48 protein-coding genes and 1 tRNA gene (1 of these 49 running past the window's edge) are annotated in these 57,671 nt (G+C 33.8%); 12 read left to right on the top strand and 37 right to left on the bottom strand.

Going from position 1 to position 57,671, the window contains the following annotated elements:
* Window positions 1-15, top strand: partial view of a histidine--tRNA ligase gene (gene hisS, locus ACZ2G2_RS00245; protein WP_090842245.1) — the final stretch only. It extends 1,368 nt beyond the left edge of the window; 15 of the gene's 1,383 nt are visible here — the last part of the coding sequence; its start codon lies beyond the left edge, outside the window; the stop codon is at window positions 13-15.
* An 81-nt stretch (window positions 16-96) separates the two neighbouring features.
* Here hisS and ACZ2G2_RS00240 read toward each other — a convergent pair whose 3' ends face one another.
* The 4 genes from ACZ2G2_RS00240 to ACZ2G2_RS00225 all read right to left on the bottom strand — a co-directional run bounded on the left by ACZ2G2_RS00240 (window position 97) and on the right by ACZ2G2_RS00225 (window position 20,738).
* Window positions 97-5,469: a DUF8202 domain-containing protein gene (locus ACZ2G2_RS00240; RefSeq protein WP_470393339.1), complete on the bottom strand. Its 5,373-nt coding sequence runs from the start codon at window positions 5,467-5,469 to the stop codon at window positions 97-99.
* Window positions 5,470-5,693: 224 nt separating this feature from the next.
* Window positions 5,694-10,322: a DUF8202 domain-containing protein gene (locus tag ACZ2G2_RS00235; protein ID WP_470393337.1), complete on the bottom strand. Its 4,629-nt coding sequence runs from the start codon at window positions 10,320-10,322 to the stop codon at window positions 5,694-5,696.
* Window positions 10,323-10,560: 238 nt separating this feature from the next.
* The gene (locus ACZ2G2_RS00230) at window positions 10,561-20,424 is read right to left on the bottom strand and encodes a M14 family zinc carboxypeptidase (RefSeq protein WP_470393335.1); all 9,864 of its coding nucleotides are present in this window, start codon (window positions 20,422-20,424) and stop codon (window positions 10,561-10,563) included.
* 240 nt (window positions 20,425-20,664) lie between these two features.
* A tRNA-Met gene (locus tag ACZ2G2_RS00225) sits at window positions 20,665-20,738 on the bottom strand.
* Window positions 20,739-20,881: 143 nt separating this feature from the next.
* Here ACZ2G2_RS00225 and ACZ2G2_RS00220 point away from each other — a divergent pair.
* Together ACZ2G2_RS00220 and ACZ2G2_RS00215 are read left to right on the top strand one after the other, a co-directional pair.
* Window positions 20,882-21,268 (top strand): START-like domain-containing protein, encoded by a 387-nt coding sequence (locus tag ACZ2G2_RS00220; RefSeq protein WP_090840647.1) that lies wholly within the window; start codon window positions 20,882-20,884, stop codon window positions 21,266-21,268.
* Window positions 21,269-21,320: 52 nt separating this feature from the next.
* On the top strand, window positions 21,321-22,163 hold the full coding sequence (locus ACZ2G2_RS00215; protein ID WP_470393333.1) for an aminotransferase class IV: 843 nt from the start codon (window positions 21,321-21,323) through the stop codon (window positions 22,161-22,163).
* A 7-nt stretch (window positions 22,164-22,170) separates the two neighbouring features.
* Here the strand turns inward: ACZ2G2_RS00215 and ACZ2G2_RS00210 are convergent, their stop codons facing one another.
* From ACZ2G2_RS00210 to ACZ2G2_RS00190, 5 genes are all read right to left on the bottom strand, one after another.
* On the bottom strand, window positions 22,171-22,731 hold the full coding sequence (locus ACZ2G2_RS00210) for a YqgE/AlgH family protein (protein ID WP_090840643.1): 561 nt from the start codon (window positions 22,729-22,731) through the stop codon (window positions 22,171-22,173).
* A 120-nt stretch (window positions 22,732-22,851) separates the two neighbouring features.
* Entirely contained in the window at window positions 22,852-23,124 is a 273-nt protein-coding gene (locus tag ACZ2G2_RS00205; protein ID WP_090840641.1) for an HU family DNA-binding protein, read from the bottom strand.
* 192 nt (window positions 23,125-23,316) lie between these two features.
* Window positions 23,317-24,267, bottom strand: a complete 951-nt coding sequence (fmt, locus tag ACZ2G2_RS00200; protein WP_272022879.1) for a methionyl-tRNA formyltransferase — start codon at window positions 24,265-24,267, stop codon at window positions 23,317-23,319.
* Window positions 24,264-26,165: a RecQ family ATP-dependent DNA helicase gene (locus ACZ2G2_RS00195; protein ID WP_470393331.1), complete on the bottom strand. Its 1,902-nt coding sequence runs from the start codon at window positions 26,163-26,165 to the stop codon at window positions 24,264-24,266. The genes fmt and ACZ2G2_RS00195 overlap by 4 nt, the downstream gene beginning before the upstream one ends.
* Window positions 26,166-26,708, bottom strand: a complete 543-nt coding sequence (locus ACZ2G2_RS00190; protein ID WP_101202715.1) for an AAA family ATPase — start codon at window positions 26,706-26,708, stop codon at window positions 26,166-26,168. It lies immediately after the preceding gene.
* 89 nt (window positions 26,709-26,797) lie between these two features.
* On the opposite strand from ACZ2G2_RS00190, the gene ACZ2G2_RS00185 reads away from it, so the two are divergent.
* The 3 genes from ACZ2G2_RS00185 to murA all read left to right on the top strand — a co-directional run bounded on the left by ACZ2G2_RS00185 (window position 26,798) and on the right by murA (window position 29,154).
* Window positions 26,798-27,091, top strand: a complete 294-nt coding sequence (locus tag ACZ2G2_RS00185) for a DUF493 family protein (RefSeq protein WP_470393329.1) — start codon at window positions 26,798-26,800, stop codon at window positions 27,089-27,091.
* A gap of 71 nt (window positions 27,092-27,162) precedes the next feature.
* A complete protein-coding gene (locus ACZ2G2_RS00180) occupies window positions 27,163-27,828 on the top strand; it encodes a DUF4290 domain-containing protein (RefSeq protein WP_470393328.1) in 666 nt (221 codons plus the stop codon).
* A 9-nt stretch (window positions 27,829-27,837) separates the two neighbouring features.
* Window positions 27,838-29,154, top strand: coding sequence for a UDP-N-acetylglucosamine 1-carboxyvinyltransferase (murA, locus tag ACZ2G2_RS00175; RefSeq protein ID WP_470393326.1), 1,317 nt, complete (start codon window positions 27,838-27,840; stop codon window positions 29,152-29,154).
* Window positions 29,155-29,230: 76 nt separating this feature from the next.
* Here murA and ACZ2G2_RS00170 read toward each other — a convergent pair whose 3' ends face one another.
* From ACZ2G2_RS00170 to ACZ2G2_RS00070, 21 genes are all read right to left on the bottom strand, one after another.
* Window positions 29,231-29,596, bottom strand: a complete 366-nt coding sequence (locus ACZ2G2_RS00170; RefSeq protein WP_090840627.1) for a nuclear transport factor 2 family protein — start codon at window positions 29,594-29,596, stop codon at window positions 29,231-29,233.
* Between the two features lie 83 nt (window positions 29,597-29,679).
* Window positions 29,680-30,984 (bottom strand): cryptochrome/photolyase family protein, encoded by a 1,305-nt coding sequence (locus ACZ2G2_RS00165; RefSeq protein WP_470393324.1) that lies wholly within the window; start codon window positions 30,982-30,984, stop codon window positions 29,680-29,682.
* A 3-nt stretch (window positions 30,985-30,987) separates the two neighbouring features.
* Window positions 30,988-31,449, bottom strand: a complete 462-nt coding sequence (locus ACZ2G2_RS00160; RefSeq protein WP_272022885.1) for an SRPBCC family protein — start codon at window positions 31,447-31,449, stop codon at window positions 30,988-30,990.
* Window positions 31,450-31,485: 36 nt separating this feature from the next.
* A complete protein-coding gene (locus ACZ2G2_RS00155; RefSeq protein WP_470393322.1) occupies window positions 31,486-31,947 on the bottom strand; it encodes a TspO/MBR family protein in 462 nt (153 codons plus the stop codon).
* Window positions 31,944-32,486, bottom strand: coding sequence for a glutathione peroxidase (locus tag ACZ2G2_RS00150; protein WP_470393320.1), 543 nt, complete (start codon window positions 32,484-32,486; stop codon window positions 31,944-31,946). Before ACZ2G2_RS00150 ends, ACZ2G2_RS00155 begins: the two co-directional genes overlap by 4 nt.
* Before the next feature lie 5 nt (window positions 32,487-32,491).
* On the bottom strand, window positions 32,492-33,175 hold the full coding sequence (locus tag ACZ2G2_RS00145) for an SDR family NAD(P)-dependent oxidoreductase (protein WP_470393319.1): 684 nt from the start codon (window positions 33,173-33,175) through the stop codon (window positions 32,492-32,494).
* Between the two features lie 98 nt (window positions 33,176-33,273).
* On the bottom strand, window positions 33,274-33,498 hold the full coding sequence (locus ACZ2G2_RS00140; protein WP_090840613.1) for a hypothetical protein: 225 nt from the start codon (window positions 33,496-33,498) through the stop codon (window positions 33,274-33,276).
* 4 nt (window positions 33,499-33,502) lie between these two features.
* Window positions 33,503-34,198: a GTP cyclohydrolase I FolE gene (gene folE, locus ACZ2G2_RS00135; RefSeq protein WP_101202706.1), complete on the bottom strand. Its 696-nt coding sequence runs from the start codon at window positions 34,196-34,198 to the stop codon at window positions 33,503-33,505.
* 63 nt (window positions 34,199-34,261) lie between these two features.
* Window positions 34,262-34,540, bottom strand: a complete 279-nt coding sequence (locus ACZ2G2_RS00130) for a TIGR03643 family protein (protein ID WP_090840609.1) — start codon at window positions 34,538-34,540, stop codon at window positions 34,262-34,264.
* Window positions 34,541-34,969, bottom strand: coding sequence for a hypothetical protein (locus ACZ2G2_RS00125; protein WP_090840607.1), 429 nt, complete (start codon window positions 34,967-34,969; stop codon window positions 34,541-34,543).
* A 112-nt stretch (window positions 34,970-35,081) separates the two neighbouring features.
* Window positions 35,082-36,566, bottom strand: a complete 1,485-nt coding sequence (locus ACZ2G2_RS00120) for a cryptochrome/deoxyribodipyrimidine photo-lyase family protein (RefSeq protein ID WP_470393317.1) — start codon at window positions 36,564-36,566, stop codon at window positions 35,082-35,084.
* A gap of 174 nt (window positions 36,567-36,740) precedes the next feature.
* Window positions 36,741-38,273: a cryptochrome/photolyase family protein gene (locus tag ACZ2G2_RS00115; RefSeq protein WP_470393315.1), complete on the bottom strand. Its 1,533-nt coding sequence runs from the start codon at window positions 38,271-38,273 to the stop codon at window positions 36,741-36,743.
* A gap of 71 nt (window positions 38,274-38,344) precedes the next feature.
* Window positions 38,345-39,658: a DASH family cryptochrome gene (locus ACZ2G2_RS00110; protein ID WP_470393313.1), complete on the bottom strand. Its 1,314-nt coding sequence runs from the start codon at window positions 39,656-39,658 to the stop codon at window positions 38,345-38,347.
* On the bottom strand, window positions 39,628-39,780 hold the full coding sequence (locus tag ACZ2G2_RS00105) for a DUF2256 domain-containing protein (protein ID WP_090840598.1): 153 nt from the start codon (window positions 39,778-39,780) through the stop codon (window positions 39,628-39,630). Before ACZ2G2_RS00105 ends, ACZ2G2_RS00110 begins: the two co-directional genes overlap by 31 nt.
* Window positions 39,773-41,197 carry an SDR family oxidoreductase gene (locus ACZ2G2_RS00100; protein WP_470393312.1) on the bottom strand — a complete coding sequence of 475 codons (1,425 nt, stop codon included), beginning with the start codon at window positions 41,195-41,197 and terminating at the stop codon, window positions 39,773-39,775. Before ACZ2G2_RS00100 ends, ACZ2G2_RS00105 begins: the two co-directional genes overlap by 8 nt.
* 100 nt (window positions 41,198-41,297) lie before the next feature.
* Window positions 41,298-41,915: a flavin reductase family protein gene (locus ACZ2G2_RS00095; RefSeq protein WP_470393310.1), complete on the bottom strand. Its 618-nt coding sequence runs from the start codon at window positions 41,913-41,915 to the stop codon at window positions 41,298-41,300.
* Window positions 41,916-43,226: an ABC1 kinase family protein gene (locus ACZ2G2_RS00090; protein ID WP_101202699.1), complete on the bottom strand. Its 1,311-nt coding sequence runs from the start codon at window positions 43,224-43,226 to the stop codon at window positions 41,916-41,918. It abuts the gene before it with no gap.
* A gap of 109 nt (window positions 43,227-43,335) precedes the next feature.
* Entirely contained in the window at window positions 43,336-43,995 is a 660-nt protein-coding gene (locus tag ACZ2G2_RS00085) for a TetR family transcriptional regulator C-terminal domain-containing protein (RefSeq protein WP_470393307.1), read from the bottom strand.
* A 224-nt stretch (window positions 43,996-44,219) separates the two neighbouring features.
* Window positions 44,220-44,708, bottom strand: coding sequence for a GNAT family N-acetyltransferase (locus ACZ2G2_RS00080; RefSeq protein WP_470393305.1), 489 nt, complete (start codon window positions 44,706-44,708; stop codon window positions 44,220-44,222).
* 1 nt (window position 44,709) lies between these two features.
* Entirely contained in the window at window positions 44,710-45,180 is a 471-nt protein-coding gene (locus ACZ2G2_RS00075; RefSeq protein ID WP_282069797.1) for a DUF6428 family protein, read from the bottom strand.
* A gap of 34 nt (window positions 45,181-45,214) precedes the next feature.
* The gene (locus ACZ2G2_RS00070; RefSeq protein WP_090840584.1) at window positions 45,215-45,544 is read right to left on the bottom strand and encodes an ArsR/SmtB family transcription factor; all 330 of its coding nucleotides are present in this window, start codon (window positions 45,542-45,544) and stop codon (window positions 45,215-45,217) included.
* Between the two features lie 147 nt (window positions 45,545-45,691).
* Between ACZ2G2_RS00070 and ACZ2G2_RS00065 the strand changes: the two genes are divergently transcribed.
* A complete protein-coding gene (locus tag ACZ2G2_RS00065) occupies window positions 45,692-46,540 on the top strand; it encodes a DUF2911 domain-containing protein (protein ID WP_090840582.1) in 849 nt (282 codons plus the stop codon).
* Window positions 46,541-46,616: 76 nt separating this feature from the next.
* Here ACZ2G2_RS00065 and ACZ2G2_RS00060 read toward each other — a convergent pair whose 3' ends face one another.
* The 4 genes from ACZ2G2_RS00060 to ACZ2G2_RS00045 form a co-directional block, all read right to left on the bottom strand.
* On the bottom strand, window positions 46,617-47,054 hold the full coding sequence (locus ACZ2G2_RS00060; protein WP_470393303.1) for a GNAT family N-acetyltransferase: 438 nt from the start codon (window positions 47,052-47,054) through the stop codon (window positions 46,617-46,619).
* A 61-nt stretch (window positions 47,055-47,115) separates the two neighbouring features.
* Entirely contained in the window at window positions 47,116-47,745 is a 630-nt protein-coding gene (locus tag ACZ2G2_RS00055; RefSeq protein WP_470393302.1) for a tRNA (guanine-N1)-methyltransferase, read from the bottom strand.
* 127 nt (window positions 47,746-47,872) lie between these two features.
* A complete protein-coding gene (locus tag ACZ2G2_RS00050; RefSeq protein WP_090840576.1) occupies window positions 47,873-49,321 on the bottom strand; it encodes a glyceraldehyde-3-phosphate dehydrogenase in 1,449 nt (482 codons plus the stop codon).
* Window positions 49,322-49,470: 149 nt separating this feature from the next.
* A complete protein-coding gene (locus ACZ2G2_RS00045) occupies window positions 49,471-50,883 on the bottom strand; it encodes a S1C family serine protease (RefSeq protein ID WP_470393300.1) in 1,413 nt (470 codons plus the stop codon).
* A gap of 126 nt (window positions 50,884-51,009) precedes the next feature.
* Here ACZ2G2_RS00045 and dapF point away from each other — a divergent pair, with 126 nt between their 5' ends.
* The 5 genes from dapF (at window position 51,010) to ACZ2G2_RS00020 (ending at window position 55,035) form a co-directional block, all read left to right on the top strand.
* Window positions 51,010-51,789, top strand: coding sequence for a diaminopimelate epimerase (gene dapF, locus ACZ2G2_RS00040; protein ID WP_470393298.1), 780 nt, complete (start codon window positions 51,010-51,012; stop codon window positions 51,787-51,789).
* A complete protein-coding gene (locus ACZ2G2_RS00035; RefSeq protein WP_470393297.1) occupies window positions 51,783-52,316 on the top strand; it encodes a GNAT family N-acetyltransferase in 534 nt (177 codons plus the stop codon). Before dapF ends, ACZ2G2_RS00035 begins: the two co-directional genes overlap by 7 nt.
* Window positions 52,306-53,349, top strand: a complete 1,044-nt coding sequence (gene mltG, locus ACZ2G2_RS00030; protein ID WP_090840568.1) for an endolytic transglycosylase MltG — start codon at window positions 52,306-52,308, stop codon at window positions 53,347-53,349. The genes ACZ2G2_RS00035 and mltG overlap by 11 nt, the downstream gene beginning before the upstream one ends.
* On the top strand, window positions 53,312-54,262 hold the full coding sequence (locus tag ACZ2G2_RS00025) for a DUF2279 domain-containing protein (protein ID WP_470393295.1): 951 nt from the start codon (window positions 53,312-53,314) through the stop codon (window positions 54,260-54,262). The genes mltG and ACZ2G2_RS00025 overlap by 38 nt, the downstream gene beginning before the upstream one ends.
* Before the next feature lie 107 nt (window positions 54,263-54,369).
* Complete coding sequence (locus ACZ2G2_RS00020) at window positions 54,370-55,035, top strand: peptidoglycan-binding protein LysM (protein WP_470393293.1); 666 nt, start codon at window positions 54,370-54,372, stop codon at window positions 55,033-55,035.
* Here ACZ2G2_RS00020 and ACZ2G2_RS00015 read toward each other — a convergent pair.
* From ACZ2G2_RS00015 to dnaA, 3 genes are read right to left on the bottom strand one after another with little or no spacing between them, the layout of a single operon-like run.
* Entirely contained in the window at window positions 55,032-55,748 is a 717-nt protein-coding gene (locus tag ACZ2G2_RS00015; RefSeq protein WP_281846665.1) for an SAM-dependent methyltransferase, read from the bottom strand. The two genes, ACZ2G2_RS00020 and ACZ2G2_RS00015, sit on opposite strands and share 4 nt — an antisense overlap.
* Window positions 55,749-55,768: 20 nt before the next feature.
* Complete coding sequence (locus ACZ2G2_RS00010; protein ID WP_470393291.1) at window positions 55,769-56,230, bottom strand: low molecular weight protein-tyrosine-phosphatase; 462 nt, start codon at window positions 56,228-56,230, stop codon at window positions 55,769-55,771.
* Window positions 56,231-56,243: 13 nt separating this feature from the next.
* Window positions 56,244-57,671: a chromosomal replication initiator protein DnaA gene (gene dnaA / locus ACZ2G2_RS00005; RefSeq protein WP_090840560.1), complete on the bottom strand. Its 1,428-nt coding sequence runs from the start codon at window positions 57,669-57,671 to the stop codon at window positions 56,244-56,246.

Genomic DNA, 57,671 nt, shown 5'->3' with positions numbered 1-57,671 from the left:
TCTAAAATAAAATAAAAGGTAACTCTTTATAATAGTAAAAGCCGAAACGCAAGTTTCGGCTTTTTTAGTAAATGAGAATTAATTTGGGGTATTCACTTACTCAACTAAAACTTTTTTAGATAGTTCTCCATTATCTGTTTTTAACTTAATAATATAGGTTCCTGTGCTAAGTCTACCTGTTTTTAATTCGATATAATCTTGAGTTTCTAAATCTGAAAAATCAGCAATAAGTTGTCCTAATATGTTATAAAGATTTACAGATGTTATACTATTTAATTTAGGATTGCTTACAACAATACTATTACTGCTGTTGGCGTAATAAGTATTTAGTGTAGTTTCTAAAGTAAGATCCTCAATTCCTAAAGTTTCTGAAGCACTAAAGACTAGTTCAAACCTATCAGTATATTCTCCTGCGGCTAATTGTATTGTAAAATCAGATGCTCTTAAATCGCTATAAGTGGCATTTAAAATATCATGTATATAAATGTCTAAGTCAGAAGGCACGTTTTCTAGCGCATCAATCGTAATCGTGTTGTTCCCGTCTAAGTTAGTTTTTAGTATTAAAGGTAATACTGTGCTAGTGTTAATTACATCAATCCCTTGTATGATGTAATTACCGTTGTTAATATCCCAGTACATATCATCAATTTGGTTTTCTGTACTTTCACCATCATAGCCCCAATCATAACCAGAAGTAGCATTGGGATCTTGAGTTACTAGCAATTGTCTGTGTATTCCGTTAACGGAATTTAAGCCTAATCTAATTTTTAACCTTTCGTCAGAATTATAGTTGTCAGCAGTTGTATTGTCAACATCTTGCCTTACAAATACTGAAGATCCACTGCCTTCTTTTTCAAAGACACGTTGATTATTATTAAACTTTAAAGTACCAGTATTTTCACTTTTCACAAAGAAACCTTGTGCTACGGGAATATAACGACCCGGTAATTTTGATGGAGTACCACCAGTCGCTACTAGTGGGTCATTTGTACCATAACTTGCAGCGGGTGTTGCTCCGGATAGATTGTAAGAGGCATAACCACCTTGGTATTGTGCTAAATTATGAGAGCCACCTCCCCAATGTTCCCAATAATATAATGTTCCTGTTGTGCTTCCTGTACCTTCAATGGTAGGCCCGTTATCTAAAATAAACTGATGTGCATCTATTGCAGATGCATAAGGGTTTCCAATTAGGTACTCGTTAGCAGCTGTAATAGGAAGTGTTATTTCGCCATTGTTAGGTTTTCCTTGGAAGACATAGTTTTGTTCTGTTAGTACATTTCCATTAGTGTTATTTACTCCTTTTAGTGTAAATCCTTCCCCTGTATTTAAAGATCCTGTACTTCTTACATGTTGCCAATCGGCATAAGCTCCAGATTGATTAGCGTATTTCCATATCCAATAATCAGCGATTCCAATTGGGGTACCTGATGTACCGTCATAACTGTTTGTAATAAAGTTAATATCTACTGGTGCTGCAGGATTACTACCGTCTTTAAAAATTGTAGGTACCGTGTAGCTATTATTGTTACTAGTTGTATTTGTTACGCCTACAGGAGATGACCAATAATTATAAGTGTATAAATCTTGTGTTCCTTGTTGGTCGCGTTCTAGAGTTCCGGAACTGGTGCTGTCTAAATCACTTTCAAAAGTTTGTATTAATTGAGATTCGCCTTGTAAATCAATTTTACCATCTATTTTTAAATAATGCGTGATAGTTAAACCATTTCCAGAGTTAGTTGCAGTAGCACCATCTGCAGTTAAAATGTTGTTTTGTACATTTAAAGCTAAAATAGTCCTGTTGTTTTTATTTATTGAAGGCAAAGTTGCATTGTCTAAGGTAACGTTGTGGTTGGTGTTAACTATATTCCAGTCTATGGTAATATTTGGGTCCACTAAAGATTGTGATCCTGGGATATACCACTCGGTACCACTTGCCCAACTATTAGTGTTGTCCCAGTTACCATCTGCTGAGGTGTTGTAGGGTAGTGGAGAGGATTGAAACTCTAAAGTAAACTTACTAGGGTCTGTTAAGCTACCTCTATTGCCATTTCCAGAAACATCGTTAAGATGGGTTCCGATATAAGAGTTCATGTTGTAATACGCCTTAAGATTGGTCCAGTTGATACTGTTAATATCATTTTTGGTAATTGTATTTGGTACAATAGCGCCATTAACAACTGTTCCTGCTTTTTCAAGTTCTTGGTTCATAACATAGCGCAGTTGCGTAATAGAAAGCGCTTGATCCCAGATTCTAACCTCATCAATATCTCCTTTAAAAAAATCTAAAACATTTGTTTTGTCAATATAAATGGCGCCAATAGCAAAGTCAGAACCATTAGGAGTCGGGTTAATTAATGTTTTTGTAGTATCCAAAACCCCATCAATGTATAATTTAGCAATGCCATTGTCGTAAACACAGGCGACGTGATGCCATACATTATTTGGAATTGTAGTATTGGATTCTATTCTTCCTGAAGCGGTAGTTCCTATTGTAAAACTTACTAAGTTGCTATCTGTTAAAAAGAATTTATACCCATCAACACCATCATTTTTTGCAACTATAGTTTTGTCTGAAGCTAGGGCGTTTGAACCATTTGTTTTTACCCAAGCGGAAGCAGTAAAATCTCCAGCTAAATCTATTTTGTCTCCAACTAGTGTAAAATTATCTATACCGTCAAAGCCTAAATGTCTTGATTTTATTTCTTCATGTGCTACTCCAAAAGTGAAATATTTTGTTCCATCAAAATCATAACTACCTTCTTTAGTTGGGATACCATTAAAAGTATTGGAGTCTAAAAATACTGTTTGCAGATTGGTTGAAAAACCAGCATCATCAGAAACTAATAGTACGTAGGCATCGTTTCCTGTTAAAGGCGGTAAACCTGCAAGATCTGTATCAAATACTGATACCTCAACTTTTCCAATATCATCACCAGCAGTTTCAACTATTTTCCATTTTCTGTTCATTACATCTGTAATGGTAGTAACAGTTGCAGGTCCTAAGCTAACTGTAATTGAGCTTCCTGAGGTACTTGTGTTTTGTCCATCATTACCCCAAACTAAAAATTCATTACTAGTGTTAAATGCACTGGTGTTGAGGTTGTTTGTTGTTTCTGTATTAGTTAATGATATTGCAACAATACTTGAGTTGTTGACACTTTTAGATTGTTTTTGGGTTAAGTCAGAATCGTCATCTCTTCCAATTCCTGCAATATCATAGTTAAAACCTGAGTTAGCAGAAGTATCCCAAATTACGGATCCGTTTGAGGCAACGTAATCTTGTGACGTTCCGTTAACACCTAATGTTACTCCGTATTTAATAGCAAGATAAGATTGTATTTTATTACGTTCGTCTAATAAGTTTGCATCGTTTTTACGAGAGGAAAATGAGATTATTTCTACTATTCTAGCATTTGTTGCTGCTTCATAACCTTCACTTCTTCCAATCCAATAACGAGAATTATTTACATTTGAAAAATCTGAAATATCATTCTGTACGGTTTCAACATTATTAGCATTGTAAAACAACTCTTGTCTAGTTAAAGCGCTATTGTTTCTGGCGTTTAATATTCCTACATTATTATAGTTGTTTGACGTGTTGTTGTCAGCGACACCGTATCCAGTGTATGGTGATGTTGCAGTTGTTGGTCCTACGCAATACGCAAAGACTTCATTAGTAAATCTTGCAGAGTAACGCCCGTATCCAAACCCTGTAACGTCTACTGTATTTGTATTAATATCTTCGTCTCCACAAAATACATCCATATTACCAAATGTTGCATTTATATTAGTGTCAGGTAAAATAACAGCAAACATATCTTGAGTGTAAAAACCGGTTCCTCCTTCTAAGAAATCTCCATTTGTACTGTCGTAAGAGTAATCATCATCTGTTGGGGCTAGTGTATAAGAGCTATCAAAGTCTAAGACTGCATTAAAATTAACGTTGTAATCAGGATGGTCTCTGTATGTTGGCTCTTGTCCCGCGGTATTTACTGTAGCGTTATTTGTATTTGCTTGATCATACCATGTTGTTATAGGTTGGTTATCGCTAACACCAGCACCATCATTTGCTTTTAGCCATGTTTCTAAGTTAGCAGTAATACCTCCTGGTCCATTGGTTACTGATGATGTTGTACCGTACCCTTGGATGTAAAAAACATAAGGGTTTTCGTTAGAATCGTTATTTGCTATTGTCAGTATTGCAGATCTTAATCCGTTGGCAGAAGGATCAAAAGTAATGTCAAAACTAGTCGTATTTCCGGCAGCTATAACAGAAGTAGGAGTTGTTGTTAGCGTAAAGTCTGAAGTGTTTGCTCCTGTTATTGTTACATATGGGGATAAACCTGTTAAGTTTAATGGAAGTGTTCCATCATTATTAATTAAGAATGTTTTAGTAGCGTTTCCTGTAGTAACATTTGTAGATCCAAAATCGGTGTTGTCTGAAGTGTTTGGTGTTGTGTCTCCATTGATTATGCTAATGCTATTTCCTGTAATATCTATTTCAGGTAATGGTGTTGTGGTAGCAATAAGAGAAATATCGTCAATAGCGATGTCGCTTCTAAAACCATTACCTGTTGTTCCTGAAAATCTTAGGTTAATACTTTGTCCAACGTATGCACTTAAATCTAATGTAACCACAGCCCATGAAGCACCATTGCTAGTTTGCACTTGACCAGATTGTGACCAGATGTTGTTAGGATAGGTTGCGCCGTTATTTGTACTTAAGTCTACATTTAGATTTCCAGTAGCGCTACCATACATGTGATAGTAAAATGAGAATACCGGATTGCTGGCACCGGATAAGTCAAAACATGGGCTTATTAAATTAGCGGTACTGTTATTATAATCAGTTGCTTCTGTGTATAAATAATAGTTGCCATCATTAGCAGTTGAAGGCCCGGTGTTACTAGATGGTGTGCCATTAGCATCTCGTGTCCAATTCATGTTGTCTCCTGTATCTTGAGACCAATCTCCTAAACCAGATTCAAAACTTTCAGTGTATGGAAAGGTTGTAATAACAGAAGTACAGGTAGCGCTGCATCCTCCAGAAACATTAAAATATAAGGTTGTTCCGCCTGAGTTTGCACTGTTACCTGAATTTGTTAATACAGTTGTACCGCTTGAGGTTATGGTAATATTGGAGGCGCCGCCATTCCACCCATCATTATATGTGTCGTAGATAGTAGCATAATAGTTGTTTCCGTCAAGTAAGCAGCTTAAATCTAAGGTTGTTGAATAAGACGAATTTGAAGCGCCAGTATAACCATCATCAATAGTAGCTAATAATGTACCTGAAGGATTATATATTTGCACCCTATTTTCTGAAGACCATTCGGGCCAATTTACTGTTACTTGAACTGCTGAGGTTTGTGCATAGGTTAAAGAGAAACTTAAAAACAAAACAGTAAACATCATGTTTTTACATAATGTTTTAGCTAGTAATACTTTAGGAGTATAGTTTTTCATAAGTAGGATTTTAGTTTAGTTGGGGAACTAATATTTAAATCGGGATAAAACTACCTATAAATTAGATGAATAACAAAATTATTCGATGAAATACATCTTTAATACTGCTTTGTGATTTGTTTAGACGTTTAAGTGTTTTTTAATACAGTTGAATGGTTTAAAAGTAAAAACCCAAAACAAGTGTTTTGGGTTTTTATTTATATAAAAAATTTTGTAACCTTTTATTATTCGATTAAAACCTTTTTAGAGAATGTCCCATCGTTAGTTTTTACTTTTAATATATAGGTGCCTGTACTTATTACATTTGTTTTTAATTCGATTAAATCTATAGATTCAAAGTCATTAAAAACAGTAATTTCCTGTCCAATTATATTAAATAAACTCACAGATTTGATAGTTTCTAACTTAGGGTTGTTAACTACAATAGTATTGGAATTATTTGCATAATAAAATTGTATTGTTGTTTCAATATCAAATTCATTTGTAGACAACACTTCAGATTGACTGAATCTTAATTCAAAACGATCTGTATAAGCACCTGCAGCAAGGTAAATTGAGAACGTATCCTGTTTAATATCATGATATAGGTTGGTTACTGTATCATAGATGTAAATTTCCATGTTTTCCGGTGTGTTTTCTAAAGCATCAATTACAAAAGTGTTTTCTCCGTCCGTATTTGTATGTACTCCTAATGGTAATATCGTAGAGGCGTTAATGGTATTTGTACCTTGTATTATGTACTGGTTGTCTTCAATCATCCAATAAATATCATCCATTTGAGATTCGTTGTTTTCTCCGTCATAACCCCAATCGTAACCTGGAGTAGCATTAGCATCTTCAGTAACTAATAACTGTCTGTGTAAATTGTTAACCGAGTTAAAACCTAATCTAATTTTTAAGCGGTCATCAGAATTATAAACATCACTAGTTGCATTAGTGTCAGAGGTTCTTACAAATACAGAGGAAGCTCCTTCTTTTTCAAATACACGTTGACCGTTATTAAACCTAATGTTTCCTGTGTTTTCACTTTTAACGAAAAAACCTTGAGAAACAGGGATGTAACGCCCAGGCAGTTTAACCGGTGTTCCGCCTGTCCCAACTAGTGGGTCATTAGTTCCATAACTGGCAGCAGGAGTAGATCCTGATAAGTTATAGGTAGCATAACCTCCTTGGTAATTTGCAAGGTTGTGAGAACCACCTCCCCAATGTTCCCAGAAATATAATGTTCCAGTAGTGCTTCCTGCGCCTTCAATAGTAGGTGCATTATCCATTATAAATTGATTAGCATCTAAAGCCGAAGCGTATGGGTTACCTACTAAATATTCATTACCAACTGTTATTGGTAGTGTAATATTACCGTTGTTTGGTTTTCCGTTAAAAACATAGTTTTGTTCTAATAAAACGTTTCCGCTTGTATCTGTAACCCCTTTTAAGGTAAACCCTTCTCCAGAAATCAAAGTACCTGTACTTCTTACATGTTGCCAATCTGCATAAGCGCCTGATTGATTAGAGTATTTCCAAATCCAATAATCTGCAATTCCTATTGGAGTTCCTGTTGTTCCATCATAACTGCTAGTTATAAAATTTATGTCTATTGGATTGTTAGGATCTGTACCATCTTTAAATACTTGTGGTAAAGTGTAAGCATTATTATTTGTACTTGTATTACCAACACCTACTGGAGAAGACCAATAATTGTATGTGAACAAATCTTTTGTACCCTGTTGGTCGCGTTCTAACGTTCCAGAACTAGTTACATCAAGATCACTATTTAAAGATTGAATTAATTGAGATTCACCTTGTAAATCAATTTTACCATCTAATTTTAAGTAATGTGTTATAGTTAAGCCATTTCCAGTTCTTAGACTTGTAGTACCATCTAGCATTAGCGTATTGCTTTGAACATCCATACCTAATACACGTCTGTTGCTATTATTGTTAGTAGGTAAACTGGCGTTATCCATGGTTATATTATGACTTGTTTGTACAATGTTCCAGTCTACAGTTATATCTGAATCTACAATTGATGCAGAGCCTGGAATGTATTGTTTGTCCCCATTGGTCCATGTATTATGACTAGTCCAAGTTCCGTTAGATTTAGAAGAATAGGGTAGTGGAGCAGTTTGGAAATCTACAGTATTTAGATTTCTTAAAGCACCTTGCCTATTGTTACCTGATGCATCATTAGTGTTGGTGTATGTGTAGATGGACATTGGATAGTATCCTTCCAGTGTATTCCAAGCTAGCGTTGCGGTTTCATTATTTGTAATTGTTGATGGTAATACTTTACCAGAAACAAAGGCTGCATTTTGTTTAATTTCTTGATTTATAATATAACGTAATTGGTTTACGCTTAAAGCGGTGCTCCAAACACGGACTTCATCAATATTTCCTCTAAAAAATTGTGTTGTACCTGTTTTAGCAGCAGAAGCTACATGAAAAGAATTAGTAGTACTTAAGGGTGCAGATCTGTTTATTGACCTATCTAAAACACCATCAATGTATAAATAGATTCTTGTTCCATTGTAAATTGCAGCAACATGATGCCATTCGTTATCAGGGATTTGAGTAAAACTAGTTAATGTTTGATTGGATCCATTTTTCCAATACATTCTAATTTTGTTATTATTTAAAATTTGAAAGTCATAACCTTCTGTAAAAGGATTATTTCGTTTTGAAACAATTGATTTAGTCCCGGTGTCAGCTGCGTCTCTTTTTATCCACGCAGATATAGTAAAGCCTGAAGGATTTAAATCCAAATTGTCTTCCATGTCAATAAAGTCTGTAGTACCATTAAAATATACAGAGCGCACGACTTCTACTTGAGGCGCGTATCCAAAAGTGATATATTTTGTACCATCAAAATCGTAGCTTGTTTCAAGATCAGTACCATTAATGGTCATGATTCTGTAATCTGCAGTAGGGTCAAATACAGGTGTGTCTGAAATAAACATATAATAATTACCCGGAGGGCTAATATTTCTAATTGCATTTTGAGGAATTCTAATTTTTACTTCAGAAATGTCTCCACCATTCTCAACAACCTTCCAAGTACGTTGCATACCAAGAAAACTAACAGGAGTAGATAAACCTGAAATTCCTGAGCTCATGTCTACAGATATAACATTTGGTGCAGCGTCTAAACTAGCATTATTATTTCCCCAAACTAAAAATTCTTTATCTCCAAACGCAGTAGAGTTGGTGTTAATATTTGTAGAATTTGTATCATGTAAATCAGTTAGTCCCATTGTAAGAATACCTTGGATTCTTCCGGCGCCATCAGTATTGTCATTTACACTTCTAGATTGCTTTTGATTTAACTCGGAGTCATTATCTCTACCTATTCCTGTTATGTCATAATTGTAGCCTAAGTTTTCAGATTGATCCCATATTATGTTTCCAGAACTATCAACATAATCTTGAGAAGTACCATTTATACCTAACGTTATTCCATATTTTATAGCTAAATATGACTGTATTCTATTGCGTTCTTGTGTTAGGTTGTTATCAGATTTTCTTGAGTTATATGTAATTACCTCAGCAATACGACCATCAAAACTACCATTCCAATATTGACTTCGGCCCAGCCAATATCTTCCATTGTTTATCGTGGCATATCTGGATATATCATTTGTTTCGTTCCCAACTTGATTGGCGTTAAAATATAATTCCATATCAGTATCACTAGCATTCTGTCTAATGTTTACAATTTGAATTTGATTATAATCTGTTGATGAATTAGTGTCTGATCTAGCATATCCATTTTCAGTGGGATTTGAAGATGTTTCACTTGTTGTTCCGATACAATATGTTAGGCGTTCATTATTTAAACGTGCAGTATAAGATCCGTAACCAAATCCAGTAACGTCTTCGGCATAGCTTTCTGCTAATGGGTCAGAGCTAGTAAAAGTATCTAGAGGTATTATAGAACTTGTAATATTTGGATCTGGCATTAATACAACAAAAAAATCATTGGTGTTAAAACCTCCTGTTCCTTTTAACTCATCTCTATTTGTTAGATAGGTCATGTCAGAGCCTGAAGTGTTATTGTTGTTTTCAAACTCTATCACAGGATTAAAGTTCATGTTTTTACCACTATTATTTCGGTATACTGGCTCTTGACCTGTTTTAACCACTTCTGCATGATTTCCTTTTCCATTATCAGACCACTTGGTAACATTTGCGCCATCAGAACCATAAGTTGTACCATCAAGTTGATCTGCTTTTAGCCATAGGTCTAAATTATTAGTTACACCGCCTGGTCCATTAGTTGGAGTGTTATAAGTAGTACCAGTTATTGAAATGTCATCCACCATTACATAATCATTTGTGTCACTTGCATCACATCGGATTCTAAATTGTCCAGTTGGTAATATTGGGAAGCTAAAGTCTGTAGCCATTAATGTTACTGTTTTACTATAATAAATAACAGAATTAGTGCGTTGAAAGTCAGCAGATTTATCAGATACATTTCCGCTTACAAATCGCTTTACTGTTTCCCAAGTTGAACCTAATCCTCCACTATTGTATTCAACAAAAAAATCTTCTCCAGTTTCCATGCTGTATGCTGTAAAGAAAAACTTAAGATCGATTTTATCATAAAGAAATAAACTATACGATGGGGAAGTCATGGCAGAATTATTGCCTAAATTGTCTCTTAGCCAAAAGCTATTATTTGCGCTATAAGCGAAAGTTGCGTTATTTGTTCTAACCGCTGTTGAACCTCCTGTCCAACCTTGATTTCCAGATTCAAAGTCATAAAATCCTAAAGTAGTTTGTGAATTGGAGGTTTTAATAAATAACGTAATCGCTATTATTGTAAAAAAAGTGTTTTTGAGGGTCAAAAATTTCATAATTGGTTAAGTTCTAGTTAGGGACTAAATAGTAAGTGTCAAATATACTGTATTTTGTCTTTGAAATGCAATTTTATTCGACAAACGGTATATCTTAAATTTTAAATAATTGATAATCAGTATTTTAAGTGTTAAAAAAAAATTACATTTCAACCTATTTTATGGTATTTGAACGACTTTTTGTTGCATAAAAAAAGCTAAATAAATCAATATTTAGCTTTTTTGAGAGTTTTTTTGTTTAGAATTTTATCAATTTGTGAGTGTGGATTATTACATTTTTGGAGTTAGAAATTCTTAAAAAGTAAGGCGCTTGTTCTAATCTTTCTAAATTATTTAGAACGATTTTACCGTTAATTGGTGTTGATATATTTCTGTGAACTATTCTTCCATTTATATCATAAATTCTTGTGGTAATCATTTCATTTCTTAACGCCAAAGGAAGTTTTATGCTTAAATAAGAATTAAATGGGTTAGGGCTAATGTTTATGTTTTCTATTTCAAAATCATTTACTCCTAAAGTAGGATCATCCATTCCGTCACAATTTTCATCTATTCCGTTTCCTCCAATTTCGGTAGCTCCGGGAAAAATGGTATCGTTAGTATCGTCACAATCTTCATTATTTGTAGTGTATCCATCAGGAAGAGTACATGCTTCAATTGTATTGACAAAGTCTCCGAAACCATCGTTGTCTGTGTCAGCATAATAGATGTTTTTAGGGCCATTATTTGTTATTTCCCAAGCACATGTTATCTCATTAAATATAGCTGTCTCATTACATTCTATTTCTGGTTCTATAGGTTGTGTTCCCGTTAGATTCCAAGTACAAGTTGTATTGTTGAATGTTGCAGTTTCATAACATTCTGTTGTAGGTTCTGTAGGTTGTGTTCCTGTTACATCCCAAGTACACGTTGTGTTGTTGAATGCTGCAGTTTCATAACATTCTGTTGTAGGTTCTGTAGGTTGTGTTCCTGTTACATCCCAAGTACACGTTGTGTTGTTGAATGTTGCAGTTTCGTAACATTCTGTAGTTGGTTCCGCAGGTTGCGTTCCCGTTACTTCCCAAGTACAAGTCGTGTTGTTGAAGGTTGCTGTTTCGTAACATTCTGTAGTTGGTTCAGCAGGTTGCGTTCCAGTTATGTCCCAAGTACACATTGCGTTGTTGAATGTTGCAGTTTCGTAACATTCCATAGTTGGTTCTGCAGGTTGTGTTCCTGTTACATCCCAAGTACATGTTGTATTATTGAATGTTGCAGTCTCATAACATTCTGTTGTTGGTTCTGTAGGTTGTGTTCCAGAAACATCCCAAGAACATGTTGTATTGTTGAACGTTGCAGTCTCATAACATTCTGTTGTTGGTTCTGCAGGTTTTGTTCCTATTACACTCCAAGTACAAGTTGTATTGTTGAATGTTGCAGTCTCATAACATTCCGTAGTTGGTTCCGCAGGTTTTGTCCCAGAAACATCCCAAGTACAAGTCGTGTTGTTGAACGTTGCAGTTTCGTAACATTGTGTTGTTGGTTCCGCAGGTTTTGTTCCAGAAACATCCCAAGAACAAGTTGTATTGTTGAATGTTGCAGTCTCATAACATTCCGTAGTTGGTTCTGCAGGTTTAGATCCAGAAACATCCCAAGTACATGTTGTATTGTTGAATGTTGCAGTTTCATAACATTCTGTAGTTGGTTCGGCAGGTTTAGATCCAGAAACATCCCAAGTACAAGTTGTATTATTGAACGTTGCAGTTTCATAACATTCCGTAGTTGGTTCTGCAGGTTTTGTTCCTGTTACACTCCAAGTACATGTGGTATTATTAAACGTTGCAGTTTCATAACATTCTGTTGTTGGTTCCGCAGGTTTTGTTCCTGTTACATTCCAAGTACAAGTTGTGTTGTTGAATGTTGCAGTTTCATAACATTCCGTAGTTGGTTCCGCAGGTTTAGATCCAGAAACATCCCAAGTACAAGTTGTATTATTGAACGTTGCAGTTTCATAACATTCCGTAGTTGGTTCCGCAGGTTTTGTTCCTGTTACATCCCAAGTACACGTTGTATTGTTGAATGTTGCAGTCTCATAACATTCTGTTGTTGGTTCCGCAGGTTTTGTCCCAGAAACATCCCAAGTACAAGTTGTATTATTGAACGTTGCAGTTTCATAACATTCTGTTGTTGGTTCCGCAGGTTTTGTTCCTGTTACATTCCAAGTACAAGTTGTGTTGTTGAATGTTGCAGTTTCATAACATTCCGTAGTTGGTTCCGCAGGTTTAGATCCAGAAACATCCCAAGTACAAGTCGTGTTGTTGAACGTTGCAGTTTCGTAACATTGTGTTGTTGGTTCCGCAGGTTTTGTTCCAGAAACATCCCAAGAACAAGTTGTATTGTTGAATGTTGCAGTCTCATAACATTCCGTAGTTGGTTCTGCAGGTTTAGATCCAGAAACATCCCAAGTACATGTTGTATTGTTGAATGTTGCAGTTTCATAACATTCTGTAGTTGGTTCGGCAGGTTTAGATCCAGAAACATCCCAAGTACAAGTTGTATTATTGAACGTTGCAGTTTCATAACATTCCGTAGTTGGTTCTGCAGGTTTTGTTCCTGTTACACTCCAAGTGCAAGTTGTATTGTTGAATGTTGCAGTTTCATAACATTCCGTTGTTGGTTCAGTAGGTTGTGTTCCAGAAACATCCCAAGAACATGTTGTATTGTTGAACGTTGCAGTTTCGTAACATTCTATTGTTGGTTCTGCAGGTTGTGCTCCTGTGACATCCCAAATACAAGTTGTATTATTAAACGTTGCAGTTTCGTAACATTCTGTTGTTGGTTCAGCAGGTTGTGCTCCTGTGACATCCCAAATACAAGTTGTATTATTAAACGTTGCAGTTTCGTAACATTCTGTTATTGGTTCAGCAGGTTGTGTTCCTGTTACATCCCAAGTACAAGTCGTGTTGTTGAATGTCGCAGTTTCATAACATTCCGTTGTTGGTTCCGCAGGTTTAGATCCAGAAACATCCCAAGTACAAGTCGTGTTGTTGAACGTTGCAGTTTCATAACATTCTGTTGTTGGTTCCGCAGGTTTTGTTCCAGAAACATCCCAAGTACACGTTGTGTTGTTGAATGTTGCAGTTTCATAACATTCTGTAGTTGGTTCCGCAGGTTTAGATCCAGAAACATCCCAAGTACAAGTTGTATTATTGAATGTTGCAGTTTCGTAGCAAGCAGTTGTAGGTTCTGCAGGTTTTGTTCCTGTTACATCCCAAGTACATGTTGTATTGTTGAATGTTGCAGTTTCATAACATTCTGTAGTTGGTTCGGCAGGTTTAGATCCAGAAACATCCCAAGTACAAGTTGTATTATTGAACGTTGCAGTTTCATAACATTCCGTAGTTGGTTCTGCAGGTTTTGTTCCTGTTACACTCCAAGTGCAAGTTGTATTGTTGAATGTTGCAGTTTCATAACATTCCGTTGTTGGTTCAGTAGGTTGTGTTCCAGAAACATCCCAAGAACATGTTGTATTGTTGAACGTTGCAGTTTCGTAACATTCTATTGTTGGTTCTGCAGGTTGTGCTCCTGTGACATCCCAAATACAAGTTGTATTATTAAACGTTGCAGTTTCGTAACATTCTGTTGTTGGTTCAGCAGGTTGTGCTCCTGTGACATCCCAAATACAAGTTGTATTATTAAACGTTGCAGTTTCGTAACATTCTGTTATTGGTTCAGCAGGTTGTGTTCCTGTTACATCCCAAGTACAAGTCGTGTTGTTGAATGTCGCAGTTTCATAACATTCCGTTGTTGGTTCCGCAGGTTTAGATCCAGAAACATCCCAAGTACAAGTCGTGTTGTTGAACGTTGCAGTTTCATAACATTCTGTTGTTGGTTCCGCAGGTTTTGTTCCAGAAACATCCCAAGTACACGTTGTGTTGTTGAATGTTGCAGTTTCATAACATTCTGTAGTTGGTTCCGCAGGTTTAGATCCAGAAACATCCCAAGTACAAGTTGTATTATTGAATGTTGCAGTTTCGTAGCAAGCAGTTGTAGGTTCTGCAGGTTTTGTTCCTGTTACATCCCAAGTACATGTTGTATTATTAAATGTTGCAGTTTCATAACATTCTGTAGTTGGTTCTGCAGGTTTAGATCCAGAAACATCCCAAGTACAAGTTGTATTGTTGAATGTTGCAGTTTCGTAACAAGCAGTTGTAGGTTCTGCAGGTTTTGTTCCTGTTACACTCCAAGTACAAGTTGTATTATTAAATGTTGCAGTTTCATAACATTCTGTAGTTGGTTCGGCAGGTTTAGATCCAGAAACATCCCAAGTACAAGTTGTATTATTAAATGTTGCAGTTTCATAACATTCCGTAGTTGGTTCCGCAGGTTGTGTTCCTGTTACATCCCAAGTACAAGTTGTATTATTGAATGTTGCAGTTTCATAGCATTCTGTTGTTGGTTCCGCAGGTTTAGATCCAGAAACATCCCAAGTACAAGTTGTATTATTGAACGTTGCAGTTTCATAACATTCCGTGGTTGGTTCAGCAGGTTGTGTTCCTGTTACATCCCAAGTACAAGTCGTGTTGTTGAATGTCGCAGTTTCATAACATTCCGTTGTTGGTTCCGCAGGTTTAGATCCAGAAACATCCCAAGTACAAGTCGTGTTGTTGAACGTTGCAGTTTCATAACATTCTGTTGTTGGTTCCGCAGGTTTTGTTCCAGAAACATCCCAAGTACACGTTGTGTTGTTGAATGTTGCAGTTTCATAACATTCTGTAGTTGGTTCCGCAGGTTTAGATCCAGAAACATCCCAAGTACAAGTTGTATTATTGAATGTTGCAGTTTCGTAGCAAGCAGTTGTAGGTTCTGCAGGTTTTGTTCCTGTTACATCCCAAGTACATGTTGTATTATTAAATGTTGCAGTTTCATAACATTCTGTAGTTGGTTCTGCAGGTTTAGATCCAGAAACATCCCAAGTACAAGTTGTATTGTTGAATGTTGCAGTTTCGTAACAAGCAGTTGTAGGTTCTGCAGGTTTTGTTCCTGTTACACTCCAAGTACAAGTTGTATTATTAAATGTTGCAGTTTCATAACATTCTGTAGTTGGTTCGGCAGGTTTAGATCCAGAAACATCCCAAGTACAAGTTGTATTATTAAATGTTGCAGTTTCATAACATTCCGTAGTTGGTTCCGCAGGTTGTGTTCCTGTTACATCCCAAGTACAAGTTGTATTATTGAATGTTGCAGTTTCGTAACAAGCAGTTGTAGGTTCTGCAGGTTTTGTTCCTACTACGTTCCAAGTACAAGTTGTGTTATTGAATGTTGCAGTTTCATAACATTCTGTTGTTGGTTCCGCAGGTTTAGATCCAGAAACATCCCAAGTACAAGTCGTGTTGTTGAACGTTGCAGTTTCATAGCATTCTGTTGTTGGTTCCACAGGTTTTGTTCCTGTTACGTCCCAAGTACAAGTTGTGTTATTGAATGTTGCAGTTTCGTAACATTCCGTAGTTGGTTCCACAGGTTGTGTTCCCGTTAGATCCCAAGTACAAGTCGTGTTGTTGAATGTCGCAGTTTCGTAACATTGTGTTGTTGGTTCTGCAGGTTTAGATCCAGAAACATCCCAAGAACAAGTTGTATTGTTGAATGTTGCAGTCTCATAACATTCCGTTGTTGGTTCAGTAGGTTTAGATCCAGAAACATCCCAAGAACACTTTGTATTGTTGAATGTTGCAGTTTCATAACATTCTGTTGTTGGTTCCGCAGGTTTAGATCCAGAAACATCCCAAGAACAAGTTGTATTATTAAATGTTGCAGTTTCATAACATTCTGTAGTTGGTTCCGCAGGTTTAGATCCAGAAACATCCCAAGTACAAGTCGTATTATTGAATGTTGCAGTTTCATAACATTCTGTAGTTGGTTCCGCAGGTTTAGATCCAGAAACATCCCAAGTACACGTTGTATTATTGAATGTTGCAGTTTCATAACATTCTGTTGTTGGTTCCGCTGGTTTTGTTCCTTTGTTTTCCCAAGTACAGGTTATGTTGCTGTAAGTAAAATTATCCCAACAATTTGTTGCAGTCGGCATGTCTTGTCTTGTTACTGTTACTGTAGCATTTGCGGTATCTGTATTAGAATTAATATCGGTTACAGTTAAAGAAATCACATTGTTACCAATGTCAGAACAGTCAAAAGTGTCTTTTGATAAAGTAAAATTAGCTATTGAGCAATTATCTGAAGATCCATTGTTAATAGCGCTAGGCGTAATTGTAGCATTGCCAGAATTATCTAATTGAATTGTAATATTTTGGGTTACGGCATTTGGATTTATGGTGTCTGCAATAATATTTATACTAAACGACGCTGTTTTTGTGTTACCTGAAGTATCAGTGACTTGATAGCTTATAGTAGTATTGCCAACAGGAAATGCGTCACCACTGTTTAATCCTGTAGAATCTGTTCTGATTACAGTTAAAGAGTCATCACAGTTATCTGTTGCGGTCGGGGAGGTCCAAGTTGGATTGTTGTTGCCACATGATAGCGATATATTGCTAGGTACGTTTATTAAATCTGGCTTAATTTGATCAAGTACAGTTACTAGTGCGGTACAGGTGTCTGTTTGATTGTCAGCATCGGTAACCGTTAGAGTCACACTCACAGGAGTACCAATATCGTTGCAATCAAAAGAGTTAATATCAATGCTGTAATTGGTAATTGCAACATCATCTGTAGAGCCTCCATCAATATCTCCAGCAACAATTGAAGCATTTCCAGTGGAATCTAATTGAATATTTATGTTTTGACATAAAGCAGTTGGGGGGGGTGAATTCGAAACTTGATCAGAAGTTATTGATAATTTGTCAATAGAGATATCTCCAGACCATCCGCTAGAGGCATCAGAATCGGTAGTAGCACTAAACCTTAGTTTAATTGTTTGATTATCAAAAGTGGATAAATCTACATTTTGTGTTTTCCAAGCATCTGTATGGCTTACTTGCTTGCTTCCTGCTAGTGTATACGTATCTAATGTTATGTAATTGGCTCCGTTATCAGTGCTTATATCCACAGTTAAAACACCAATATTTGTTCCATACATATGATAGTCGAAAGCTATTGAAGCATTTTCTCTGCCTGTAAAGTCTAAGCATGGACTAATTAATCTAGCTATTTTACTAGGGAAATTAGGATTTGAAGCTTCTGTATATAAAAAATAAGATCCGTCAGATGCTGTAGATGGACCTGTCCCAGCAGAAGGTGTTGAGTTTCCATCGGTTTCTTCTTCTTTGTTTGTCCAATTAAAATCGTCAGTAGTGTCTTGTGTCCATAATCCTAAGGTGTTTTCAAAACTTTCAGAATATGGGAAACTAGTAATAGAGCTACCTGTACAAGGGACAGGGGATGAGGTTGTGAATTTTTCTATTGTAGAGTAGCTAGATGTTGATGTACTGCAACGTGTTCTAACTCTTACGTCATATTGTGTAGTATGTGATAAACCTGCTATTTGGTAGCTGTTAGTTGTAAGATTTGTAACGGTAGTCCAACCAGTAGATCCCGAACCCGTTTCTCTATATCTAATGTCGTAATTGGCAGAGGCTACAGCGTCCCAATCAATTTTTGCAGTTACTGTGGTTATGTCTGATACTGCAACGTTTGTTGGTACAGTAGTCATACAGGGAGTATTTATACCAATGATTTTAAAATCATCAATAAAAAAACCTGTAAACGTCGTATTGTAGATTTCAATACCGTTATTAGCATCGGTTCGCATTCTAAAGCGGAAACTTACATTTGTTTCATTATATAAAAAACTATTATTGGAAGCATTAATAACAATCTCTTCCATAACGTATTTGTCCATTTGATCACCATCATAGACTTTACCAGAACTATTACTATTTTGAAAGTTATGAGACGTATTGTTTTTACTTCCATAAAAATTGGCATCATTCGTAGTTGTTACCGCATTTGGTTTGTTGTAATTTCCATCAACAGGTATCCAAGTAGTACCATCTGTAGATGCTAATAGTTCAACAAAATCATAATTTCGTTCTAAATCCCATTTTGTATAAAATTGAATCAATACTTCACTAGAGCTTGAGAAATCATAAGTACTGGCTGTTGTTAAGGTTTTTGTATCGCCATCATTATATGGAACAGACGCTCCGTCTTTAATAACTCTTGATCCAGAAAATGGAGTAGCAGTTGTGGTTATCCAACCGCCAGTTGCAGTCCAGTTTGCTAAAGATCCTGTATCTGGATTATCGGCTAGCATTACATTAGGCTGGTAATATTTTTCGTAATTAGTTTCGTAAAAAACAACTCCATCTCCATTTGCCAATTGTGCTTTATATTCAATTTTTTCATTTGGCTGAATACCTGAGATTAAGGTTAAGCTAGCTGTAACATTGCGTTGCTCTAATTTAGACATTCCAGTTTGGGTAGCAGGTGATGTTATACTTGCTATATTGGCAGAGATAGGAGTAATTGTTAAAGTAAAATCACTATCTGTTTGTCCTAAACGTTCTATTCCAAATTGTATGTTTGATGATAATGTATTAATGTCACTTTGTGTCTGGTCTTGTAGTTTTGCATACTTACCACCATAGTAGATATTCATTAAATTAATACGAACTGCTCTTTTAGATATAGGAACAAAATTAGAAGGTGCTGGCCAAAAGGAACCATTAGCACTACCTTCACTACTATGTCCATGTTCGGGAGTAGACGCTAAAATATTTTGTCCAGATCCAACAGACGCTGGACTCGAATCATTTGGATAAGGATTATTACTGTTAGAGGTTGTATTACCGCCATCTGCCGGTCCACCAAGCATCCAATCGTCTGCAATTCCATTAGCAGGGTTAAAAATAGTAGCTCCAGAGACATAACGATTGTATTTAGTCATGTCTTCATGCCATTTATGCATTTCGTCTTCTCTTCCAGAAACATTACCAGGCTCACCTCCATAAGGGTGAGGTATCCCGTTGGCTGCAGTGTGGTGCATTAAAACCGTTTTAAAATTTCGGGCTAATACAAAATCTCTTAAAATTCTAGATTCAGGTTCCGAAAAAGGATTTGGACCTCTATATGTATCACTTGTAGGAATGTTTGATGAACCACTTGCTTGACCATCTGCTCCCCAAAAATAATCGAAGTTTCTGTTAACATCCACTCCTCTAACTTCAGAATTATTTGTTCCACCGTCTCGTAAGTTTTTACGCTGTAGTCCTCCACCATTAGGATCGCGTTCTTCATTCCATTTTAAACCATCCGGATTTACTATAGGTATAAAATATAACTCATTATTATCTACTAAATTTTTAATGGCTGGATCTATATTATAATTCTCTAATAGATACCACATAAAATAAATGTTTTGCATCAAACTGGCAGACTCTCTAGAATGAATCATAGAAGTAAACAGAATTTGCGGTTTAGAGCCTTCTGCTGAACCGGAGTGATCTCCTGTAATTCTAATATATTTAACGGTTTGTCCAGGCCATGTGTTATATGCGCCACCACCAGTATATGAATTACCATAGGTGGTCTCACTGGAAGCATCTAATACGGGAGAAATAATATTAAGAGACGTAGCGTAAGCTACCATATTGGCCATTTCAATTTCTGTCTCACTTACTGTAAGACAGCCTCCCATACTCCCTAAGTTGAAGTTAGAAGGGACTCCCCAATCAATCTCGGTAGGGTTATTATTGTCTTGTAAATAATTACCTAAAACGTCATTTGTAATTGAAGATCTATTCTGACTATTTTTTTCTAAAGCTTGAAGTCTCTTAGCCTTGCTCTTGGCTTTTTCCGACTTTAAAAGAGATATGGCATTTGGCATATCATTGGTTGCTCTTTCTCTGTAGAATTTAGCCATATCTTCTATTTTTACCGAATAGTTGATGCCACTTTTATCTAGGTTCCTTAAAACGTCTTCAGATAATTCTATGACAATACCTTCTTTGGTTAATGAAGCACCACAACGTAAATCGATACCCTGATTAGCTAGTTCTTTTAAAGTATTGGCGGAAGTGTTTTTTACTACGACTTGTTTGTAAAGGTCTTGAGAAAATGAAGTCTGTACAATTGTAAGTAATAAAATAAGAGCGAAAGTAATTTTCTTCATAGTAATTAGATTAGGGAATCTGAAATAGATTTACGAGATCTAGTGTGTTTAGTTAGACCGCTAAACTAATTAAAATATGCTGAAAAACATCTTTAAAACGCATAAAAATACGATAAACTGTAATTTGTACTCGTATTTAATTGTTATTCAGCAATTTATGAAAAGCATTTTTTACCGATTAAGTGTATTATTTTTGAGTTTAGAGCAAAAAAAAAGACTTACAATTGTAAGTCTTTCTTGTAGCGAGAACGAGATTTGAACTCGTGACCTCTGGGTTATGAATCCAACGCTCTAACCAACTGAGCTACCTCGCCATATTTTTTGAGAGTGCAAATATATAAACAATATTGATGTGTGCAAACATAATTGTAAAAATAAATTTTTTTTTAAAATGTTTTCTAAACTTATTAATTAATGTATATATTGGACTAATTAAAAAACACAAGATTACAATTAAATGGAAGATAAAATAAAGTACGAAATGGAGTTTGTTGTCCACGCTTCTCCATCATTACTATACCAATATATATCTACGCCTTCAGGGTTGTCAGAGTGGTTTGCAGACAATGTAAATTCGCGAGGTGAGCTTTTCAAGTTTATATGGGATGGATCTGAAGAACAAGCTAAATTACTAACAAAAAAATCAGGAGAACGCATTAAATTTAGATGGTTAGTGGATGAAGACGCGCCATATTATTTTGAAATCAAGATTCAAGTAGACGAAATAACTAAAGATGTTTCAATTATTGTAACAGATTTTGCAGAAGAAGATGAAGTAGAGGAAGCTAAAATGCTTTGGACAAATCAGATTTCAGATTTAAAACAAGTTATAGGTTCTGCTTAAAAATAAATACATTTAAAGTATATTTGTCCCATTGAAAAATGGGACTTTTTTTATGATAAATTTTAACGGAATACTTCAAGAAGATAATACAGTAATCTCTAACAATAATCGTGGTTACTCATACGGTGATGGACTTTTTGAAACCATCAAGGCGGTACATGGTAAATTATTATTTTTTGAAGATCATTATTTTAGGTTAATGGCGTCTATGCGAATATTACGTATGGAAATTCCGATGAACTTTACAATGGAGTTTTTAGAAGCGCAAATTAAACGCACTTTAGAGGCTAATAATTTATTGTCACAATCTGGTCGTGTTAAAATACAAATTGATAGAGTAGAAGGTGGATTATATTTACCAGAGTCTAATGATGTTAATTTTATTATTAGTGTTAAAGCTATTGATGAGGATTTTTATCTTTTAAATGAAGACAAATACGAAGTAGACCTTTATAAGGATCATTATTTATCGCCAAGTTTAATGTCTACGCTTAAGTCTAACAATAAAGTGATAAACGTTATTGGAAGTATCTTTGCTAAAGAGAATAGATTAGATAATTGTCTACTAATAAATACTAATAAAAGTGTTGTAGAAGCGCTTAATGGTAATTTGTTTTTGGTAAAAGGGACTACAATCAAAACGCCACCTTTATCTGATGGCTGTCTTAAAGGTATTTTAAGAAAGCAAATCATGGAAATTATTAAATTACTTCCTGATTACAGTTTAGAAGAAACATCAATCTCTCCTTTTGAATTACAAAAAGCTGACGAGTTATTTACTACTAATGTTATAAAAGGTATTCAGTCCATAACAAAGTATAGAAAAAAAGAATTTAAAAATGATGTAGCAAAAATGCTACTTCAAAAGTTAAATGTAAAAGTAAGATTAGGCTAATATTAGTTTAATTATAGCTTGGGTTTTCTGGTGCATTAGACCAAATAGAATAATCACCACCTAACTCGACCATTTTTTCTTTCCAGAAGGTTTCGTAGCTTTTTTCTATAATATCTTTTTTGTAGGTGTTTTTAGTAACCACCCACGCATTTGATTTTAATTCGGTTTCTAACTGGTTACTATCCCAACCGGAATACCCTAAAAAGAATTTGATGTCGTTTGTAGTTATTTTATTTTCTGCAATAAGATCAGCTACAATAGTAAAATCACCACCCCAATATATACCTAAGGATATCTCTACGCTATTTGGTATTAAATCTGGACGTTTGTGTATAAAGTATAGGTTGTCTTGTTCTACAGGTCCACCATTGTAGACTTTAAAAGACGCGTCTAATTCTGGTATTAGATCACTAATAGTGTAGTTTAAGGGCTTGTTTAAAATAAAACCAATAGCACCCTCTGCATTATAATCAGTTAGTAGTACTATTGATCTATTAAAAGATACATCTCCAATAATAGAAGGCTCTGCAATTAATAAGTCACCCTTTTTTGGTTTGGTTGTAGTCATTTTAAAAGGATTTGTTTTTTAAATGTAGCATATATTTATGTAATACACAATAATAAATGCTATATAAAATAAAAAAAGCCTTCATTTCTGAAGGCTTTTTGAAGTTATTTTAAACAAATACTAGTTTACAGCATTTGCTAAATCAGAACCAGCTTTAAACTTTACAACGTTTTTAGCTTTGATTTTGATAGTTTTTCCAGTTTGAGGATTTCTTCCGTCTCTAGCAGCTCTTTTAGATACTGACCAAGAACCAAAACCTACTAAAGAAACTCTGTTACCTTTTTGTAACGCTCCTTCTATTTCGATTAACGCACATTCTAAAGCTTTCTTAGAAGCTGCTTTAGTAATTCCTGCGTGTTCTGCCATTGCATCGATTAAATCTGTTTTGTTCATAATTTTAATTTTTATTATTAATAAATAGTTGATTAACAGTTTTTGTTAAATCCTTTTACAAATTTATACGGATTATGCTACTATGCAAGTAATAGCAAGGGAAATGCGTTGATTTGTTAATAACTTTTGACATTTGTTAATAAAGACACTTGTTTTTTTGTGTTTTATAACAATATCAATGATAATAAGGGTTTAGCGAAGTTTTGAGTCTTCATCAAAACGATAACCGTTTAAAAGTGATTTTACATCCATATTGCGTTTTCCAGGAAGTTTCAATTCTAGTATTTTTATAAAGCCTTCTTTTACAGCTACTTTAAGTGTTGATTTGTCACTAATAATAGTTCCTGTTTCTAAATTGTGTGCTTCTATTTCTTTTTCAGCTTTATAAATTTTAATATCTAAGACTTCGTTATTATTTAATAATTCGCACCAAGCAGCTGGATATGGGCTTAAACCACGAATCTTATTATATATATTATCAATAGTGTCCGTAAAATCTATTTTACAATTGTCTCTATTTAGCTTATAGGCTGTTTTAGATACAGCATCTTCGGGTTGTGGTGTTGTGGTTACCTCTCCAGTTTCAATTAGCTTAATAGTATCTATTACAAGGTGACTTCCTGTGTTCATTAATTTGTCATGAAGACTACCGGCGTTTTCAATAGGGTCAATCTCTATTTCTTGTTGTAAGATCATTGCTCCAGTATCAATTTTTTCATCAATAAAAAAAGTAGAGACACCAGTTATTGTTTCACCATTAATAACAGCCCAGTTTATTGGTGCAGCACCACGATAGTTTGGTAAAAGTGACGCATGAAGATTAAAGGTACCATGTTCCGGCATGTCCCAAACTACTTTAGGTAACATTCTAAACGCTACGATAATTTGCAAATTAGCCTCTAAAGCTTTTAGCTCTTCCAAAAAGGCTTCACTTTTTAGATTGGTAGGTTGCAGTATATTTAGTCCTTTTTCTTTAGCAAATACTTTTACAGCAGACTCATTTAATTTACGTCCACGTCCAGCAGGTTTGTCTGGTGCGGTTATAACACCAACGACATTGTAATTATGTTCTAAAATAGTTTTTAGTGTGGTTACAGCAAAATCAGGTGTACCCATAAATACAATCTTTATGTCTTTATTCATATGTGTTTTAATTTGTAGCTATTTGTTTTTGTTATCACTATGATATCATCTTCCAATAGTATTTTTAAGGTGTTATTTATATCTATTTCGTTAAAAGGTAATAGCTTAAATAACGCTTTTGAAGTTTGTTCTCCAAACTCTAAAGTTTCAATTATTTTGTTTTTTGTAATTTTTAAATCCGTTTTGGGTTTCGCTTTCGCGGAAATACAAACGGAGCAAATCCCACAGGGACTAACTTCTTTTTCTCCAAAGTAAGTTAGTAACTGCATGCTCTTGCAAATTTGGTCATTATTAACGTAATCTAATACCGCTTTAACCTGTTTTTGCTTTAACTTATTTTGTTGCTCTATTATTGATGCGATACGGTTTATTGTTTTTTCGTCTTCACGAGGTTCAATAAAAGTAATCTGCGCATCTGTTTTGTTTATTTTAAGCGATATGACTTCGTCTTTTTCTAATTGTTCTAACACGCTAAGGAGTCTAAATTCCTTAACAGATGCTTTGTCAGAAACTAGGCTACTGTTTATTTTTGTAACATGCTCAAAAATTCCGCCATAGGTTCTTAATATTGATTTTATTATAACTTCAAAATCTCTATGTGACTCTAAATATTTAAAAAGTGTATTACTTGATACTAAAAACTGAACTTCAATACGCTTATTAAACTGTTTGCTAAGTGTAATAATACTTGTGTTGTCTAATATGTTTAGTGCATTATAAGTGGTAACGGTATTAAATTTATAAGCTTTACAAAAATCGTTAAAATTAAAATCAAAGGTTTGATAAGCACCTTCTCCATAAGAGACTTGGAAGTAACTACATAATTTTCTGTAAACCACTTTTACAAAGTCTACGGTTGGTAGTACTTTTAGAAACTGATTATTTAAAGCATTATCATCATTTTTATTTTTTAAAATAACGGCATATGCTTTGTTCTCATCACGTCCAGCACGCCCTGCTTCTTGAAAATAACTTTCAATACTGTCAGGTAAATTGATATGAATAACTGTCTTTACATCAGATTTATCAATTCCCATTCCAAAAGCATTGGTAGCTACCATAACTTGCTTTTTACTTGCCAGCCAGTCTTTTAAGTGTTGGTCTTTTGTAGCGTTATTTAATCCACCATGATAATAGGTACTACTAATGTTTTTTTGCTCTAAATATTGAGTGATTTCAAGTGTTAATCGTCGATTTCTGACATAAATAATAGACGGTTGTGGATTCTTTTTTAAAATAGCTTCCAGTCTAAAATATTTATCTTCTTCATTAAAAACCATATATGCAATATTTGGTCTGTAAAAAGATTGTTTAAAAACCTTTGGACTAATAAAGTCCAACTCCGTAATAATATCTTCCACCACTTCTGGTGTGGCACTGGCAGTTAAAGCAATTACATTTACTGTGGGGTGTAATTGACGTAAAATATTAATGTTTTTGTAAGCTGGTCTAAAATCGTTTCCCCATTGACTAATACAATGGGCTTCGTCAACCGCAATAAGGTTAACATTCATTTGTCTAATACGATCTTGTACCAATTCTTGTTGCAATCGTTCTGGAGACAAGTATAAAAACTTGTAGTTTCCGTAAATGCAATTGTCTAAAAGTGTGTCAATTTCTCTGTTAGGGATTCCGCTAGTTAACGCTAAAGCTTTTATACCCTTATTTTGAAGTGCATTTACTTGGTCTTTCATTAATGCAACTAAAGGCGAAATGACAATACAAATCCCTTCTTTAGCTAATGCCGGAATCTGAAAACAGACACTTTTACCACCACCCGTTGGTAATAGGGCAAAGGTGTCTTCATTATTAATCACAGCATTTATAATCTCTTCTTGCAAAGGTCTAAATGCTGTAAATTTCCAATAACGCTCTAATATGTTTATTGGATGCGCCATTTATAATGCTTTAACCACATCTAAAATATGCTGTGCTCTAGTTTCAATACTTCCAAAAGGGACATCTTGTAAATTGTAGTCGTATTTTTGGTAGGATTCTAATAGGTTTTGATGTATAATTTTTGCTTGTTCAAAGCTTTCGTATCGTACAGCATCACTTTTATAAATTTCTTGCCAAGGCGCTAAAATAAAAACATAGTCATAAATGTTTTCTTTACAAGAATTAATAAAATTATCTGGGTATTTTTCGTCTGCATAATCCATGTATGCCACAACGTCAGGCACACCTCTGTCCAAAAACACAAATTCGCTATCACTATTTACTGCGTCTTTATATTGTTGTTCGCGTCCTTTTAATAATAGTTCGCTAAATAATAAAGGCTCAGTCAAAAACATCTGGTCAATGCCTTTTTCTCTTGCTTCAAGGGTAACTTGACGGGATATTTCTTCGTAACAGGTGTAGCCACGTTTAGTTAATTCGTCTATAATTGCCGACTTTCCGGTACTTGGGCCTCCTGTAATAACTATTTTTTTTGCTTTCAAATGAGAATAATTTATTTGTAAAAATCCGAAATTAATTCATTAAAAAAAAATCTAAACAAAATGGTATATTTGTTGCTTACTAAATAGGCATGAATAAGACACCAAATCCAGAAGAATTTTACGCAAAATTAAAAGCACAATTAGCGGACACAGCAACGTGGCCGAATGAGTATTTATATAAATTTATAGTGTTATCCGATTTGCAAAAAATAGCCGAAATTGAAGCTATCTTTGATAATATGGGCGCAGTAATTAGAACAAAAGAATCTAGTAATGGTAAATATACTAGTGTTTCTATAAGCGTTACAATGAATAATCCGGATCATGTTGTAGAAAAATATCTAGAAGTTGCAGAAAAAGTAGAAGGCGTGATAAGTCTTTAGATTTTTTTTGTATTTTGCACATGCATTAGAAACTTCGATGCAACACTTATAAATTCTACACTTTTTTTATTTTGATAGACGACATAGAGTACAACACAGAGCGTGAGCATTTAATTATTCCAGAGTATGGACGCCATATTCAAAAAATGATTAATCATGCTAAAATACAAGAAACCAAAGAGGAGCGTAATAAATTAGCAAAATCTATTATAGCTGTTATGGGTAATATGCAACCGCATTTGCGTGATGTTGCAGATTTCCAACACAAACTTTGGGATCAGTTATTTATCATGGCTAATTTTGAATTAGATGCAGATTCTCCTTATGGAGCACCGTCTGAAGAAGAATTGTCAGAGCGTCCTCAACCTTTAGAGTATCCACAGAATTTTCCGAAATACCGTTTTTATGGTAATAACATAAAAACAATGATTGACGTGGCAAACACATGGGAAGATGGTGAGATGAAGGAAGCATTGACGTACACCATTGCTAACCACATGAAAAAGTGTTTTTTAAATTGGAATAAAGATACCGTAGAAGATTACGTGATTTTTAACCATTTATTCGAATTGTCTGACGGTAAAATTAATTTAAAAGATTCTGAAGAAAGTTTAACAGATTCTGGTCGATTAATGAAAGCGTCAAGTGGTAAAAAATACGCTAGTAATACTAACAGTAAGAAAACATCCAACCACAAAAAAAGCAACAACTTAAACCGAAACCGAAAAAGATATTAAGCATAATTTATGGGAACATTTAAAATTGAAGGTGGTCACCAATTAAAAGGAGACATCCAGCCTCAAGGCGCAAAAAACGAAGCATTACAAATACTTTGTGCAGTTTTACTAACTCCAGAAAAAGTAACCATAAATAATATTCCTGATATTATTGATATTAATAAGTTAATAACACTTTTAGGAAATTTAGGTGTTAAGGTTAAAAAGTTAAAAGAAGAATCTTATTCTTTTCAAGCAGACGAGATTAACTTAGATTATATGCAAACTGCCGATTTTAAAAAAGAGGGTAGTGGGCTTAGAGGATCTATTATGATGGTTGGACCATTATTAGCACGTTTTGGTAAAGGATACATCCCAAAGCCAGGAGGTGATAAAATTGGACGTCGTAGATTAGATACTCACTTTGAAGGGTTTATCAACTTAGGAGCGAAATTTAGATACAATCGTGAAGACTATTTTTACGGTGTAGAGGCCGATAAGCTTATTGGTACAGATATGCTTTTAGACGAAGCTTCTGTAACAGGTACTGCAAATATTGTAATGGCTGCTGTCTTAGCAGAAGGTATTACTACTATTTATAATGCAGCTTGCGAACCTTACTTACAGCAATTATGTAAAATGCTGAATAGAATGGGAGCAAAAATATCTGGTGTTGGCTCTAATTTATTAACCATTGAAGGGGTTGATAGTTTAGGAGGGACAGAGCATACAATGCTTCCGGATATGATTGAGATTGGTAGTTGGATTGGTTTAGCAGCTATGACTAAAAGTGAGCTGACTATTAAAAACGTAAGTTGGGATGATTTAGGTCAGATACCAAATGTGTTTAGAAAACTAGGAATTACTGTCGAGAGAAAAGGAGATGATATTTATATACCAGCACATAAGGACGGTTATCAAATACAAAATTATATTGATGGTTCTATTTTAACCATTGCAGATGCACCTTGGCCTGGGTTTACTCCAGATTTATTAAGTATTGTTTTAGTAGTTGCTACACAAGCAAAAGGAGAAGTTTTAGTACATCAAAAGATGTTTGAAAGTCGTTTGTTTTTTGTGGATAAGCTAATCGATATGGGAGCAAAAATAATACTTTGTGATCCGCACAGAGCTACAGTTATGGGACATGATTTTACGTCACAGTTAAAAGCAACAACAATGGTGTCTCCTGATATTAGAGCAGGAATCTCTTTATTAATTGCAGCATTATCTGCTAAAGGGACAAGTACAATACATAATATTGAACAAATTGATAGAGGTTACCAAAAAATAGTAGAACGTTTACAAGCTATTGGAGCTAAAATTGAACGTTTAGAAGGAAACTAGAATAGTATAAAATTATATAAAAAAAGCTTCAATATTAATTGAAGCTTTTTTTTTGTGTCGTTATTTAAATAAGGAGTTATTCTCCCATGTTATAAAAGTACTGTTCGCTGGCTATTTTGCCATTTTTAACCTCATATACGCAGACTTCTTCCATTTGTTGTCTTCCACGTGCTTTGAAGGTGCAATCAAAGCTCATTTTTGCTGTAAAGAAGTTTCCGGCTACAATAGGTTCTCCAATTTCGCTGGCATGAAAATCTTCAACGCTTTCTAGCCACTCTTTACTTTTGTTCCAAACATTTTGTTTACCCGTAATTAATTCGCCTGGCATACCGGGCATCTCTTTACTTACTACATTATCTGCGTACAGCTCTGTAATACATTCTAAGTTTTTACCTGCTCTGCACAAATTTGCCCATTTTTGAGCGACGTCTTTTGTATTCATGATTTTTAGTTGTTTTGTTTACTTAAAGATAGTAAAAAATTAAAAACCAGTATATTAAGCTAGTATTAACAAAGCGCTAAGATTTAACTAACCGCTTCTTTATAGACTTTTAAGCAACGCTCACGCGCCATTTTGTGCTCTACAATAGGTTTTGGATATGTTAATTCTTGATAATCAGGAACCCATTGGTTGAGGTACTTATGCTGTTTATCAAATTTGTCAATTTGTGTAGTCGGATTAAATATTCTAAAGTACGGAGAAGCATCTACTCCGGATCCTGCAACCCATTGCCAGTTACCAACATTGCTAGACATATCATAATCATGTAGTTTTTCAGCAAAATAAGCTTCTCCCCATCGCCAATCTATTAATAGGTGTTTACATAAAAAACTACCAACCAACATACGTACACGATTGTGCATAAAACCAGTTTGATTAAGTTGTCGCATTCCTGCATCAACTAGGGGATAGCCAGTCTTACCTTCGCACCATGCCTTAAATTCATCTTCATTATTACGCCACACAATGCGGTCATATTTAGATTTAAATGCATCTTTGTGCGTATGTGGAAAATGCCACAAAATTTGCATAAAAAACTCTCGCCAAATTAATTCTTGCCAAAAAATCTCATTTTGTTCAGCAATTGCCTTTTTAACCATTTGTCTTACACTAACAGTTCCGAATCTTAAGTGCGGTCCTAATTTTGATGTAGAATCCTGAGCAGGAAAATTTCTTGTCTCCTCATAATTTTGAATTAAAGTTGGTGTTACCGTGTAATCTTCTATTTTTTGAGACGCTTTTTTAAAACCAATATCAGATAATGTTAGATTGGGTAGATTAACCTCTTTAACTATGTTCTCTAAAAGTTTATTGGTATCGTATATTTTAAGTGCTTGTGCTTTAAATGTTTCTTTCCAAACACGCATGTATGGCGTATAAACCATATAAGGTTTACCATCCTTTTTAACAACTTCGTCTTTTTCAAAAATAACTTGATCCTTAAAAGTTTTAAAATGTATGTCGTTTTTAGATAATTTGGCTTTCATACTGTTATCACGTGTAGTTGCGTAAGGCTCATAATCATGATTTGTAAAGACCGTATCAATGTTATAAGATTGTATTAGAGCTTCAAAAACACTTTCCGGTGTACCGTAATACATGGCAAGACTACTGTTATACTTTTTTTGTAATGTATTGCGCATATTTTGAAGAGATTCAAAAATAAAAGAAACCCGCGCATCGTCTTCTGGCAGTTGTTCTAAAATGTCTTTATCAAAAATAAAAATAGGTAATACAGGCAGCTCGGATTGCAAGGCATTATAAAGCCCCACATTATCTTCTAGCCTCAAATCGCGTCTAAACCAAAATATGTTAATAGGTGTTGTCATGTGCTAATACTTTCCGAAAAGTTTTTCTAGTTTAACTGTTCTATGATTAAAAATTTCTTCCAATTTAGGTTTCACTAAAATGGGATGCATGAGTTGTCCTAAAATTCCCATTGGTATTTTGTAATCGATAATATCTTCCATTTCAACACCGCCATCAATCGCTTTGATAAAATGTTTGTGATGCCATAATGCATATGGTCCAAAGCGTTGCTCGTCCACAAAATATTCACCTTCTTTAACATGTGTAATTTCTGTTACCCATTTGGTTTTTATACCTAAAATTGGTGTTACTATATATTGAATAATCTGCCCTGCAAACATAGGTCTGTCCGCACCAGATAAGATATTAAACCCCATATATTCAGGAGTAATAGTCTTTAGGTTTTTAGGGTCTGATAAAAAATCCCAAGCTTGCGCTTTTGTGATTGGTAAATTTTGTTTTTTATGAAATCTATATATTTTCATAACGTATATGTTTTAGTACCGTTTACACGGAAATTTTTAATTGTAAATTAAAATATAAGCATTTAAAGAAGTGGCTATAATTAACCAAATCATATAGGGCAGAAGCAAGTAACTTTTGCTTTTCATGTCTTTTTTATAATTTAAAAAGAAGTAAAAGATAACAATTGTTAATGCTATTATAGCAGCTAAAGCTAATAATACTAAGTGTTGATTGAAAAAAAGATAGTTCCAAATTACGTTTAAAACAAACTGCAGACAAAAAATGACAGTCAGTTTTTTAGAGCGATAACTACTAAATAGTTGCGCTAAGTAAACAGAGAAACAAATCATTATTATGGTCCAAGCAGCACCAAAAACCCAGCCCGGGGGTGTCCAAGGAGCTTGGTTTAAATTAGTGTACCAAGGCGATAAAGGACCATTGCCCATTAACCAACTTCCTAAGGCTAAACCTCCAAAGTTGATTATTAAAAACAGCAGTAATGGTTTTAATAATTTCATTTTAAATATTTAGTAATTTTTGAACTTTTAGGACTTGTAGTAGAGTAGTAGTAATCTAGTAATTGGCCTTCAGGACTAACCATATACTTCTGAAAATTCCATTTAACAGAAGAGCTGCTTGATCCATTTTTAGTCACGTTAGTTAGCCAAGCATACAATGGGTGTTGATTAGTTCCTTTAACCTTTATCTTTTCAGTAATTAAAAACGAAACGCCATAATTAACTTCGCAAAACTCTTCAATAGCGCTTGCATCTCCTGGTTCTTGACTACCAAATTGATTGCAAGGGACACCTATTATTTTTAAAGTATCTGGGTTATTATCTTGTAACTCTTGCAAATCTTTGTATTGCGGTGTAAAACCACATTTAGAAGCTACATTTACAAATAGAATGTGTTTGCCTTTAAATGTTTTAAAATCTATAGGTTTGCCTGGTAAATTATTGATTTTGATATCATAAATACTGGGCAGTTTAGAGCGGTCAATACTTGTGCTGCTTTTAGAAAATAAGGTTGCAATAAATGCTTTAAAAGGATTCATATAAATTATATTTTAAAGCTTACAATTCCACAATCCATTTCAAAAATTTGTCCTGATATTGAAGCTGCTTTAGATGAGGTTAAAAATTGTGCCATGTCTGCTACCTCCTGCGGGTTCAAAAACTTTTTTAGAGGATGACGCTCTGTAATATTTTCAATCATTTTATCGTTGCGCAATAATTTTGAAGCTAACTCAGTATCTGTAACGGTAGGCGCTATGGCATTTATTCTAACCGTTGGTGCTAATTCTGCACCTACAGATTTTACTAGACCTTCTACTGCACTTTTAGATGCTGCAACACTAGCATGAAAGGGCATACCTAATTTAGCAGCCACCGTACTAAACAATACAATGGAAGGTTGCTGCCCCTTTTTTAAAGGATCTATATACTTTTGTATGGCTTTTACTGCTCCAAGTACGTTTATTTCAAAATCGTTTCTAAAATCTTCTAATTTTAACCTAGTAATTGGTTTCAGGTTTATGCTCCCTGGACAATATATAAGTGTGTCTACTTGTTCTATTTCTGGTAAATCGTCTGTTAAAATGTCACAAGTGTGGTGTGTTAAATTAGTATGTGTAAATTCTGGTGCACTGCGACTGATGTTTATAACATTGTGGTTTTCTAAAAAAGTTTGGGTAATAGCTTTTCCGATGCCTTTACTACCGCCAATTATTACTAGATTTTTCATGATTTTACTGAGTTTTAGGTATAAAAAAAGTGGTATCAACAAGATTGCTCTTATTAATTAATACCACTTAATATGTAATTTAGATCGTTATCTACAACTTATGCTGCAGATGGTCTTCCTTTTAATCGTTTTTCAATTTTCTGTTTAATAACAGTTAAGGCTTTCATAATATCCATTAATTTTGGATCTTTATTTTCCTTATAAAGTTCATTTACACCAAGGATTAAATCTTTAGCTTCTCTTGAAGCAAGAATACGATCGCTTGTTGTAATAAACTTATGTTTTCTCTCTGAAAACTCTATTGCTTTGTCTACGATGCTCATAATGCTAATCTTTTAAATAATTTTGTAATTCGGCTATTTTTTCTGGTGTATTAAATTGTCCACCATAAAATGTCGTCACTGTTGCAGAAGTTTCATCTTTAATACCTCGTGACGATACACATAAGTGTTTGGCATCAATAATAACTGCAACATCATCTGTTTTTAATATTGCTTTTAGCTCTTCTGCTATTTGGTTTGTTAAGCGTTCTTGTACCTGAGGACGTTTAGCGAAATACTGTACAATTCTGTTTAATTTTGATAAGCCTATTACTTTTCCTGAAGAAATATAAGCGACATGAGCTTTACCTATAATTGGTACAAAGTGATGCTCGCAGTTGGAGTAGAAAGTAATATTTTTCTCCACCAACATTTGATTGTATTGGTATTTGTTGTCAAATAACGCAATTTTTGGCTTATTTTGAGGGTTTAATCCAGAAAATATTTCATCAATGTACATTTTGGCAACTCTTTTGGGTGTACCTTTTAACGAATCATCTGTTAAATCTAAGCCCATAACGTCCATAATTTCTTCAAAAAGAATAGCAATTCTTTCTTTTTTTTCTTGATCAGAAAGCTTGAAAGCATCAGCTTTCATAGGTGTTTCTAATCCAGTAAATAGGTGGTCGTCTCCAATATCGTTGTCATCAAAACCTTGTAAAGTTTGACTCGTTTGTTTTGTTAATACTTCTTCTTTATTCATTATGTCTTTTTATTTGCTGTATCTGGTTTGACAGGCCAAATCAAAGCAGTTTTTTGTAAATATCTAACGTTTAGATATTTTATTGTGTGTTATTTGTTTTTGTCTAGAGCATTTAAAACGTCCATCTTCAAATACTCTTTTTTTACTATGCTTGGTATTTCTACCTTGTACTCTTGCGCGCCATAATCTAAAACTACTAGGTTTCATTTCGCGACGCATTAATGTAATTACTTCTTGTTCTTTAATTCCAAATTGAAAAGTAATTGCGTCAAAAGGTGTACGATCTTCCCAAGCCATTTCAATTATTCTGTCCGTTTCTTCAATAGTAAATTCTTTCTTCATTTAAATTGGCGACACATTATATATAGCGTCATAATTTATCTTTTCGGTCATTAATTTATCAAAAAACTTTTTGTTTTCTTTAAAAGTTTTGTTGTTTCTAAAATGTATAAACTTTCCGTTAGAATGGATACTAGAACCATCCACTTTATACACAACTAACCTATAATATGGTATTATCCATGTAAAGTTTTGTAATCCTTTGGTAACATGAATTAGTATTCCTTTTGGTCTTAATTCTATATTTCCGTAATTAACATCACTAATAGTGTTCAAAATTGATGCCATATTTGGACTAACCTCGTCAACTATCATCCGTTTGGATCCAACGCCCTTTTTTTTAATCATTTCTAATATTGAAAAAGGAGGTCCAACAGTGTTATTAATTAGCTCCTTATTTTCGTTATTAGTGTGTGTTGTATTTAGTAGCAAATGGATGTGTTTTGTAATATTATACTCAAATATACAAAATGTTTAACCTTTTAAAATTAATGTTAAACAAAATTTAACATATTAGATTATATTTTATTACTGTAGTTATGTTTTATTGGTTGTTAATCATTCTAGCTCTGTTACTTAAAGTATGTCGTTTTAAGATACGATAACTTTCTTTTTTCACCAAAACATTGTCTTTCATGTTCCATAGTGTGTCACTAGCAAATGTCCTGGTTTGCTTCTCGTCAATTATTGGGTAAGGATAATCAGTTCCCAACTGAAATCCTGTCAGTTGCTGGTCAAAATATGACATTTGACTAGGGTTATGAATAAATGGCGCTTCTAAACATGCCAATTCTGGAACCCATTTTTTGATAAATTGGCCTTTAGGATCATGTTCTATGCTATTTTTTAAAGGGTTGTAAATACGTAAAGTATTAATACCTGTTTCGCCAGCTTGCATTTGTATTTGTGGGTAATGTATACCGGGCTCGAAGTCTAAAAATAAGCTTGCTAGATGCGCGCTCATATCTTGCCAAGGTTGCCATAAATTATGTGTAAAAAATGAAACGACTAAAGCTCTCATTCTAAAATTTAGATAGCCAGTTTCTTTTAAACAACGCATGCACGCATCTACTAAAGGAAATCCGGTTTGTCCATTTTTCCAAGCTTCTTGATATTTTAAATTTACAGGTTTATTAAGTTGATGGTAGCCTTTGTTAACACTTTTAAACTCCATTAGATGTTCCATTTCAAACTTTTGGATAAAATGCGCTTGCCAACGTAGTCTAGATACAAATGCATTTAAATGACGTTTGTATTTGGTGTGCTTTACAACGTCTGATGCGCCATTAATAACCTGTTTTATGGATAAGTTTCCCCAAGCAATGTAAGGTGATAATCTACTACATCCTGTTCTTGCATCTAATGGTTTAGAGATGTGATACATGTAATTGTGATAGCGTCCGTTGTAAAACGATTTCATGTATTTTAATCCTGTTGTTGTGCCTCCTTTTTGGAACTTTTTTGAGTAGTCCGTTTTCACGGAAATTGTGTTTAGTTCTGATTCAAGTATTTCAATCTGATTAATATTTAGTAACTGATTTGGTTTCGGTTGAAACAGAAACTCGGCTTGCATCATATAATTGTCCCAATTCTGATACCATGTATTTCTGTTGGTTAGTCCACGTTGCACTCCATTATTGTCATTTTCTAACCAAACAATAGTGCTATTGGCCGAAAATTCCGCGAAAGCGATATCTCGTTTAAACGTAGATAAAAGACCTGTTTCTTTATGAGAAAATACGTTGGTGACGTTAAAAGTTATGTTGATGGTTTTTATAACCTTTTGGATGTCATTTTGGACAACCAATACTTTGGAATTGTATGGTTTTAATTGTGCGTTTAAATCTTCTAGAGATTGTTTTACAAAGTCCCAATGACGCTGGCTATAATGTTTGTCTTGTAATAAAAAATCTTCAAAAGTATAGAGTAGGAGCGTGTGTTGACCTGAGTTTAAAGCATTAGTAATGGCTTCGTTATCTTGTAGTCGAAGGTCGCGTTTTAGCCATACTATGCTTAGGTTTTGTTTCATTTTATTGATTACTCTTTATTGCTTCTCGATACAATTTGCTCGTGCCTCACAAATCACGCGAAGTGACGCTTGTGTGATTGCATTGTCTTTTAGTTTCTGTTTTATGTCTTGTTTTACGTAATCGTCACATCGCGTGGTTTTTAGTTTTTCTCTAAAAATTGTATCGAGGTGTTTTTAAAAACTATCAGGATTTTCAATAATTTGTTGTGCTCTTTCTTTTAGGCTACTTAGTTGTTTAGCTTCCATTTTATCTAATAGGCTGTACATCATTTTCATTCTGAAATTATCGCCTAATTGTTTACGTTTGTCATCCAAAAAATTCCAATACAAACTATTAAAAGGACACGCTTTGTCGCCTAATTTTTCTTTTTTATTATAGTGACAACTGTCGCAGTAATTTCCCATTTTATGAATATAACTTCCGCTAGATACATATGGTTTTGTTGCTATTTTTCCGCCATCTGCAAATTGACTCATCCCTCTTGTATTAGGAAGCTGAACCCACTCAACAGCGTCAACATATATGCCCAAATACCAGGCGTCCACTTGATCAGGATCTATTTGTGCTAATAATGCAAAATTACCAGTAACCATAAGACGCTGGATATGGTGTGCATAACCATTGTCCAGACTATTGGTAATGGATTGTTTAAGGCAATTCATTTTTGTGTTTCCTGTCCAGTAAAAATCTGGCAGATTGTTATTGTTTTCAAGATAATTAAGCGTTTTATATTCTGGCATTAAAGCCCAATACATGCCACGCATATATTCTCTCCAACCTAAAATTTGCCTAATAAAACCTTCTACTTGACTAATATTTATATCCTCGCCATGTTTGCGCCAATAATTAAGTACAGTATCGACTATGTTTTTAGGTGAAATCAATTTTAGATTCATAGCAAAAGACAGCCTAGAATGAAACAAATAGACTTGGTCCGTGTGCATGGCATCTTGATAATCTCCAAAATGAATCAACAATACTTCGCAAAAATATTTAAGTTGTTCTAATGCTTGTTGCCTATTTATAGGATAACTGAAGGTTTTTGTGTCTAATGTTCCAAGTGTTTTAATGTCTTCTTTTTCTATTAGTGTAACAATAGTTTCAATATCATTTTTGAAATATTTGTAAGGCGGAATAGGATGCTCGGCTTTCCATTTATTGCGATTGCTTTTGTCGTAATTCCATTTACCAGCTTCAGGTTGTCCTGCAACCATTAGTATATCGTGTTTTTTACGCATATCACGATAAAAATTTTCCATTAGGTATTGCTTTTTACCTTTAAAAAACTGTTTTAAATCGTGACGTTCTGTATAAAAATGTTCTGTTGAAAATGCTTCTGTTTCAATATCTACCGAGTTACAAAAAGTAGACAATTGCTCGTCTAATCGGTATTCGTCAGGTAATTGATATTCAAATTTAGTAATGTTATGTTCATCAATTAGTAACTTAAGGTTGTCTGTTAAGCTTTGGGTGTTTTTACTGTCGTCTAATTTTAAATATTGGACAGTAAAACCTTGGTCTTTTAAATGTTGACCAAAATCGCGCATGGCAGCAAAAAATCCAATAATTTTTTGGATGTGATGTGTCACGTAGTCGGTTTCCTGACGCATTTCAAACAAACAATATACTGTGTTTTCCGGATTGTCTTTGTACCAGCTGTGTTTACTATTTAATTGATCGCCAAGTATTAGTCTTAATGTTTTCAATGATTGGTTGTTTTCTGTTTAGTTCTTTTTGTATTTTGCTTGTGCTTATAAAACGCTTAAACGTACGTATCTTAAAAAAGGGTGTCTTGCAGCCATAATCGCTGATATTTCCCGTTAGTATCATAGCGTTCTGCTTGTAGTTTTACGTTAAATTTTCGGTCTCTTGGATCATTTCCAACGCCTGCAACATACATCCAGTTTCCGTAGTTGCTATGCACATCATAATCTATAAGCATACTCTCAAAATAACTTGCTCCAATACGCCAATCTAATTCTAAAGATTTTGCAAAATAGCTGGCAACATTTTGTCGTCCACGATTACTCATCCAACCTGTTTTTTTAAGCTCAAGCATGTTAGCATTAACAAAAGGTTCCGGAGTGTTACCATCAATCCATTGTTTAATTTTTGTTTGATTTGTAGACCAGTCGTATTGCTTGTTTAAAATACCACCTATTTTAAATAGTTGGTTACCGTGTTTTAAGGACACGTATTTAAAATAATCTCGCCAAATCAATTCAAAAATTAGCCAATAAGTAGATTCATTTTTTAAATGTTCGTTTTCAAAACGTTTAACTTGATGATAAATTTGTTTAGCAGATAAACTTCCGTTAGCTAACCATGGCGAAAACTTAGAGCTAAAGTCTGTGCCTATTAATCCGTTTCTAGTTTTTTTGTAAAAGCCTAATTTTTTGGTTTCGAAAAAATAATTATTTAAACGTCTTAAAGCTTCGGTTTCTCCTCCTTTAAAAGGAAATGCATTATTAGGATGCGGAGTTATAGTATCCAATCCTAGAGTTTCTAAAGTAGGAATTGTTGTGTTGTTTGTTATGTTGAAGTTTTCCGCTGTAGCTGAATTAGTGACGTTTAATGGTCTGATAGTACTCAGTTTTTCGCATTGTTTCCTAAATTGTGTGAACACGTGAGGCAATGCTTCCGTTTTAAACGGAATATCTTCTGGATGGTATAAAAACTGGTCGTAAGTTTCAATACATTCTATGTCATCTGAAAGATTAGTTTTTACTTGATTGATAACAGAAACCTCTTCATCTGTCCATTCTTTTTGAAGGTAAACAGTCGAAATATTATGTTGTTTAACTAAACCATGGATAGCGTGTTCTGGGGTTTCCGTGTAAACGAACAACGGAATATTAAGCTGCTTTAACTGCTGCTTTAAATCCGTTATGGTTTCAATTAAAAACTGCCCTCTAAAATTTTCAGTCTTTTTAAATCCAAAAGGGGATTTTTTAAATTGTCTTGGGTCAAAACAATAAACAGCAATGGTATTATTGCTGTTTTCTATTGCATTTTTAAGAGCAATATTATCTTGAGATCTTAGGTCGTTTTTAAACCAAACTAGGCTGTTTTTGTTTTGTTGCGTCTGCATTTTTCACTACAATATTTTACGTCATTCCAACTCTTTTCCCATTTTTTACGCCATGTAAATGGCAATTGACACGTTGGGCATGTTTTGGTTGGTAGATTTTGTTTTTTTATGTTTTTAGGCATTGGCTAATTTGTTAATCATCCCTTTAAAAATAAAGCCATGAAATGGTAATACACTATACCAATACAAACGTCCCGCCAATCCTCTAGGTCTAAAAGTAGCACGTTGGTAAACTTTACCTTTGGCCACTCTAAATTCTAACCAGGCTTCTCCGGGCAGTTTCATTTCTGCAAAGAGTATTAGACGCTGTTCTTCTTTATCTGCTAAAAGGACACGCCAAAAGTCTAAGGCATCTCCAGTTTTTATTTTTGTTTTATTTGTACGTCCACGACGCAAACCAATACCACCAACTAGTTTATCCAGAAAACCTCTGATTTTCCATAAAAACGTCCCGTAATACCAACCGTTTTCGCCACCAATAGCCCAGATTTTTTCAAGTGTACGCTGCTCGTCTTTGACTTTGCGTTCTTTTATGTCTGTAAAGCAACCGTGTTTTGGTACTTTTAAATATTGTGTGGATGCTCGTTTTTTAAATCGGCTATTAATAAGTGCATCTTTCCAACTTGAAATAATATCGTTACCTTCAATCTTTACAAAAGCTAACGCTACAGCTTGTTTGTAAGACATAGGTGTGACATCTAATAATTGGTTGATGTTACTTTTCTCGCCTATAATTTCAATACCCATACTATTTACTAATGATGCCGCCAATTTATAAGACGTTGACGTCACAAAATATAGCCAATAACTAGACAGTTTTGGTGTCATTACAGGTACCGTTAATATGTAGCGCTTTAATTTTCTGGCTTCAGCAAATTTTAATAACATTTGCTTATATGTCATGACTTCGGGTCCAAAAATATCGTGTGAAGTATTATATAATTTTTGGTTTCCAAGACCACGAATTAAAAACGTTAAGACATCTCTAACGCCAATAGGTTGTGTTTTTGTATTTAACCATTTAGGCGCAACCATTACAGGAAGTTTTTCTACTAAATCTCTTATAATTTCAAAACTAGCACTACCAGAACCAACAATTATACCTGCCTTAAAAACAGTTAAGGCGTAGTGTTTGGATTGTAAAGTTGTTTCGACATTTTTTCTAGATAATAAATGCTTAGATAATTTGGTGTCGTTTGTAATACCACTTAAATAAATGACTTGCTTGGCGTTAGTTGTTTCAATATAATTTTTAAAATTTACAGCACAATCTTCTTCCATTTGATGAAATTGATCTACCGAATTTGACATAGAATGAATCAAATAATAGGCAGCATCAATATCTTTTGGAATATTACTTAAAGTTTCAGGCTTTAGAAAGTCAGCCTCAATAACGTGTAAATTTTCTTCTTCAGAATATTTACGTTCTGTACGTAATTTACCTCTAACAGCACAAACCACAGTGTGTCCTTGTTCTAATAGTAACGGGATAATGCGCTTACCAATGTAACCTGTTGCTCCTGTTACTAATATTCTCATGGGTTTGGTTTTAAGTGTTATGTTGTTCTCGATACAATTTTTTTCATTCTTCAAAAAATCACTCGAACTGACGTTGTGTTTATCAATATTTTTAATTTATTTATTTTCTAGGTCTTTGGTATTCTAAACGTTTCTCTAATCTAGGGATTGTATATCCATCTAAGCCATTAATGGCAGCAATATTAGCTTTAGATAAGTTTATAAATCCATCGTCTTGCAATAAATCGCCATTAATATGCAAGCCTTGTATTTCTCCGATTACTAAAATCGTGTTATTAGCTTTGATTAGATATTCTTCAACAAATTTCATTTCTAGTTGAATTGGAGCCCCTTTAACAAATGGCGCTTTGCAATTGTCTTTGTATTCTGATTCTAAACCAGTCATATCAAATTCTGAAATCGACTGGTCGTATTTAGCAGAGGTATGATGTGCGTCTTCAAAATTGTGTAAGTCAATATGATTTATAGTATAAACACCTGTGTTTTTTATGTTATCATACGTATGTCGTGTCACCGTTGTTGGTCTGCAAAAAAAGCCCAATAAAGGCGGATTACTACCAATATGTGTTACCGAACTAAATACAGCTACATTTTCTTGTCCCTTGGTAGATTTTGTGCTAATTAAATTAGCACTTTTAAAACCAGAGCAACTATTAATTAAATTAATTTTATACAAATGCTCTAATTCTTGAATCTGTTTTAAATTAAAATAAGCCATTTATAAGGATTTGTAATTGTTGATTTGAACGTTCTTTGCTTTTAAATCAAACATTAAATTATATAAACCAAAGAAGGTTCTGTTTATGTAAATAAAATGCTTAGAACCTCGGTTTCCATTCATTTTTCTTAACTCTGTACTTTTACTGTAACGTTGTCCCATTTCTGAAATAGCGTTAAAAAATTCAGGGTCTGAGAAATCAAAAGTATCTTCGTGGAAAGGTTTTGTAAATAAGCTTAATAACTCATGAAACATTGCAGAGAAAAAATCTAACTCTTCTTGAGTGTCTTCTTCTCTTAAAATCTCTAATTCGTACATTTTTTCGGTAAATAAGATTTTATTATCGATAACCTCTGGTTTTGCTAATTCAAAATAAGGCACGTAAAAATCTTCAGGTACTTCTTTCATACATCCAAAATCTAAAGCAATTAAATCGGCAGATTTAGAGACTAAGAAGTTTCCAGGATGCGGATCGGCATGTACTTTTTTTATAACATGCAATTGGTACATATAAAAATCCCAAAGGGCTTGTCCTAATTGATCCGCTTTGTTTTGATCTTTATTATATGCAGTAAATTCAGAAAGGTGTTCGCCTTCCATCCAATCCATAGTTATGATACGTTCTGAAGATAATGCTTCATAGTAGTTTGGAAACTTTAAATTAGGGATGTGCTTACACGCTGCAACAATAGCTTTACTTTGCTCAACTTCTAAAATATAGTTGGTTTCTTCTACTAATTTGTTTTCTACTTCTTGAAAGTACTTATCAGAGTCCTTACCTTTAATATTAAACATTTTTATGGCAATAGGTTTTACCATAGCCAAATCGCTAGCAATGCTATCTGCGACTCCTGGATATTGAATTTTCACAGCAAGTTTTTTCCCATCCTTTTCGGCTAAATGCACTTGTCCAATACTGGCCGCATTTACAGAATTTAGATTAAAAGAGTCGTAAATTTGGCTTGGTAATTTACCGAAATATTTTTTAAAAGTTTTACTAACTAAAGGGGCAGAAAGTGGTGGTACAGAAAATTGTGCCAACGAAAACTTCTCTACATAAGCTTGTGGCAAAATACTTTTTTCCATGCTTAACATTTGTGCTACTTTAAGCGCACTTCCTTTTAATTGCTTTAAACCATCGTAAATGTCTTCAGCATTATTTTCGTTAAGTCTAGCTTTAGCTTCGGCTTCAGTTTTGGTGATTTTGTCACCATAGTATTTTAGGTAATTAACACCAACTTTTGCTCCAGTAGTAACAAGTTTAGTTGCTCTAGAAATTTTTGAAGTTGGTATTTTGTCTATCGTTTTCAATAGTTGTGGATTTTAGTAATAATAAGTATCCAGAAGTTTTAGAAACTTCTTTTTGCTCTGAATGACAATTAGAAGTCGTTGTATTTTAAGTACTGTGCTAAGGGTAATTTTAATTATTCATCTTAATTTTTTCTTTAAAGATGAATTTTCCAAAGTCAATTAGGCTTTTTAAAGGCATGACGTTTAATACATCAAAACTAGTGTTCACAGATTTTTCTATAAAAATGTCTGTTTTTTCAAACGAAGCAGAAGTATCATCCATCCAAAATTTCATGGTTAATAATAATTGTAACCATGCTGTTTCTGTAAGACCTCTATCTTGAATTTTGTTTAGCTGTTCTTGTTTAATGTCAATAAGCTCGATACCTAAATCTTTTATATAGTGTGCAAAACTTGCTTTAAGCTCTGATAACGCAGCGAAGCCTTTTAGACTGTTTTTATGTTTGTGTAAAGCATATACCACATAACTTCTGTTAGCCGTAAGATTTTCAAAAAAGGTAAAGTAGAAGCTTAGTAATTTATTTCTAGGCTCAAAGTGTGCGTATTCCTCGCTAGCTTCTAAGGCGTGATGCGTATTGTCAAAAAAGGCTTTGAAGATTCCTTTTTCTATAGCATCAAATGTTGCGAAGTGCTCATAAAATTTAGACTCCTCGAAATTATTATGCTTCGCAAATGCGTAAACCGAATTAGGTTGTTCGTTATGTTCTAAGACAAAATCCATGTAAAATGAAATAATGTCGTTACTGCTTATGTTTTTCTTTTTTGCCATCCTGTGAAAATTTGATAGCATAAAGATACAAAATGTTTAACGATGATTGATTAAAGTTAAACAAAATTTAACACGAGTTTGTGTTATGTACTGTTTTTAGTTTCAGTTTGCACTGAAATTGAAGAATAAGTGAGCTTGATGTTCTATTATAGTTAGTTTAAAACTAGCTTGAAAGTGATGAGAATGAATACATGTCGTTTACATCTTTCATTTGTATGTTGAATTTAGCAACCAACAGTTTTGCTGCGCCTTTCTAGTATAACATTGTCTAGCCAAATGCCATTTAATTGCCCTATTTTTTCTTTGTATCCAATAATTCTAAATTGATTATTGGTGTGTAATTTTAAGCTAGCAGTATTGGCCCGCATAATCCCGGCTTGTAGTGTCCATATATTATGCTGCTCGTTAATCTCAATTAGTTTTTTTAGCAGGAAATCTCCAACTTTTTGGCCTCTAAAATGTTTTGAAACATAAACACTAACTTCTGCAACGCCGGAGTATACCTTGCGTTTAGAAGTAGCGCTTAACGAGGCCCATCCTAAATATTGGTCGTCTTTTATTGCTAAAATACGACCAATAGGTAAGTGGTTATTATTCCAATAATCCCAATCAGGTATAACTGTTTCAAACGTTGCAACTCCAGTAGCAATACCATCTTGATAAATGGATTGTACTTCTGAGAAATTGGTTTTATTTATGGTAATAATTTTCATTCTAACAACATCCAGAACCTGGTGCACAAGAGTCTCCTGCTTGTATGTCTGAAAATTTAAGCTTTTGTTTAGGTTCCGGAATACCACATTTATCTTTTGCAAGACAATCGGTAAGTAAAGAGGTTAATTGAAACGAGTTGTTTTGAAACTCTAAACCAAATTTTTGAATGGTTTGTTCTCCTTGAAACTCTACTTCAATCTCTAAATCTTGAAGATTAAAGATGTCTTCAGAAAGGGTGATAATTTTAACCAGTTTTTCAGGATGTAATCTGTGATCATAATCATCTGCATTCCATAATTGAAAATTTACTTTTTTCTCTTCCCTTACAGTTCCGCCACAATCTATAAAGTGCTTTGTTACTTTGCCCACTTCTGTAACATGAAAATGGTTTGGGACTAAACTACCATCAGGTAGCGTAAAAGAAATAGTCTCTAATTGTGATAAGTGTTTTTTAATTTCTGAAAGTGTCATAATTTAATGTGTTATTATGATTAATATTTTGATGTTAGCAACACGTGTTACTGTCTAAATTGTTGTTAAAAAAGCCATTTAAAAGTGTTTTCATGGCTGTCCAATTGTCCTTGTTTATACAATAGCAAACACTAGTACCCTCAATAGTACCTTGTATTAAACCTAAGTTTTTCAGTTCTTTTAAATGTTGTGAGATTGTGGGTTGTGCTAACCCAATCTCTTCTACTAAATCACCACAAACACAAGCATTAATTTTAAAGAGATGCTGTATAATGGCTACTCTAGCAGGGTGTCCAAACGCTTTAGCAAATAATGCAATTTGATTTTGTGATTCTGAAAATTTTTCGGTTTTAATTAATCCCATTTTTTGTTTGTGTATTTGTATATCGCAATATTACGATTAATAGTTTGATTGATAAAACAGATTCCTCTTTTTTTAAGGTTTTATTAACAAACAAGGTATTTCTAATGCTTAATTTTACATTTTAAATAACTTATTAAAAAGTCAACCATGAAAAAATTATTTACACTTATTATGGTGTTGACAGTATCATTTGCTGTTAATGCACAAATAGAAACGCCACAACCAAGTCCTTCTCAAAAAATTGAGCAAACAGTTGGTTTAACGGATGTTACTTTAGATTATTCTAGACCATCAATGAGAGGTCGTGAAATTTTTGGAAACTTAGTGCCTTTTGGAAAGCTTTGGAGAACAGGAGCAAACAAAAACACTATTATTACTTTTAGTACAGCAGTTACAATTGGAGAGCAGACTTTAAAAGCTGGATCTTATGCTATTTTTACAACACCTAATAAAGAGAACTGGGAGGTTGTATTTTATACTGATACAGAAAACTGGGGAACACCTGCAACATGGGACGATTCTAAAGTGGCAGCTAAGGTTAGCGTAAAAGCAACAACTTTACCAATGTCTATCGAAACGTTTACATTTACATTTGATAATTTAACTAATGACTCTGCAGTATTAAGTTTACTATGGGAAAACACAATGGTAGATGTTACAATTGGTGTACCAACTGATGCAACAGTAACAGATGCTATTTCTAAAATAATGAATGGACCAAGTGCTGATAACTATTATGCATCTGCACGTTACTACTTAGAATCTGGAAAAGATATTAAGCAAGCAGTAACTTGGATTGACAAAGCAATTGATATGACTAAAGAATCTCCTAAATTTTGGTGGTTACGTCAACAAGCGTTAATCCATGCAAAAGCTGGAGATAAAAAAGGAGCTATCAAAGCTGCTAAAGCATCTTTAGAGTATGCTGATAAAGCTAAAAATGCTGACTACGTTAAGATGAATAAAGATTCTTTAAAAGAATGGGGAGCAATGTAATTATTGGCTTCTAGCTTTTGGTAATTAACCACTAGTTTAAATATTAAAAAGCGCAATCCATTGGATTGCGCTTTTTTTATTGATTAGTCCAAAAATATTGAAGGTCTTGATCTTGTTTCCAACCTAAGCTTTCATAAAGCTTTTGCGCTGGATTGGTTCTTTCTGTTTGTAAGGCTAAGCCTTTGTAATTATGCTTTTTACACACCGCTTTTGCTTCGTTTAAAAGTGTGACACCATAACCTTGTTTGCGATAGTTTTCATTTACGAATAAATCGTTTAATATAAATAAAGGTTGCATGCTAACACTTGAAAAGCTATGAAACAATTGTGTGAATCCGACCGGCTTTTTTTCCGCGAAAGCGATTAAAATAATAGAGTCTTGCTTGGTTAGTCTATCTTTTATAAACTGTGTGGCACCTTCTTGATTTGGCGTTTGTCTATAAAAGATGCGATATTGATTAAACAATGTTGCTACTTGATCTAAATGTGTAAGGTTGGCTTGAATTATGGTCATAAAAAAATCTGTAAACGTGAATTTACAGATTTTAATTGATATTATATTTTTTTATTTAAACTTAGCTATTTCTGCTTTTGTTTAATTCGTCTTGAAGTTGACGTCTTACTTTTTGTTCGCGTTCTAAGGCGTTACGTCTGTGCTCTTCAAATTCTTCTTCTATTTCTTCTAATTTTAATTTAGCTTCTTTAGTAACTGAATTACTATTTTTAAACTTAAAGATAAAAAAGAATAAAAAGGCTAATAATCCTGCTATGATTGACCAAAGTAAAGTGTTATACCCGCCTTTGCTCATTTGTAAACCAAATAAAGACATGCTGTCTTTTTCTTGGTTAGTTTCTTCTAAATTAGTTTTAGTGTTGCTTAGGCTGCTTTTTAGCTGCTCTACTTCTTGACTTTGAGAGCTTACTTTGTTTTGTGTGTCAAGTAATTCCTTTTTTAGTACTTTAAGCGAGTCTAAGGTGTGTGATTTTAATTTTGCAATCCATTCGTTTCTTACAACTTCATAAGATTGTCCACGCTGATCTCTCCAGTTATTAGATCTTTTTGTAAGGTATTCGAACTGGTTTTCTAATGTTCCAGAATCTAGAGATAGTTTATCGTCTTCTTCTGTGGTTTCAGTTTGTGCTACTGCTGTAAATGAAAATAAGAAAAGAAAAATAGTTACTAATAAATAGTTTGTATGACGCATGGTAATTGTTTTGATGTCTTTCGCTTTGCGAAAATATAAAAAAAGGTTTGCTTTTTGGCTTAAAAATAACAAAAAGCCTCACAATTGCGAGGCTTTTATATATACGTTGATAATTAAATTTTAGATGTTAGTAATACGTAAAACGTCTTACTTTAGCAATATACTTAGCTAATCTGATAACTTGATGGCTGTAACCGTACTCATTATCATACCAAACATATAAGATTGCATTTTTACCATCTGTTCTAACTATAGTCGCTTTGCTATCAAATATTGAAGGCGCAGAGCTACCAATAATATCCGTAGATACTAGCTCGTCACTCATTTCATATTTAATTTGCTCTACTAAATCACCTTCTAAAGCATACTTTTTAATGGTTTCATTAATTTGCTCGACAGTAGTTTCTGAGTCTAATTCTAAATTTAAAATGGCTAAAGACCCGTTTGGTACAGGTACACGAATAGCGTTTGATGTTAATTTACCTTCAAAACTAGGTAATGCTTTAGAGACCGCTTTTCCAGCTCCAGTTTCTGTAATTACCATGTTTAATGCAGCTGCACGTCCACGACGGTATTTACTATGGAAGTTATCCACTAAATTTTGATCGTTAGTATACGCATGGATAGTTTCTAAATGTCCACTTTTTACACCGTACGTATCTTCCATTGCTTTTAAGATAGGCGTAATGGCATTGGTAGTACATGATGCAGCAGAAAAAATATCTATTTTATCAGGATTGTTTTCTAAATGGTTTACACCATAAACAATATTAGGAATTCCTTTTCCTGGTGCAGTAAGTAAAACTTTATCTGCTCCTGGAGAGCTTTTTAATCTTGTTAAAGCCTCTTTATCTCTAAACACTCCTGTATTATCAATGATTAATGCATTGTTAATACCGTATTTAGTATAATCTATATCTTCTGGTTGATTAGCATTAATAATTTTAACTGTAGTACCGTTAATTATTAAAGCCTCATTTTTTAAATCTGTAGTAACCGTTCCTGAAAAATCACCGTGTACAGAATCGTTACGTAATAATGCAGCACGTTTTTCTAATACGGTTGCATCTAATTTACCACGAGTAACAATAGCACGTAAACGTAATTGACTACCTTTTCCAGTACGTGTCATTAACTCTCTAGCAACTAAACGACCAATACGACCAAAACCGTAAAGTACTACGTCCTTAGGCGTAATGTCTTTAGTTTTACTAGCACCCTTAAGTTGATTAGATACAAATGCTAATGCATTGCTGTATTTTTTTTCTTCTAAATGGTACTCGTAAGTTAATTTACCAATATCAAGTTTAGCAGGAGGGACGTCTAGCGTTTGAATAGCTTGAGCAATCTCTACAGAATCAAATATAGAAATAGGTTTTTCTACAAACTCACCTGCATATTCATGTAGGTTTAATATTTGAGACACATTTCTATCAATTAGTTGGTTTCTAAAAAGCACCAATTCGATAGATTTGTCATACCACAAATCGCTAACAATTTTAATAAATTCGACTGTAGCTCGTCTTCTGTCTGCTTGAAACGCTAATTCGTTTTCGTAAGTTTCGTTAATGGACATTTTAAATTATTTAGTGTGTGTTGTTAATTTATTATGTAAATTTTCGGCAAAAGTATTGATTTCAAACGATTTCGTAAAGGAAAAAGTGTAAAAATTTAAAAGCCCTTAATTTTATAAATTAAGGGCTTTTTTTAACGTTTAAATAGTAATTATCTTAAACCGTAACGATTTGTTTCTCCTTTAGAGTTTATTAATTCGATACTTAACGGTTGATACGTATCTCTATTTTTTAATATCGTATCCACATCCTCGATTGTATTTACTTTAATGTTATTGATGGCAGTTATAATATTACCTTCTTCAATACCTTCTGCTTGTAAATATTGACCATAAGTCCCATTAACCTTTGTGATTTTTACACCATTTTTAGTTTTGTACTTTTTTAGGTCTTCAGGTTTAGCATTTTTAATAACACCAATTACTGGTAGTATATAGGTGTTGTTTTTAAGCAAGGTTACAGCAACCTCTTTTTCTACACCATCACGTAAAAGTGTAATATTAACAATGTCATTTGGACGTTTAGTATCTAGAAAACCTCTAAGATCACTAAACTTTTTAATCTTAATATTATCAACCATTTTAATAATATCGCCACTTTTAATACCGGCTTCAGATGCACCGGTGTCTTCTTCGACATCGTCGACATAAAAACCTTCCGTCTCAGCAACTCCAAGTTTTTCTGCAGAAGAACTGTTTAAAGAACCTCCAATAACACCTAAAATACCATTTTGTACATTACCAAACTCCATAATATCTTGGACTACTTTTTTAGCAATATTACTAGGCACAGCAAAAGAGTAACCAATGTATGATCCCGTTTGAGACGATATAGCAGTATTAATACCAATTAACTGACCCGCAGTGTTTACCAAAGCCCCACCTGAGTTACCCGGATTTACCGCAGCATCTGTTTGTATAAAAGACTGGGTGCTTCTTCCACTTAAATCTCTAGATTTTGCACTAATAATCCCTGCAGTAACTGTAGACGTTAAATTAAACGGATTACCAACCGCTAAAACCCATTCTCCGATTTTTGCGGTATCGCTATCTCCAAATGTGGTGTAAGGTAGTTGGTCTTCAGTTTCAACTTTTAGTAAAGCAATATCCGTTTTTGGATCAGTTCCTACAATTTTAGCTTTTAAAGTTCTATTATCATTAAGTGTTATACTTAACGCTTCAGAGTCTTCAATAACATGGTTATTAGTAATTATATAACCATCAGGCGATATAATTACACCACTTCCAGTTCCTAACTGCCTTTTTTGTGGCACACGACCATAAAATAAGTCTTGTAAAGTAGGCTGTGTTGTATTTAAAGCAACGTTTTTAACGTGGACTACAGCATGTACTGTTTTGTCTGCAGCAGTTGTAAAATTAATACCTTCAGCAGCAGCTAAAGCAGTCGTGTTTGTGTTATAATTGGCAGGTAAATACACTGGTGTTTCCTGCGTTGTTGTGTTGGCAATTTGTTGTTCATCTTTTTCAAGAAAGGTTTTGTATGTTCCTAGAGTAATTGCGCCTCCTAATACCGAAACTAAAACCAAAGTTAACATCTTCTTCATAAAATACTTAGTTTAGATTTAATTAGATAACGATTAAAATTAATTAAATATTGAATGCCTATTTCAACTTTAACGACGTTTTAACAACTGAAAAAACTTATATTTGTCATTCAATTTTTCATCCAAATGACGTTGACTTTTTATAAATATCAAGGAACAGGTAATGACTTTGTCATGATCGATAACAGACAAAATGTGTTTGACAAAAACAATACCAAATTGGTTGCTTTTTTATGCGACCGTAAATTTGGCGTTGGAGCAGACGGTCTAATTTTACTAGAAAACCATCCAACGGAGGACTTTAGAATGGTCTATTATAATGCAGACGGAAACGAAAGTAGTATGTGTGGTAATGGTGGACGTTGTATTGTCGCTTTCGCGGAATTTTTGCAGTTGATTACAGATCAGACAACGTTTGAAGCAACAGACGGTTTACATTTTGCAAAAATAGAGGATAACATTATCCATTTACAAATGAAGGATGTGGATACGGTCGAAAGCTTTAAAAATCATCAGTTTTTAGATACAGGCTCACCACATCACGTGCAGTTTGTTACAGACTTAGCGCATTTTGATGTTAAAAATGAAGGTGAAAAAATTAGATATGGTCAACCTTATAATCAAGCCGGTACAAATGTTAACTTTGTAGAAAAGGTTAATGAAGATACTTATACGGTTAGAACCTATGAAAGAGGTGTAGAAGACGAAACCTTATCTTGTGGTACTGGCGTTACAGCTGTTGCAATTGCAATGCATAACACAGGAAACAGTGTTGCTACTACCATTAACTTAAACGTACAAGGAGGCGCGTTAAAAGTGTCTTTTGTAAAAGACGGTAATAGTTATAAAAAGGTCATGTTAATAGGACCTGCGACGCAAGTTTTTAAAGGCGAAATAGCATGTTAACATTAAAAGGAGAACATATTTATTTACGTGCTTTAGAGCCTGAAGATTTATCGTTTATTCATACCATTGAAAATGACGAATCTATTTGGGAAATAAGCAATACCATAACACCGTACTCTAAATATTTAATCAAGCAATATTTAGATCAAGCACATAAAGATATTTTTGAAGTAAAGCAGTTGCGTTTAGTTATCTGTAATTATAAGCATCAGGCTATGGGTATGATTGATGTCTTTGATTTTGACTTTAAAAATAGACGTGCAGGAATTGGTATTTTAATAAAAGAAAGCGATGATAGGCAAAAAGGTAATGGTAAAGAAGCTTTACAACTACTAACTAGTTATTGTTTTAAGCATTTAGATTTGCACCAATTATATTGCAATATAAGTGAGGATAATACAGCTAGTTTAGCATTATTTAAAAATCAAGGATTTAAAGAAATTGGTCTTAAAAAAGACTGGAATTATTTAAATGGTCAATACAAAAACGAATATTTATTTCAATTAATTAATACCAATGTATATTAAAAAAATCTTAGTAGCAATAGCATTAATAGGACTAGTAATTGCTGCTTATTTTGCTTATTTTATTTATGGTGCGATGTTTAAACAAAACACTGCATTTAATAATGACACAGCCTATATTTACGTACCAACCAATGCTAATTATGATCAGGTTAGAGAGCAGTTGGTACCTTTATTAAAGGATATTGATAGTTTTGATGCATTAGCACAACGTAAAAAATATACGACAAATATTAAAGCAGGACGTTTTGCTATTGATAAAAACATGAGTAATAATGATATTATTAACTCTATTAGAAGTAAAAATATTCCAATAAAATTAAGTTTTAATAATCAAGAACGTATTCAAAATTTAGCAGGGCGTATTGCTGAGCAAATAGAACCGGATAGTTTGTCACTGTTGCAAGCCATGACGGATAAAGTGTTTTTGGACAAGCATAAGTTTACAAACCAAACAGTATTAAATATGTATGTTCCAAACAGCTACGAGTTTTTCTGGAATACATCAGCTGAAGGCTTTAGAGATAAAATGCTAAAAGAATACTATCGTTTTTGGAATGATTCGCGTCAAGCAAAGCGTAAAGCATTAAATCTTTCTGTAAACGAAGTTGTTACTATTGCATCTATCGTTCAAAAAGAAACCGCTAAGGTAGACGAGAGGCCAAGAGTTGCTGGTGTGTATTTAAATAGAATAAAAGTTGGTATGCCCTTACAAGCCGATCCAACAGTTATTTATTCTAAGAAATTAAAAGATAACGATTTTGATCAAGTTATAAAACGTGTGTTATATAAAGATTTAGAAATAGATTCGCCTTACAATACTTATAAATACCGAGGGATTCCACCGGGACCAATCACAATGCCAGATGTATCTGCTATTGATGCTGTTTTAAATGCAGAAAGCCACGGGTACTATTATTTTGTAGCTAATGTAAAAAACTTTGGATATCACAAATTTGCTAAAAATTTAAGTCAACATAATGCTAATAAAAATGAGTATGTCCGTTGGATTAATAGCAAAGGTGTTAACAGATAAAGGTGTGCTTAAAACAGTACTAATTATATATGCCTTTTTAATTACAGGTAGTACAATTGCACAAAACAATCACTCTCAGTTTTTTAAACCTAGTGATACACTTAATGTGTCACGTAAAAACGCAGTTATTATAACGGAAGCTAGCTTAGCGTCTTTATCTATAATAGGTTTAAACGCTTTGTGGTATTCTGATTTTGAGCGTTCTAACCTTCATAGTACTAATGATAATTCAGAATGGTTTAAAATGGATAAGTTGGGGCATAGCTTTACAGCTTATCAATTAGGACGTTTTGGATCTCAAGCGTTACATTGGAGTGGAGTGAGTAAAAAAAATCAACTAATTTACGGAGCAACACTTGGCTTTTCTTTTTTAACAGCAGTAGAAGTTTTAGATGGTTTTTCTGAAGAATGGGGTTTTTCTTGGGGAGACTTTACCGCGAACGCAGCAGGAGCAGGGCTATTTATTGGACAAGAGTTGTTGTGGGAAGAGCAACGTATTCAATTAAAATATTCTTTTAACCAAAGTCCATACGCTAATCAAAACCCAGATAAACTTGGTAATGGGATTTTTGAAGAATTTATAAAAGATTATAATGGACAGACGTATTGGTTAAGTGCTAATCTTCATTCTTTTTTTAAAGACAGTAAATTACCAAATTGGTTAAATTTAGCAGTCGGTTATGGCGTGGATGGGTTGTTATATGGTACCGATCAATTACAAGATATTAATTTCCCAAACCAAGACAGAACCAAACAATTCTATTTAAGTCTAGATATGGATTTAACCAAAATCAAGACCGATTCTACATTTTTTAAACAATTTTTTAACATAATTAATGTTATAAAAGTACCGTTTCCGACACTGGAAATTAATAGTCGCGGGAAGCTAAAAGGGCACTTAATTTACTTTTAACATAAGTTAACATATTGATTTTCAGTATTTAATTATTTGTTGTATATTTGCACGCTGAAATTTAAGTCTTTATAATATTAAAAAACAGACTTTTAAATCAAAAATAAATGAAAAATAATATTGGAAAGTTATTATCCCTAACGTTTACAATATCAATTTTACTTTTAGTTGTATTTGTTACCACTAAAAATGATGCTACATTAGTAGATGAAATTGAGTTTAACAACGTTGACTTTGAAAATATACAATATGCAAATATTGCTTCAAACGTAAAAGCATTTAATAGAACAGCGTTTACACCTAAATTAGGTAAAACGTTTACAGGTTTTAAAGAAGCTTTAGGATTTAAAGAATCTCAAAATGATTATTTTAGAGTAAACCAATTTGGTTACTTAGGAAAATATCAATTTGGAAAAAGTACATTAAAAGTTTTAGGTATCCATCATCCTCAGTACTTTTTGAGTAATCCTGAGTTACAGGAAAAAGCATTTATAGCAAATGCACAACGTAACAAATGGGTATTACGTAAGGATATCAAACGTTTTAACAACAAGTATATCAAAGGTGTTAAAGTTACGGAATCGGGTATATTGGCTGCAGCGCATTTAGCGGGACCAGGCAGCGTAAAGAAATTTTTAAGAAGTTATGGAGAGCAAGGATTTGCAGATGCAAATGGTGCAACCATAAAGTATTACATGAAGAAGTTTTCAGGTTATGATACCTCTTTAATTAAACCTTTAAAAAAGGTAAAAGTAAAATACGAAAGCGCTTAATATTGGCTTTTGTGAATAATAAATAGTGTTGGTCTCTTATGTAGGTCAACACTATTTTTTTTCCATTGACTCACTGTTTGTGTTTTAATAAACTCTGTAGGCAATGTAATGTCACAAGCCACACAAATCTCTGTACTATCACTTAAGACGCTACAAAGGTCTTCTAGAAGCTTATTGTTTCTATAAGGTGTCTCAATAAAAGACTGTGTTTGGTTATGTTCAAAACTTAAACGCTCTAAACGTTTTAATTCTGATTTTTTCTCACCTTTATCAATCGGTAAGTACCCGTTAAAAGCAAAGCTTTGTCCATTCATACCGGAAGCCATCATGGCTAATAGGATAGAAGAAGGACCAACTAACGGTACTACTTGTATATTGTTTTTATGTGCTAAACTAACTATATCTGCGCCAGGGTCTGCAATTCCTGGGCATCCAGCATCAGATATTAAACCTAAATTTTTACCTTCTAAACAGGGTTTGATAAAATTAGGTAAATCTGTAACTTCTGTAAATTTATTAAGTTCAAAAAGGTTTAAGCTAGCTTGAGCCTTATCTGGAGCAATACTTTTTATAAATTTTCGGGCTGCTTTAGAGTTTTCGACAACAAAGGTGTCTAAACTATCAATAATGGTTTTTACTTGAGCAGGTAATACATTAAAGGGGTTTGATTCTCCTAATGTACATGGTATTAAATATAGTTTTCCTTTAGTCATAGTACTGTAAAGGTATAAAATTAAGTAAGGCTGTTTAATTTGGTGCTAATTTTTTCGGAAGCATCCTCTAAAAGGGTGTACACTTTTTCAAAACCGTTGTCACCACCGTAATACGGATCTGGCACATCTAAGTTTTTGTCGGGAAAACTTTCGTTTAAAATTAATTTGACTTTAGAGTGTTGTGCTTCATTTTCAGCTAATGCTATAATATTAGCAAAGTTTGACTTATCCATTGCATAGATAATATCAAAATCTATAAAATCTTGTTTAGTAAATTGTCTAGCACGTTGTTTAGTAATATTAATATTGTGCTTTTTGGCAGTACTTATTGATCTTGGGTCTGGTTTGTTGCCAATATGGTAGCTGCTAGTTCCGGCAGAATCTACAGTAAACAATTCAGGGTTTAATTTTGATTGTAAGATACCTTCAGCTAGAGGAGAACGACAAATGTTTCCTAAGCATACCATTAAAATATTAGTCATTTTAAAATGAAATTTAAACCGAAAGTTTCTTCGTTAAATCCTCAACGTATTTTTTAAACTGCTTGTCTGTAGATGATAAATTATCTACGGTCTTACAGGCGTGTAATACGGTTGCATGATCACGTTTTCCTATTTGAGAACCAATACTGGCAAGAGATGCTTTAGTTAGTTTTTTAGCAAAAAACATAGCTAATTGTCTAGCTTGTACAATATGACGCTTTCTAGTTTTAGATTGTAATGTATCCACATCCATTTGGAAATAATCTGAGACAATCTTTTGGATATAATCTATAGATACTTCTCTCTTGGTATTTTTTACAAACTTTTCTACAACTTGTTTAGCTAACTCAATATTGATTTCTTTTTTATTAAAAGAGGATTGAGCAATTAAAGAAATAATAGCACCTTCTAGCTCTCGGATATTCGATTTTATGTTTTTAGCAACATATTCAATAATATCGTCAGGCATTTCAACACCATCTCTGTATAATTTGTTTTTTAATATAGAGACACGAGTTTCAAAGTCTGGTGTTTGCAATTCAGCAGATAATCCCCATTTAAATCTTGATAGTAAGCGTTGCTCAATATCTTGCATATCTACGGGCGCCTTGTCACTAGTTAAAATAACTTGCTTACCATTTTGATGCAAATGATTAAAAATATGGAAGAATACATCTTGTGTTCCAGACTTTCCTGATAAAAACTGAACATCATCAATAACCAATACATCAATTAATTGATAAAAATGTATAAAGTCGTTACGGTTGTTCTTTTTAACAGAGTCAATATATTGTTGCGTAAATTTTTCAGCAGAAATATATAAAACAGTTTTTTCTGGGTATTTATCTTTTATATCAACTCCAATAGCGTGCGCTAAATGTGTTTTACCTAAACCAACACCACCAAAAATTAATAATGGATTAAAAGACGTTCCACCTGGCTTTGCAGAGACTGCTAAACCTGCACTACGTGCTAAACGGTTTGAATCACCTTCTAAAAAGTTATCAAAGTTATAGTTTGGATTAAGTTGAGATTCGATTTTTACGTTTCTAATTCCAGGAATTATAAACGGGTTACGTAATTCGCGGTTCTTATTATTAAGCGGTACGTCTACATTTTGAGACCTTACAGCGCTTCTATTAGAACTTGGAATTTTTTCAGTAAAAGGTTGTTTATTACCATACGTGTTTTCCATTTTAATAATGTAAACCAATTTGGCAGTTTCACCTAACTCTTTAGTTAAAGATACTTTTAAAAGTTTAACGTAATGCTCTTCAAGCCACTCGTAAAAAAACTTACTTGGTACTTGTATACTAAGCGCATTATCTGCAAGCTTAACCGCTACAATAGGTTCAAACCAAGTTTTGTAAGCTTGTGGTTGGATATTATCCTTTATAAAAAGGAGACAATTATTCCAGACCGTTTGCGCAGTTACACTCAT

The organism is Olleya sp. KKT75, assembly GCF_055635485.1.
The sequence above is the reverse complement of the archived record's forward strand: the minus strand, read 5'-3'. Positions and strand labels throughout refer to the sequence as shown.

Bases quoted from the DNA above. Each gene is read 5' to 3' on its own strand.
- ACZ2G2_RS00240 (WP_470393339.1), bottom strand. From the start codon at position 5,469: ATGAAAAACTATACTCCTAAAGTATTACTAGCTAAAACATTATGTAAA.
- ACZ2G2_RS00235 (WP_470393337.1), bottom strand. From the start codon at position 10,322: ATGAAATTTTTGACCCTCAAAAACACTTTTTTTACAATAATAGCGATT.
- ACZ2G2_RS00230 (WP_470393335.1), bottom strand. From the start codon at position 20,424: ATGAAGAAAATTACTTTCGCTCTTATTTTATTACTTACAATTGTACAG.
- ACZ2G2_RS00220 (WP_090840647.1), top strand. From the start codon at position 20,882: ATGGAAGATAAAATAAAGTACGAAATGGAGTTTGTTGTCCACGCTTCT.
- ACZ2G2_RS00215 (WP_470393333.1), top strand. From the start codon at position 21,321: ATGATAAATTTTAACGGAATACTTCAAGAAGATAATACAGTAATCTCT.
- ACZ2G2_RS00210 (WP_090840643.1), bottom strand. From the start codon at position 22,731: ATGACTACAACCAAACCAAAAAAGGGTGACTTATTAATTGCAGAGCCT.
- ACZ2G2_RS00205 (WP_090840641.1), bottom strand. From the start codon at position 23,124: ATGAACAAAACAGATTTAATCGATGCAATGGCAGAACACGCAGGAATT.
- fmt (WP_272022879.1), bottom strand. From the start codon at position 24,267: ATGAATAAAGACATAAAGATTGTATTTATGGGTACACCTGATTTTGCT.
- ACZ2G2_RS00195 (WP_470393331.1), bottom strand. From the start codon at position 26,165: ATGGCGCATCCAATAAACATATTAGAGCGTTATTGGAAATTTACAGCA.
- ACZ2G2_RS00185 (WP_470393329.1), top strand. From the start codon at position 26,798: ATGAATAAGACACCAAATCCAGAAGAATTTTACGCAAAATTAAAAGCA.
- murA (WP_470393326.1), top strand. From the start codon at position 27,838: ATGGGAACATTTAAAATTGAAGGTGGTCACCAATTAAAAGGAGACATC.
- ACZ2G2_RS00170 (WP_090840627.1), bottom strand. From the start codon at position 29,596: ATGAATACAAAAGACGTCGCTCAAAAATGGGCAAATTTGTGCAGAGCA.
- ACZ2G2_RS00165 (WP_470393324.1), bottom strand. From the start codon at position 30,984: ATGACAACACCTATTAACATATTTTGGTTTAGACGCGATTTGAGGCTA.
- ACZ2G2_RS00160 (WP_272022885.1), bottom strand. From the start codon at position 31,449: ATGAAAATATATAGATTTCATAAAAAACAAAATTTACCAATCACAAAA.
- ACZ2G2_RS00155 (WP_470393322.1), bottom strand. From the start codon at position 31,947: ATGAAATTATTAAAACCATTACTGCTGTTTTTAATAATCAACTTTGGA.
- ACZ2G2_RS00150 (WP_470393320.1), bottom strand. From the start codon at position 32,486: ATGAATCCTTTTAAAGCATTTATTGCAACCTTATTTTCTAAAAGCAGC.
- ACZ2G2_RS00145 (WP_470393319.1), bottom strand. From the start codon at position 33,175: ATGAAAAATCTAGTAATAATTGGCGGTAGTAAAGGCATCGGAAAAGCT.
- ACZ2G2_RS00140 (WP_090840613.1), bottom strand. From the start codon at position 33,498: ATGAGCATCGTAGACAAAGCAATAGAGTTTTCAGAGAGAAAACATAAG.
- folE (WP_101202706.1), bottom strand. From the start codon at position 34,198: ATGAATAAAGAAGAAGTATTAACAAAACAAACGAGTCAAACTTTACAA.
- ACZ2G2_RS00130 (WP_090840609.1), bottom strand. From the start codon at position 34,540: ATGAAGAAAGAATTTACTATTGAAGAAACGGACAGAATAATTGAAATG.
- ACZ2G2_RS00120 (WP_470393317.1), bottom strand. From the start codon at position 36,566: ATGAAACAAAACCTAAGCATAGTATGGCTAAAACGCGACCTTCGACTA.
- ACZ2G2_RS00110 (WP_470393313.1), bottom strand. From the start codon at position 39,658: ATGCAGACGCAACAAAACAAAAACAGCCTAGTTTGGTTTAAAAACGAC.
- ACZ2G2_RS00105 (WP_090840598.1), bottom strand. From the start codon at position 39,780: ATGCCTAAAAACATAAAAAAACAAAATCTACCAACCAAAACATGCCCA.
- ACZ2G2_RS00100 (WP_470393312.1), bottom strand. From the start codon at position 41,197: ATGAGAATATTAGTAACAGGAGCAACAGGTTACATTGGTAAGCGCATT.
- ACZ2G2_RS00095 (WP_470393310.1), bottom strand. From the start codon at position 41,915: ATGGCTTATTTTAATTTAAAACAGATTCAAGAATTAGAGCATTTGTAT.
- ACZ2G2_RS00085 (WP_470393307.1), bottom strand. From the start codon at position 43,995: ATGGCAAAAAAGAAAAACATAAGCAGTAACGACATTATTTCATTTTAC.
- ACZ2G2_RS00080 (WP_470393305.1), bottom strand. From the start codon at position 44,708: ATGAAAATTATTACCATAAATAAAACCAATTTCTCAGAAGTACAATCC.
- ACZ2G2_RS00075 (WP_282069797.1), bottom strand. From the start codon at position 45,180: ATGACACTTTCAGAAATTAAAAAACACTTATCACAATTAGAGACTATT.
- ACZ2G2_RS00070 (WP_090840584.1), bottom strand. From the start codon at position 45,544: ATGGGATTAATTAAAACCGAAAAATTTTCAGAATCACAAAATCAAATT.
- ACZ2G2_RS00065 (WP_090840582.1), top strand. From the start codon at position 45,692: ATGAAAAAATTATTTACACTTATTATGGTGTTGACAGTATCATTTGCT.
- ACZ2G2_RS00060 (WP_470393303.1), bottom strand. From the start codon at position 47,054: ATGACCATAATTCAAGCCAACCTTACACATTTAGATCAAGTAGCAACA.
- ACZ2G2_RS00055 (WP_470393302.1), bottom strand. From the start codon at position 47,745: ATGCGTCATACAAACTATTTATTAGTAACTATTTTTCTTTTCTTATTT.
- ACZ2G2_RS00050 (WP_090840576.1), bottom strand. From the start codon at position 49,321: ATGTCCATTAACGAAACTTACGAAAACGAATTAGCGTTTCAAGCAGAC.
- ACZ2G2_RS00045 (WP_470393300.1), bottom strand. From the start codon at position 50,883: ATGAAGAAGATGTTAACTTTGGTTTTAGTTTCGGTATTAGGAGGCGCA.
- dapF (WP_470393298.1), top strand. From the start codon at position 51,010: ATGACGTTGACTTTTTATAAATATCAAGGAACAGGTAATGACTTTGTC.
- ACZ2G2_RS00035 (WP_470393297.1), top strand. From the start codon at position 51,783: ATGTTAACATTAAAAGGAGAACATATTTATTTACGTGCTTTAGAGCCT.
- mltG (WP_090840568.1), top strand. From the start codon at position 52,306: ATGTATATTAAAAAAATCTTAGTAGCAATAGCATTAATAGGACTAGTA.
- ACZ2G2_RS00025 (WP_470393295.1), top strand. From the start codon at position 53,312: ATGTCCGTTGGATTAATAGCAAAGGTGTTAACAGATAAAGGTGTGCTT.
- ACZ2G2_RS00020 (WP_470393293.1), top strand. From the start codon at position 54,370: ATGAAAAATAATATTGGAAAGTTATTATCCCTAACGTTTACAATATCA.
- ACZ2G2_RS00015 (WP_281846665.1), bottom strand. From the start codon at position 55,748: ATGACTAAAGGAAAACTATATTTAATACCATGTACATTAGGAGAATCA.
- ACZ2G2_RS00010 (WP_470393291.1), bottom strand. From the start codon at position 56,230: ATGACTAATATTTTAATGGTATGCTTAGGAAACATTTGTCGTTCTCCT.
- dnaA (WP_090840560.1), bottom strand. From the start codon at position 57,671: ATGAGTGTAACTGCGCAAACGGTCTGGAATAATTGTCTCCTTTTTATA.